A 57671-nucleotide genomic window follows, 5' to 3' on the forward strand; every position below is an offset into this window, starting at 1 on the left:
AAGTTTTGATGGTCCGAAGACCTGCTCAATGAATTCTGTGATTTGATTTGTTTCGGAAAAACAAAATCAAACTTTTTACATATTGCTATGAACACTCGTTCATTAAGAAATTTTTGATTGTCTTGTTAAAGACAATTTCGAATAACTTAATCTCTGTGAGTGTCCACACAGATTTGCTTGTCATATTGTTAAAGAGCGTTGCCAGCTTGGTGTTCTTGCGAACCGCTTCAAGTGGCTAGGGCTGCGTATTCTACACTTCCCGTTGTTGGCGTCAAGCGTTTATTTTAAGAAGTTTTTCAAGCGTTGATTTCTTGTTCACTCTCGTAAAAAGAAGTCACAACATGAAGCTCTTAAACCGCTTGTCACCAGAGTTATCGTTCCGAAGAAGTTAACCCACTAACTCGTACTGCTTGGCTTGTTGCCCGCTGCGCCGTGTCAGTGGGGTCGCATTATAGGGAGATCCCAAAAGAGCGCAAGCGCTTTTTATCAAATAAATGTTCGCTTGCCGAAGTTTTCAGCAAAGGCCTATTTTTAGGCTATTTATGCTACTTTTTATGGCTAAAACTAAAGCATCTTTGCGCTAGGCCATAGATAAAGTTCATTTTTTCAGCAACGCACTAGTCTATTGGCTAATAATTCATTACCATATGCCAGGTTATTAACAGTTAGTTATCAATTCATTTATTCTTTAGAGATTATATTTATGCAGAAGTCATTCTTGATCGTATTGGCCGTGGCCATTATAGGTGCACTCGCTATTTTTCAAATCGCACCAGATCTAAACGGCGCCATTGCTTTCTTTACTGGTGCTATTATTGCGAGCGTTATTTTTTCTCTTCAATCTAAAACGCCTGCTTCTAAAACTAACAGCAACGAGCCATATAGTGGTCCAACTATGACCCTATATGTAGGTAATCTTCCTTATCGCGTACATGAAGGAGAAGTTAAAGCTCTATTTGGTGAATTCGGCCCAGTTAACTCAGTACGTTTGGTTCGTGATCGTAAGACTGGCCGCCGTAAAGGATTTGGATTTATTGAAATGTCAGAAGTTGGCGCAAAGAAAGCTATGGCCAAACTAAATGAATTCGACTTCCAAGAAAGAACATTAAAAGTGCGCGAAGCTAAATCGCAAGATTCAGATAAAAGTGATAACGCATAATATAGATGTATAGCTAACCTAGATTAGCTGAAGATCGTGACACTATAGTAGTGAAGCCTTTTTCGGCTAGTCGGGTTGTTAACCCTTCATTAATAGTTTTAGTCGTATAAACAGCTAACCAATTGCTCTCTTGATTAACGACTTCATCATTTTTCAACTCCTCTAACAGAAAGCACACTCTTTGCGCCACCGCTTTACCCGAATCCAATAATGTAACCCCTTGTCCCAACACTTGCTGTATTTCTTTAGCAACAATTGGAAAGTGAGTGCAGCCCAATACTAGTGTATCGAGACCTGTCATTTGTATTGGCTTGAGCTGTTTTTCAAGCTTGGCTAAATCAAGCGTTTCACCGGCCAACTTCGCTTCGGCAAGCATGACAAGTTCAGAGGAGCCAAACAGTTCAACTTTACAGCCCTCTGCAAATTGCTCGATGAGTTCCTTAGTATAAGAACGCTTTATTGTGCCCGGTGTAGCAAGCAAACCTATATGGCGTGCTTTTGACAACAGTGCAGCCGGTTTTATTGCAGGTACCACGCCAACAATAGGTATGGATAGTTGCTCTCTTAAAGCAGGCAGCACCAAAGTACTAGCAGAGTTACAAGCAACAACAACCATGCAAGCGTTTATACGGCTCACTTGCTCACATATAAGCTCAACACAACCTTCTATTAATACTGACTCTTCCAGTTCGCCATACGGAAGGCGAGCATTGTCGAATAGATAGCAGTAACTTTGGTCTGGTAGTACTTTTCTTATTTCATCGAATATAGATAGACCACCAATACCCGAATCAAAAATTAGAATAGGTCCTGACAAAAGTATTCTCCGCGATAAGGTAAAATGATATCAGTTTGTATAAAGCTACCTGCTCACAGATACTCTTTAGCAGCAGGATTAACTATATTGCTTTAGAATTTTCCCACAAGCTAGGTAAAATCAAAAGCGAGAAACTGGACTTCCCAGCTATCTAGTATAATATTCCGCCCCTAATTTAATGCCGACGGTGATCAAGATATGAATTTAGCAGCAATGGATCCTACAACCTATGATGTGCAGCTCGAAGCTAAGCGCGTCAAGTTAACTCAATTATTTGCTGACTTTGACACGCCAGAACTGGAAACTTTCAGCTCTGAGCCTGCCCACTACCGTATGCGTGCTGAATTTCGTGTTTGGCATGAAGGCGAAGATCTTTACTACTATATGTTCGATAAAGAACTAAACAGTAAGGTGCGTTGCGATCAATTCCTACCGGCTAGTGAACTGATTAATAAAATGATGCCCGCTTTAGTTGAACTATTAAAGCCAAACACAATTTTACGCCATCGCTTATTCCAAATTGATTTCTTATCAACCCTAAGCGGCGAAATCTTAGTATCACTGCTTTACCACAAACAGCTTGATAGTAAGTGGGAACAGCAAGCTAAAATCTTAAAGCAAACGCTCAGTACTCAGTTTAATGTAAATCTAATTGGCCGCGCTCGTAAGCAAAAAATCGTTTTAGATAAAGACTTCGTGGTTGAGTCTCTTGATGTTGCAGGGAAACAACTGCAATACCACCAGATTGAAAACAGCTTTACTCAGCCTAACGGTAAAGTGTCGATTAAGATGCTTGAATGGGCCATTGATGTCACTAAAAACAGTACAGGTGATTTACTAGAGCTATACTGCGGCAACGGTAATTTCTCTATTGCATTAGCACAAAACTTTGACCGCGTATTAGCAACTGAGCTTGCTAAGCCTTCTGTTGAGTCTGCGCAATACAATATTAGAGTGAACCAAGTTGATAACTTGCAGATTATTCGTATGTCTGCAGAAGACTTCACCGAAGCCATGGCAAAGAAGCGCAGCTTTAGACGATTAGAAGGTATTGATTTAGATAGCTACAACTGTAATACCATCTTTGTCGATCCTCCACGTGCTGGTTTAGATGCTGATACCGTTAAGTTAGTACAAGGTTATGAGCGTATCGTTTATATCTCTTGTAACCCGCACACTTTACTGGACAACCTAACTGAACTCAGCAAAACCCATAAGATCACTCGTTTTGCTTTATTTGATCAGTTCCCATATACCGACCATATGGAATCTGGTGTATTTCTTGAAAAGAAATAACTGAATTTGACTTGTAAATAAACTAAAAACGGCATCCTTAGATGCCGTTTTTAGTTTAAGTGTCGAACTACTTTTGTTCTTTTTTGTGCTGTAACACTTCAGCACCTTTGGCGATCATATGCAGTTGAATAACGAGACGATCCGCTAAAATTTTGCGGTCTGCACGTTTCATATCTAATGCAGCAGCTCCTGCGTTAAACACTAATGTTACTAACGCTTCAGCTTGAGCATGAGCTAGCTCTGGAGAGCGATTGGCAGTGGCCTCTGTATAATGCGCTAATTCAGAGATAAAGTGTTCAATCTCACGCGCAACTGCGCCTCTGAAAGGAGCTGAGGTACCTGAACGTTCATGTAATAGAATACGGAAAACGTTTGGATTAGATTCAAGCACTTCCATAAAAGTTTCAACAGAAATACGAATAACACTGCCGCCTGCCTCTGCACGTTGGCGACCTTTGCGCATCATCTGTCTGAGGGTTAAACCACCTTCATCAACCATGGTTAAGCCCAGTTCATTCATATCTTTAAAGTGGCGATAGAAAGAAGTGGGAGCAATATTCGCTTCTCGTGCAACTTCACGCAAACTCAGGCTAGAAAAGCTACGCTCAGCACTTAATTGACTAAATGCCGCATCGACAAGTGCACGCCGCGTTTTCTCTTTTTGTTGTGCTCTAATGCCCATCTTGAACCTACTTACAAAAATTATTCCTTGAATAATACCGCTTTTTAACACAAAACGCAGCATCAACAAACTTGACCAAGATCACTATCCACGGTAAATTAGCGTACAGATGTACGCTCAAAGAGAGATAGAACTATAATGAAAAAACCTCCAATCATCTGGATGAATGTGAGCCTATTTACGATCACATTCGCCGCCGCTGTCATCCTAGTACCTTGGTACGGAATAACCTATGGGTTTGACGCTATCGAGTGGCTTGCTTTTGTGGTACTTGCATTTGCTAGCGGCCTATCGATTACCGGTGGTTACCATAGACTTTGGTCTCACCGCACTTATAAAGCCCACGCTTCAATCAGATTTTTATATGCTCTAGGCGGGGCTCTAGCCCTGCAAAATAGCGCGCTACACTGGTCTTCTGATCATAGAGTCCACCATAAGCACGTGGATAATAACGACAAGGATCCTTACTCAGCTAAGATGGGCTTTTGGTACAGCCATATTGGTTGGATGTTACGGGAATATCAGGCGCAACGTTACCACGACTATAAGAACGTTCGAGATCTACAGAACGACAAAATTGTCATGTGGCAGCACAAGTATTATCTACCGCTACTACTATTAATGAACTTCGGTCTCCCCATTCTATTAGGCTGGATGAACGGTGACGTTTTCGGCATGCTACTGTTAGCTGGATTGTTACGCTTAGTTGTAGTTCATCACTGCACTTTCTTTATCAATTCGCTCGCACATATTTGGGGTTCACAGCCTTATACAGATAAAAATACCGCTCGCGATAACGGTTTCTTAGCTCTACTCACCTATGGCGAGGGCTATCATAACTATCATCATATTTTTGAAAACGATTATCGAAATGGCATTCACTGGTGGCAGTACGACCCGACTAAATGGCTAATTGATGGTTTAGCATTAGTTGGACTAGCAGATAGTCGCAGGATTGTGCCACAAGAAAGAATTGAGCAAGCCAGACTACAGATGCAACTTAAACGCACCCAAAACAAGGTTGCTCACTTGCCTAATAGCGAAGAATTGTTTGAAAAGCTGCAGACTGAGTACGACATGCTAAAGAGTCACCTTGCTGAGTATTACGCAGCCAAGAAAGCCTTACTCGAAGCGAAGAAAAAACAGTTAGCAGACAAACAATTGCTCAACCAAGTTAACGAGCTTAAACAACGTTTCAGACAACAACAAAAAAACTGGCATAGTCTTACTGCTAGCTTTGGTTAATCCACAACTTAAATGGCCGCTCCCTAGAGCGGCTTTTTATTTTCAGGTCAAAAATGACCAATTGAGCTGTTTATTCTCTGCAGGGTAAGCCACATGTCGCAACTTGTACTTGCTGTTGATTGAAGTCACTGGGGGATGGGTCTATTATGATCGGCTACTTACCTTTTTAGGGCGATTTAAGCTCATGTCAGATCCAGAAATCAAACTTACCGAATATAGTCACGGTGCGGGCTGTGGCTGCAAAATTTCACCGAAAGTGCTAAGCACTATTCTTGCGACTCAGTTACCTGTTTTTGATGATCCTAATCTGCTAGTAGGTAACCAGACCCGTGACGATGCTGCGGTTTATAAGCTTAATGACACAACAGGCATTATCAGCACCACAGACTTTTTTATGCCTATAGTCGATGATCCGTTTACCTTTGGCCGCATTGCAGCGACTAACGCGATCAGTGATATTTACGCCATGGGCGGCACTCCTATGATGGCCATTGCAATTTTAGGCTGGCCTATAAATAAACTACCAGCAGAAGTTGCTCAGCAAGTGGTTGATGGCGGGCGTAAAGCCTGTGCTGACGCAGGTATAATGCTTGCCGGTGGTCACAGTATCGATTCTCCTGAGCCAATCTTTGGTTTAGCCGTTACAGGCCAAATTCCGCTAGAAGAATTAAAGCAAAACGATACCGCCAAAGCGGGTGATAAACTTTACCTGACTAAGCCGCTAGGGATTGGTATTTTGACCACAGCACAAAAGCAGAAAAAGCTTGCCGATGCAGATCTAAACACAGCCGCTGAAGCGATGTGCCAATTGAATATTTTAGGCCCAAAAATCGCTAAAATCCCGCAAGTTAACGCATTAACTGACGTAACGGGTTTCGGCCTAGCAGGTCACTTACTTGAGATGTGCCACGGCGCGAACCTTAGCGCTAAGATTGATGTGAACCTATTGCCGCTGTTACCAAACGCACACCACTATTTAGAATTAGGCTGTATTCCTGGTGGCACCCACAGAAACTTCGACAGTTACGGAGAGCATTTACCATCACTAACTGATGAGCAAAAGGCGATTATTTGTGACCCACAAACCAGCGGCGGCTTACTGATTGCTGTTGCCGAAGAAGGTGAGACAGAGCTACAAACACTTTTAGCTGCTAACGGTATTGAACCAATTTGTATTGGCCAACTTACTGAAAAAAATGTACCTAAGACCGTGGAGTTGGTTTAATGTCATTCAATAAAGTGCCCGCTAGCGAATATCGCCGCATACTCGTTAGCGATCACCCAATAATGGATGCCCGTGCGCCTATCGAATTTAACAAAGGTGCCTTTCCTGCCAGCGTAAACCACCCTCTTATGGAGGATGAAGAGCGCCGTTTAGTTGGTACTTGCTACAAAGAGCAAGGTCAACAAGCTGCAATCGAACTTGGCCATTCTTTGGTTCATGGCGAGATTAAACAGCAAAGAATCGCCGCTTGGATTAAGTTTTTCAGCGATAACCCAAACGGCTATCTGTACTGTTTTCGGGGCGGTTTGCGTTCACAGCTAACTCAGCAATGGCTAAAAGAGGCTGGCTTAGATATTCCATTTATCGAAGGCGGTTACAAGGCGATGCGCCAGTTTCTTATTGAAACTATCGACAATGCGCCACAAGCTAGGCCTATGCTGATATTAAGCGGTATTACCGGTAGTGGTAAAACAGAGTTTCTGCTAGAACGCCAAGAAGCGATTGATCTTGAGGGACTAGCCCATCATAGAGGATCTAGCTTTGGTCGTTTTCATGAAGGACAGCCGACTCAAATAAATTTTGAAAACGCCCTAGCTGTTGCCCTATTAAAACATCAAGACAAAGCCGTTAAACATCTACTGCTTGAAGATGAGAGCTACCTGATTGGTCGCTCAGCCTTGCCACAAGCATTTTATGCCAATATGCAAGCAGCTAACCTATTAGTGTTAGAAGAGTCATTAGATGCACGTTTAGCAAGGCTACTTAACGAGTATGTGCACAAGATGCACAATGGCTATATCCAAAGGCTAGGAGAAACTCAAGGCTTTACAGCATTTGCTCAATACCTATCACAAAGTATCACCGGGATCCGTAAGCGCTTAGGTGGTAAACGTCATGATGAATTACAAGCCATGATTAATGATGCTCTAGCGGTTCAGCTTAGTCAAAATGATACCAGCGCACATTTAAAATGGATTGAACTGTTACTGCTAAAATACTATGACCCTATGTATCAATATCAAATTGATAAAAAGGCTGATCGCATCATCTTTAAGGGTGATCACCTAGCCATGCACCAATGGTTAGATAACCAATAAAATATTTAGCCTGCCACTTGCTGCTGCCAGTTTATCGGCTAATACCAATGAGTATAACTAGGCAGCGGTTTGTGGGCGTATTGCTACAACTAATCGCTTTGCTGCATCACCTTTTTCTTTAACTTCAACCACCTTGGCAGTGACACAAGTGTAACCTTTTAGCACAGCCTGAGCTTGCTCTAAATGTGCAGGTCTAACGCAAATGACACTATCAACATCAAGCGTTGCAGCCTCAATATTTCCTGCTTTGTTATCACTAGCAAAGTAACGAATACGCGAAAACGCTTCACGATAAAAATAATTGATACTTAGGCTTTGAGGGAGCCCCTCAGCAAAGTGCACTGGGTGGGTAAAGCTACCGTAAAGTAGCATCACGTTACGCCAACTTAAATTGTCAGTCACAACAAGCAGCTTAGCTTGTTTATGCAACACCTGAGGATCATCCAAGCTGACTTTGTACTTAACTCTGCGATGATAATAACTGCTTATGCTTAATAACAACTCTGGCCATCCGAGTAATAGCCAACATAACACCAGCACATTAGCCGCAGCCAACAGTAAAAAAAGTTGTTCAATTTGCCATTGAAAAACATTCAAAATCAGCATGGCAAATATCGCTGAAGTCACCATAAATAGCGCATTAATGATGTTGTTACTGGCAATAGCTTGAGCACACTCACCATCTTTAGCGCGAGCCTGTATATAGGTGTATAAGGGCACGATAAATAAGCCGCCGCCGACACCAATCATAAACAGATCCAGCATCAGTCGATAATGGTCAGCCTCAGCAATAAAGCCTTGTAGATCATAAAACGCTGCAAGATCGGGTTTAGCAGGGATCGCAAAATATAAATCAATGCCAAAGCCCGCCAGTAAGACCAAACCTAACGGCATAATACCTAACTCGACTTGGTGACAAGAAAGGCGCTCACAGACAAACGAGCCTGCTGCAATACCAACTGAGAACAGCAATAACAGTAAGGAAACCACTGTCGGATCGGCATGCAATGTCAACCGCGCAAAATTCGGAAATTGAGTAAGGTAAGTGGCGCCGACAAACCAAAACCAGCTAGTGGCTAAAATCGCCGTCCAAATGCCCGGCGTGCGCCGCGCTTTTTTAATACTAACAAGGGTTGCAATAACAATAGAAAAATGCGGTTTTTGCAATGAATGGGCGGGAATGCTTGGAATAAACCAACTCGAAAATGCACCTATCAAGGCTAAGATAAATACACTAGCTGCAGCAAGATATGTTGCATTATCACTGGCAACGATAAGCCCTGCCGAAATGGTTCCGACCAAAATAGCAAGAAAAGTGCCCATCTCAACCCATGCGTTACCTGACACCAATTCACTATTATCTAATACTCGTGGTAATAGCGAGTATTTAACAGGGCCAAAGTAAGCAGATTGCACACCCATTAAAAACAGCAGTAGCAACATAACCAAATAACTGTGGCTAACTATCGCAAAAGTCGCCACCGACATAATGAGCAGTTCAAGCAGCTTTAATCTTCTGATTAATGACGCTTTATCAACGAAATCTGCAACTTGGCCAGCGTGAGCCGAAAACAGTAAGAAAGGAAGGATAAATAAACCTGCCGCCAGATTAACAAACAGATTTACATCTATGGGTAACTCGTCAACTTGGGAGTAGGCCACTAACAGTAGCAAGACGTTTTTAAACACATTGTCATTAAGCGCCCCCAAGCATTGTGTGACAAAGTAAGGCAAAAAACGTCGGCTAAATATCATCTGCTTTAAGTATGCTCAGGTTTTAAATAGCGCATCACTTGTCTTGCTTCACCCTCGCCAAAATAATCGGCTTCAAAGGCGTGTTCGACAAAGCCACTGCGAGCGTAAAGCGCTTTGGCGGGGTTATTTGGGTCTACGGTTAGATTAACTTGTGTTACCTGTTTTGGCAGCGTCTCAATCAATTTTGAGATAAGCTTAGTGCCTATGCCTTTGCCTCTGGCTGCATCAGCAACAGCAATAGATAAAATCCAGCAAACATCGGCCTCCGCGCCTGTTGATGCCAGTAGGTAACCAATCACCTTAGCTTGTGCGTCTTTTGCTACCCAAAAACTATGTGGCCAGCAATCTAAGGCTTGTCTAAAGAAGAAATCTGGATAGCAATGCCCGGCAAAGCACTGCTGTTCAAGGGCATTAATCGCGATCAGATCTGACTTAGTCGCGAGGCTAAACTCAATCAGTTTATTCATTGATTAAGATTTGATCCCATTCTAAGGCTGGAGAACCAACAACAATAAAGTTAGGGTTTTCTAGCGATTCACGCTCGTTATAGGTCAGAGGCTGCAAATTAAGATCCATTATCTGCCCCCCCGCCTCTTCAACAATAATTTGTGCCGCTCCTGTATCCCACTCACCAGTTGGGCCAATACGTACATAACAGTCAGCACGCCCCTCAGCGATTAAGCAACTCTTTAGAGCTGCGCCGCCCAACACCACCAATTCACAGTGTTTTTCTTGATTAAATAGCTTAATCACAGATTGTGGATCTTGACGGCGGCTTACTGCTAAACGTAGTGAACCAGCATCTCTACTCAATTGCTTACTGCTGATCCTGACTTCTGCGCCATTTTTACGTTTATAAGAGCCTAGGCCAGCGATAGCGTAATAACAAACTTCAGTCATAGGCGCATATACCACCCCCATAATTGGGCGGTTATGCTCAACCAGCGCAATGATCACTGAAAAATCACCGCTACCAGCAATAAACTCGCCAGTACCGTCAAGCGGATCAACCAGCCAATAGCGCGGCCACTCACTACGCTGACTAAAAGGTATGTCAGCATCTTCTTCTGATAACACTGGAATATCGGGAGTTAACGCTTTTAACGCATTAGTGATAATTTCATGGGCTGCAAGATCGGCTGATGTCACTGGCGTATTGTCAGATTTAATCTCACGTTCGAAATCACCTTTCTGATAAATATCGCGGATTTTTTTACCAGCAAGCGTGGCAATCTCAATGACCTGATCTACATAATTCTCTGGCTTCATAACTACTCCAACAGCCTAATGCCCGTGATATTTGCTAACTTAGTTGTAGATGTTTTAGTGCTAAAAATAAAGCACTTACACTACGAGATTCGGAAAAATCCTCTTGGCTCAATAAATCTTGCCAGTCAGCCAGAGGCCAACTCACCATCTCAATTGGTTCCGGTTCATCACCTTCTAAGTGACTTTCATACAGGTCTTCAGCAATAAAAATCTGCATTTTACTGGCAAAGTACCCCGGAGCTAAGCTCAACTCCATTAAGTGGGTAAGCTTTCTCGCGCCATAGCCTATCTCTTCTTGCAGCTCGCGGTTTGCAGCCTCATGGGCTTCTTCTCCGGGATCGATTAAGCCCTTAGGAAAGCCCAGTTCATAGCTGTGAGTCCCTGCAGCATACTCTCGACCTAACAGCAGTTGCTCACCGTTCAGCACAGGAACAACCATTACCGCACCACGATTATTGCCTTTCATACGCTCATACTGGCGCTCAACTTGATTTGAAAACCGTAAATGCACTTGCTCAATTTGAAACAGTCGACTTTGAGCAACCACTTCGGCATGCAAAATTTCCGGTTTCTGATTTATTTTAGTCATACACATCCCAGTGCCGCTGCCGACTTGTGATTTAATTCAGTATAATCTTACTATTGTTCACCCAATCTACAACCTGAATTTTCTAGGATCGCGTAACTATGTTTCCATGGAAAGAAATTGACACTGTTTTACTCGATATGGATGGTACACTTTTGGACCTACATTTCGACAACCACTTTTGGTTACAGCTGATCCCTAACGTGCTCAGCGAACAACGCAATATCTCTATTGAAGAGGCGCGTAACTGGGTCGATGAGTGCTACACCAAAGTAGAAGGCACGCTGAATTGGTATTGCCTAGAGTATTGGCAGCAACAAATGGACTTAGACATTTTGGCGCTGCACCGCACCCTGGTTGAACGTATTCAAATGCGTCAAGACAGTATGCCGTTTCTTAATGCGCTTAAACTTGCAGGCAAACGTCGAATTCTGGTGACCAATGCACACCCTAAAAATCTTAATCTAAAGCTGGAACACACTGAGCTAGCTCTTGGGCTAGATAGCATGATCTCTAGCCATGAAACTGGATATCCAAAAGAACACCCTGAATTTTGGGCTCAACTATTTGAACGCTTTAATCTAGAAGCTAGTCGTTGTCTATTTATTGATGATAATGAAGCCATTTTAGCGGCAGCAAAGCGCGCTGGTGTCGGTTATCAACTTGGCATTGCCAACCCTGATAGCCAAAAGCCGAATAAGGTGTTTGATGACTTTCCTGCGATTGAGGATTATCACTACTTGCTTGATGAACTACTGCAACAAAAGTAAAAATTCAGCCATAAAAAAGGCGCTATATCAGCGCCTTTGTAAACTCTATCAAGAATGCTTTAACTAGATAGGTAAGCGGCCTTGATAAGTAATAGGGTAATATCCTTGACTGTCTTTCTTGCCTAAGAAAGATAGAGCCTTTTTCAAATCATCTGGCTGAGTGTTCACTTCACGGATTTTGGCGTTAACTTGTACCATCTTGTTATCCGCTAAAACGATAGTACCGTCTAATCCGAGTCCATTTAATTTTTCATCTGTGGTTAATTCAACTTTGCCATCAAGACATGCCAAGCCCAATGCGATATCGCCAAGTGGGTACTTACCAAATTGATTAGTTACCTTTACCTGATTTAAAAACAGCTTACCTGAAAGCTGCTCACACCAAGGTAACCCTTGCTCAAAGTTATCAACTAACACACTGAGGTCGCCATTAATCTTGGTTCTAAACGGTAAGTTAGTGCGTCCTAACAAAAAGCTGCTTGGCGCTTCAAATCTTAAGCCAGAGACATCAAGCCCAGACATTGAATAAGCAACCGTCCCCTTGCCATTAACTGCACTTGCGCGGCTACCAATCACCACATCGGCCTTAACTGTGCCGGTGAATAATGACAGCACGTCTAAGTCCCAAGTGATCATTTCTACTTGACGTTTTTGCACGCTCAACATATCAATGCTACCCGCCCAAATAGTGCCAGATACGCCACTAATAGTGACATTATTAGGCAGCGGAGCAAGTTTTACCGCCATACTTGCGGGAAACAATACCACCAAAAATACTAAGTAAATCACAAAGCCTAGGGCTATCTTTTTTGCTAATTTCACCACAACACCTTATTTCGACAGCTGAATACGACGCACATTTACATAGCCCGGAGTATCCGATTCGGCCAAATCTAAACTCTCTAACGATAAGCCTTTATTTTGCACTAGCTCGTTAAGGTAATTCAGTAACGTATCGAATGGTACTTCATCCATCCATACTTGAATTTTATTGCCTTGAGGCTGCATACGGGTGATCTCTAATCCAAACGCACCAGCGGTTTGGTTTACTGCCGCGCTTAAACTGCCTCTAAAGGCATTGTTAGTACCACTTTGTTTCAAGCCTGCAATACGGTTAGCAGTTTGTTTAACATAGTTCAGCGTGCTTTGCTGACCTTCTAAACGACGCTGCGCTTCAGCTTCAGCATTGGCTATCGGTGTCCAAACACCCCAGTATAGAATGCCTATTACCAAGACCACACCACAGGCTGAGACCATCTGCTTTTCACGTAAAACTAAGCCGTTCCACCACGCTTTTAAGTTTTCCATCTTATTTGCTCCTTATGGTTAAGGTGCTGGTGACTTCTGACTCACCGCTATTCATCGCACCACCTGTGAGCTGATAAGAACCCGCAATAAGCTCTTTAAACTTCTCGATTTGCTCATAGTTTTTCGCAGTAACTTGCATACGAATCTCATTACGAGCGCTATCAAATCGTAACGTTGTAGGTTTAAGTGCTGGCACTTGCGCAAAAGCATCTTGCATCCCCGAAAGCATGACAAAAAACTCACTACCACTGCCACCACCTTGCAATGTGCGCACGTAACTGCCCATTTGTGACCGTAGGTTAACTACCCGAGAACTTCCCGGCACAACCTGCTTATAGATCTGCTCGCTTTGCGCTTGTAACTCAGCTGCAGCGCTATTCATTTGATGAATATTGAGACCTTTATTAACAAGTGCCAAAATAATCACTACTGCAAAGGCAATTGCCGCGTTTCGCCACAACAGTAAATGCTTACCATACTCTTTCTTTGGCTTATAAATACCTGATAGCAAATTCATTGGCGCATTGAGCAAGCCCTTAGCTAGCACCAACATAGGTAAATCGAGCGGCTGCGGTTTTATCTCCGCTCCGCTTAATTGCAACTCGGTATAACCAGCGACAGTGGTTTGCGCATCTGCTGTTAATAATTGTGGCAATGCCATATCGAGCCAAGTTTGACTCAAACTCACTCCGCTACCTGCACCTGTACGCAGCAATATCTCTTCACCTAAATTCATTGCCGCCCAATCGCAGTCAACAAGCGGTAGCGCTAAGCAATCAGGTACAATACATTTAGCCTTAAGCCCTGCATCACTGAGCCACTCCATCCAAGTTTGCATCTGCTCGTGTGCTACAACAGCAATACTTAGTGCATCACCGTTACGTGGACCCGTCACAAAATGTAGCTCATCAACGTTTTGCGCTAAGTTTTCTTCCAGCATAAAGGGTAATGCTTTAATCGCTTGGCGCTGGCTTTTTTCAGGTAGATCGACTTCAGTCAGTGTAATGCTTGATGCTGGCACCAAAACATCAACACCGCGATTACCCGCTCTTTCAGTAAGAGTCGATAGTGCACCGGCATTGCTAAGCTCGCCAGAACCTATAATTTCTTGCTCCTGTTCAGACCAAACTAGCCATGAGCAGGGTTGCTCTGCGGTTTGTCCTAAACGGATAAATAGTCTTTCACTCACTGATTTATCTCCACAAGCCTCTTTAAACGTATTTAAAGGACTGTTGTTATTTTTGCCCGCCAAACTGGCGAGATAACACTTCTAATTTTTTACTGTCGCCATATAACACGCTTTCCAACCTGAAAACGGCAGTATCTACTTTGGCTGCCGCATCGAGTTGGAAGTACTTGCTGGTTACCCCAAAGCTCGATTTAAGCTTAGCGTCGCCCGCTAGCGAGGCCACCGATGAGTTTTCCCAAAATTCATTAATATCTTCGTAACCATCAATTGGTCGTTGATTAATAATGCTCTCTGCTTCACCAACAGAGATCTTGTTATCAAACATACCTGCAATAATGGCCGCATGCTCAACTGGCACAGTATTGACGTTTAATACCTGTGTTGTGTTTCCTGGGATTGCACAAACATATGGCGCCAATTTTAAATAAATATCTTGAGTGAACCCCATTACCGCTCGTAACTCACTCTTATGGCTCATCAAGGTGTTCGCTGCTCGATAAGGCACATGACGCGATTCATACTCTGCATCTTCAGCACCATAAGGACTGCTAACCGTGTCTTCATCAATATAATCTTTGGTCGTTTGCGCTAAACGCTCTGCGGCAAACTCATCCATTCCCAAGGCAACTAATAAACCTTTAAACTGCACGGCTGGTAATGGCATTTTCGGCTGACCATTTTCCACCTTCTCGCTTGGAGCAGATAAAGAGTTGATATTAAAACAAGCTCGCATATCTGTAATCTTTCCGGCTATCTCTCCCTTTTCTGCAGGAAATATCACATCAGCTAACGCCCAGTATTGCTGCAAATGCACCGTATCTGAGTCTTCTAAATCTTGTTTTAGTACCTTTTTAGCAATCTCTTCCGCTGATATCGCATACCAAAAAGCCTGATCATACTGCGCCATATTCAAAGTACGTCTAACTGACAACTGATTACGCGAGGTAATATTGGTGGCAATAATCGCGACCATAGCCACAATCAATAACACCACAATCAGAGCCACACCGCGCTGCTTAGAAGGCATCACTACTCACCTCCGCCGTTGTTGTCATCCGGCTTTGAGTCATCCTTGTTGTCATCGCCGTTATTATTGCCGCCGTTATTATTACCGCCATTGTTGCTGTCATCATTACTGCCAGCTAACGCACCTTTGGGCACTAAAAATTTACGTTGAACTTTACCAATGTCTTCAAATTCAATTTCGATAGCGATGGCTTTAGGCAGCTTAGTCGCGTCTGTTTTACGCTCCCATTTATCATCAGCAAAAAAAGCATATTCGACTGAAATAACCTTATCCATAATCACTGTTTTAATTGGCTCTGCACCAAATTCAGGCTCAGGATAAGGGTAATACCAACGCTGTAACTGTCCTTCCATTACCACGTATGCCACAGACTGCAGGCTACCTCTTGGTAAAAGACCATCTGGATTTAGCCAACCCAAGCGAAAAAACACTAATGACTCAGATTCTGAGTCGAGCATATTACTGCCCGTCTGAAATACTGTGGTGCCACGACCCCCTTCTAATAACCTAGGCGTACGCGCAACCATTTGATTTAAATCGCGCTCAATAATGCCAAATCCCTGCTGCATCGCTTTTAGCTTAGCGGCGAAGTCGCGAGTAGCAGTATCGTTCTGCATCACAGTACTCAACACGGTATTTGCCGCTAACCCTAACATGGCAAAAATTGCTATTGCGATAAGCATTTCGAGCAGCGTAAAGCCGCGCATTGACTTAATCCGCTTTAAGAACATAACTACTCACTTCAGCGATGGTCCGAGTAAACCGTTCATCATCGCTAATACTAATGCGGATCATTCTAAAATTATCATCGGTCGTTTTAATGACCTCTTTGCGCCAATACCAGTCTTTATTGGCAAGCTCGACTTGACCGTCTTTGCGACCAATATCGGGAAACTTAGGCTCTAAGCGCGCATCAACCATCTGGTTGTGGGCAACCCATTGCGCCATGGTGCGCTCTTCTAAAATCGGCATATTAGCGATCTGCTCGCTTAAACTCTTAGTAATCGACACAGCAGCAATAGAGAACACGGCGAGCGCTACAATGACTTCTAGTAAGGTCATGCCTTTTTGCTTAGTCGCCATGGCTATAAGACTTCTTCATCTTCAAAACCCATGCGCAAACGCCCAAGCGCATCACCAAATACAACGACCTCTATGTCTTGTTGCATTTCATCTTCACTGACAAAGGCCAGCTCAAACGCACTCATCTCACCGCTTGGAAACAGTAAAATTTGCGGTTCAGGAAACTTTTTTTTATCTTCTGCAGACTTTTCAATTAACGGCTCGTCAAACCAAGAGTCTTGTTCTTCGTCCTCTTGCACCAAAGGTAAACCGTCAAGTACCAGTACCAACTCAACTCCGGGGTCCATTTGTCTTTCAGCCAATAGTCTATCTTGCTCTAATGGCTTCCATTTACCCTCGTCGTAATACACATATTTATAGCCAGTGTCTTCGACCACAATGCCAACAAAATGGCCACTGAGTACTGTTTCATCCAGCACCATTTCTGTGGCCATCATAAATTGCTGCGCTGAGCGCTCAAGCGCCTTCTCTTTACTTGCTCCGCTCATCCCAAGGGTGACAGCGGTTGCTGCTAGTCCCATAAGCAAAACAACGAGCAACACCTCCATTAAGGTGAAGCCCGTTTGGCGACTAACGTTCACGCGCGAAAATACCATTTACTGGAAGTTCTGTAGATTCCAGTTACCGATATCATCTTCAGTACCTGGTTGGCCATCAGGGCCTGCACTGAAGATATCTAATTTGCCATTTTCACCTGGACTTAGTAATAGATAGTCATTGCGCCATGGATCTTGTGGTAAACGCTTAACATAACCATCTGCACGGTAGTTGCGTGGCTCAGGTGAGATTGTTGGCTTTTGTACTAAGGCTTCTAGACCTTGTTCTGTAGTTGGATATACGCTGTTATCTAACTTGTACATATCCAATGCATTTTCTAATGCCACGATGTCAGAAACAGCTTTTTGTTGGTCAGCTTTATCTTTGTTACCCATTAGGTTTGGCACAACCATAGAGGCCAAAATACCCAAAATCACGATAACCACCATGACTTCTAAAAGAGTAAAACCTTTTTGCTTGTTACGTGTTTGCATTTACAAATTCCTTAAACTAAAAATCTCATGCTTCAATTAGCAATTGAGCATTAACCACTAATCATATTATTCAGCGCCAAAATAGGCTGAAGAATTGCGAGAACAATAAACAGAACCACAGCAGCCATACTCACGACCAGCATAGGTTCAAATACCCCTAAAGCAATTGTCACATTCGACTCAAACTCTCGGTCTTGGTTATCAGCAGCACGCTCAAGCATCTGCTCAAGTTGACCACTTTTTTCACCAGAGGTGATCATATAGAGCATCATCGGCGGGAAAAGTTTAGTATTAGCCAACGCAGCCCCTAAACTTGTGCCCTCACGCACGCGCATCGTGGCTTCTTCAACCGCAGCTTTCACTTTTACGTTTACCAATACATCGCTTGCGATCCGCATTGCATCCAGTAAAGGTACAGAGCTGGCCGTTAAAATACTTAAGGTACGCGCAAAACGCGCTGTATTTAAGCTTTTACTTACCTTGCTAATAACCGGCAGTCGTAACAACATACTGTCGTATTTCATGCGATTTTTTGGCAAAACCAATAAACGTTTCGCAATAACAAACAAACCTATTAGTACACCTAAAATCATTAAACCGTAATCGCGAATAAAATCGGATGAAGCAATTAACAGCTCGGTTGTCCAAGGTAGTTCTTGCCCCATATGCTCAAACTGCCCCACAACCTGAGGCACAACTGCCGCAAGCAAAATGGCAATAACACCAATCGCTACAACAGTTAGCACGATAGGGTAGATCATTGCTTGAGTCATTTTACTCTTAAGCTGCTGACGACGTTCGGTGTAATCCGCAAGACGATTAAGCACCACCTCCAAATGGCCAGATTTTTCACCTGACGCCACCATTGCCCGATACAGCTCATCGAAAATATGCGGAAACTCTGCCATTGAGTCAGCAAGACTATAACCTTCAACAACCCTTGAACGTACAGCCATCACCATACTGGCTAGACGGTCCTTTTCACACTGTTGCCCCACCGCCTTTAATGCTTCTTCAACAGGCAAGCCAGCTGCAACTAAGGTTGCGATTTGGCGAGTAATCAATGCCAATTCGGCCGTCGATATTCCGCGCTTAAAAAAGCTAAAGCCAGCAGACTTGGTCTTGCTTTCTTTTTCGACCACTGGCGTGATCTCAAGCGGCATTAACCGCTGCTCTCTAAGCTGGGTGCGGGCGTGTCTTGCGGTATCTGCTTCAACAACGCCTTTCTTTTGTTTGCCGGTTTTATCTAATGCTTTATATTCAAATGCTGGCATGACTTACTCCTCGCGAGTGACACGCAGCACTTCTTCAAGGGTCGTTTTACCCGCAAGCACTTTACTCATACCGTCATGACGAATACTTGGTACTGATTGACGAATATACTTCTCAATTGCCAGCTCACCGCGACCGGTATGGATCAATTCACGCACGTTATCATCAACGACTAATAACTCATGGATACCGGTACGACCTCGGTAACCGTTATGCCCACAACTCTGACAACCTTTAGCCCGGAAAATGGTACGTGGATCGTCACTGCTTATACCAAGCAGCTCTCGTTCGCGATTATCCGGCACGTGTTCTTCTTTACAGCTTGGGCATAAAGTACGGATCAGACGCTGTGCCAACACCCCAAGTAAACTTGAAGAGACAAGGAAAGGCTCAACGCCCATATCTTGCAGACGAGTAATAGCACCGGATGCAGTATTGGTATGCAGAGTTGAAATAACCATATGACCAGTTAGTGAGGCCTGCACAGCAATTTGTGCGGTTTCTAAATCACGGATCTCACCAATCATTACCACATCTGGATCTTGACGTAGAATAGCACGTAGACCACGGGCAAAAGTCATATCAACCTTAGTGTTAACTTGAGTCTGACCTATCCCTTCCAACTCATATTCGATAGGATCTTCTACGGTGAGAATATTGGTATCTTTAGAGTTAATCTCTGTAAGACCTGCGTACAAGGTCGTACTCTTACCCGAACCGGTTGGACCGGTCACCAAAATAATGCCATGTGGTCTGCGGATCAGCTCATCAAACTGATGACGCACAGAGTCTGTCATACCGAGTTGCTGTAGATCTAAGTTACCGGCATTTTTATCTAATAGACGCAGCACGACACGCTCACCATGGCTTGATGGCATGGTTGATACACGCACATCAACAGCTCGGCCTGCGATACGCAGTGAAATACGACCATCTTGAGGTACGCGTTTTTCTGCAATATCAAGGCGCGCCATTACCTTAATACGTGATACCAGTAGCGATGATAATTTGCGGTTAGGCTTAAGAACCTCTTTTAAAATACCGTCAACACGGAAACGTACGACTAACTGCTTTTCGTAGGTTTCGATATGGATATCTGACGCTTCTTCTTTAATCGCTTCTGACAGCAAGGCATTGATTAATTTAATGATAGGCGCATCATCATCACCTTCGAGTAGATCTTCGGTTTGTGGCAGCTCTTCAGCAAGGGTGAACAGATCCATCTCATTACCGATATCTTCCATCATCTGCTGTGCTTCTGATGAATTAGCTTGGTACGCTTGAGTAAGCTTTGCCTCAAATGCACCATCTTCCAGCTTAATCAAAGGTAGTTCTTTACCACAGTAACGACGAACCTCAAGTAACGCACTCAACGGGGTACTTTGCACATGATATAACGACAACAGCTCATTATCGTCAGCCGCTAGCGCCACTTTAAAGCGATGTGCGAAAGCAAAGGGCAAACGCTCTTTGCTACTAGAATGGAAAACCTGATCGGCTTCCTCTTCTGAGACTAAGCCAAGCTCATTCGATACCTTGGCTAGCTCTTCATCCGCGGGAACTAAATTATCACTCATCGGCAGCATCTTTATCGGTTGCGGCTGCTTCAGCATCATCTGTCTTACTATTTGAGATGCTCTTTAGCGTCGGATCAGTCTCACGCATCTTAGTGTCTAAACCTTTACCCTCTTTGTAACGGTTAAGCACTTCATTAACGTCATCCGGTAAGTATTCTTCTTGATTCCACTCTTCTAAAATTGGAACTTCTGTATTTGGCATCAAGTTAACACCTCGCTCTTGCTGCTCAAGCTGCAGTGCGCGGAAGTAGTTATATTTGCGGCCAGCAATGCCTTCCATGGTAATACCGTCACGGATAATGGTTGGCTTGATAAATACCATTAAGTTTTTCTTCTTTTTACCACTTGAAGATGACTTAAATAGATGACCAATAATTGGAATATCGCCTAAGAATGGTACTTTTTGCACCGACTCTTGTACTTCTTCATTGATCAAGCCACCTAACACGACGATTTGGCCTGAATCAGCCATTACAGTTGTCGTTAAACGTCGGGTGGCAAAAGTTACGTCAACACCGGTTTTACCATTAATACCTGAGACTTCTTGTTCAATGGTTAACTTAACTGAAGTACCTTCGTTAATTTGCGGAACAACTTTAAGCTTAACGCCCACTTCCTTACGTTCAACGGTTTGGAATGGATTGCTATTGCCATTACTTGAGTTTTGACTACCGGTCAAAATAGGGACTTCGTCACCCACAATAAACGAAGCTTCTTGGTTATCTAACGTAGTGATCGATGGTGTTGCAAGTACGTTTGATTTAGTGTCGCTTGAAACAGCTTGAATAAGTGCGCCAAAGTCACCCATGGCTACGCCCCACGCCATACCATTCACTTTACCCAATGCCTGGGCAAGTAATGTAATGTCACCTCGAGTATCTGGGTTTTCAGTACAAGTACCGTCATTACAAACTGTTGAGCCTTCTTCCCCCTGAGCTTGCCAAATACCTGCGCCAATTTCACCGATGGTCGGGCCTAAGTTATTAAACTGAGTACCACCGCCAGCTTCGGTTGCCCACTGCACACCAAAACCAACATCATCGCCCTCTGCAACTTCAACGATAATTGCTTCAACCAATACCTGTGCACGACGAATATCGAGCTGGTTTATCACGCTTTCAATAGTGCGCATCTGATCAGGTTCGGCACTAATAACTAGGGCGTTAGTATCGGTGTGCGCCATAATATTAATGTCATTGCGGCGCTTGGCGCCACCACCCGCTTGCGGCGCGCCTTTATCTTCTGCTAACTGCTCAGCAAACCCAGTCAAAACTTCAACTAAGTCTTCTGCCTTGGCATAGCGCAAGTAGCGAACTTTAGTGTTACCGGTATTGGCTTGTTCAGCATCGAGGTTTCTAATTAACTTAACAACACGCTCGCGACTCTTTTCGTCACCACTTACTACAACCGCGTTAGTGCGCTCATCAGCAACCACTTTAGGCGCTTGCCCCGGCATTTGTGCTTGATTAGCTGTTGAACGATAAAGGGTATCAACAATACGTACGATCTCACCAGCAGAAGCAAACTCAAGTTTTACTACTTCGACTTCTGTATCACCTTGCTTATCAACGCGACGCACAATTTCAACTAGCTTATTAACAACAGCTGCGCGGCCAGAAATCATCAGCACATTTGAGGGGTCATAGTTAACAACGTTACCGCCGCCAGCATTATCATTTAACTGGCGTAGTAGTGGTGCCAGCTGCTTAGCTTCAGTATTGTAAAGCGCCACGATACGAGTAACCATCTCATCTCCCAAGCCAGGAGCATTATCGTCAGCGACTCGGATAGATGCGGTTTTAGCATCTTTATCTTTAATTACCTTGATGATGTTGTTGTCCATTTCGACAACCGCATAACCATATACTTGCAGCACATTAAGGAAGAATTGGTAGTATTGTTCGTCGTTAAGCAGATCGTAGCTACGTACATTAATTTTACCGCGAACGGTAGGGTCGACAATAATAGTCCGGTTCAAGTTTTTACCAACAATATTGATAAACTCTTGGATATCCGTGCCCTTAAAGTTAGCCGCATATTGTTCAGACCAAGCGAGTTGTGGTGCTAGCAGTGAAGCCCCCATAACCATACTGGCGATTAGTCTGCGTCTAATCCGCTTATTATTCATTGTTATACTTCCCCTAAACCCTTTCGTTGCCGTGAATACCAATTTGGTATTACCGCAAATTCTATTGTTATCTCTGCGCTGATTACTCTGGTAGGCTAAACATTATCTCTATTAGCTGACCTTCTCGCTCTACCATTAACGCGACTTCTGTCATATCTGGTAGTTGAGCCATAACCTCTAACGCTTGCCCCATATCCGTCAGGTCATAACCGTTAATTGATTTGGCTAAATCGTTTGCTTTGAAACCAGCTTGCTTAAACAGTTCCCTATCTTTTCCTGGATTAAGGCGATAGCCGGCAAGCTCACCACCACTTTTAACCGGTGAAATAGATAAATAGTCAGTGATCTTACTTGGATCCGCTAATATCTCTTCTCGTGACTGGCTCAGTTCGGCCGCTACTGCTCGATTGCTGCGATTATCAATCGTTTTGCCTTTCGATACGCTTTTGGCTTGTTGTAATTGCTGGTTAGCAGCACCACTAGTACTGTACTCTAGACCATCAAGCATTAAGGTCTCGTAACGGCCACTATTGGTAATAATGATACGATCAGCATATACCTCTTTGAGTGATGCTGACGTACCTTTGATCTTGTCACCCAGACTATATGTATCTTGGCTACCACTTGAAGCGATAACCGCAAGCCCTTTCTTTTCAGTCGTTGATGCCACAACACCAGTTAGCTGGATAGAAAGAGACGTTTTAGGTGCATCGGTAATGATTTCTTCTACGGGTGCCGCTTTCGGTTTAGCCCCCTCGGCATCGACTTTGCCGAATAATGAAAGTTGCTGCAGACCAAGAATATTAACTTGCCCTGGCGCACTAGTTGAAACAGGCGTTGGAACCCAGCGCGTGGTGGCCGAGTCATTAGGAATTAGCTTCCAAGTCATCTGCGCAAGCAAGTAAAGAGCAATCAATACTCCTAGACTGAATACCGCTGTGCTGACGGGCTTTTGGGGCACTCCTGCCGCTTTAGTTAAAAATTTATCTAATAAATCCATATTTAAGTGGACCTTATACACAGGTCTCTGTTCTGTTTATAGTAATTTTTTGGAACCTGACTCATGCTACCCCACACAGCGTATTGCAACAAGCCCATAACAGCAGCAATGTTGGCGATATTTGGTCAAATATGCTAACTTTACGCGCCTTAAAAGGGTGTGAGGCTTGCCACTATTTTGCCAGTAAGAGCGTAAAGTTTTGTATATTCTTGCTGAGCTTGTGAAGTTCCCCCTACTTTACCTATGCTTAATTTACTACTGGAGTCGTTCATGAGCGATAACGAACAACAAGTGTTCAAAGTTCGGCTTGATAAATGGCTTTGGGCAGCACGTTTTTATAAAACCCGTGCTATCTCAAAAGAGATGATCAATGGTGGCAAAGTACACTACAACGGCCAACGTACTAAATCGAGTAAATTTGCTGAAGTGGGTGCCACAATTAGATTACGGCAAGGACATGACGAAAAAGAGATCGTCATAAAAAAATTATCTGAATATCGCCAGAAAGGGTCTATTGCGCAAACCCTTTATGAAGAAACACCGCAAAGCATAGCCAAGCGAGAAGTCTATGCCGAGCAACGACGCTTGAACATTCTTAATAATCCGGCACCGGCACAAAAGCCTGATAAGAAACAACGTCGTCAAATTATACGCTTTAAAGAAAGCTAAAAATTGGAAAACTGTTATGACAGAGAATATGAGTAAAGACAATTTATACCGCTACCTTTTCGAAAACGCCAGCGTTCGTGGAGAGCTAGTGCAGCTCGAAAGCAGCTATCAAGAAGTCATTTCAGCCCATGACTATCCGCTAGCCATCCAAAAAATATTGGGTGAGTTAATGGCATCAACCTCACTATTAACCGCTACATTAAAATTTAGCGGCGATATCAGCGTGCAATTACAAGGTGACGGTCCAGTATCACTTGCAGTCATTAACGGTAATAACCTACAACAACTGCGCGGTGTATCACGCTGGCAAGGTGACATTAGCGATGATGCGAGCTTGCAACAAATGTTTGGCAAGGGTTATATGGTTATCACTCTTACCCCTGACGACGGTGAGCGCTACCAAGGTGTTGTTGGCCTAGAAAAAGAAACGTTAGCTGAGTGTTTAGAAGATTATTTCCAACAGTCTGAACAACTACCAACTAAAATCAAGCTGTTTGCGGATACTAAGCAAGCTGCAGGTATGTTCTTACAAGTATTACCTACTGATGGCGAGCACAATGACGAATTCGAGCATTTATCGATTCTGACTGAAACGGTTAAGCAGGAAGAACTGTTTACTCTTGAAGCGCAAGACGTGCTTCACCGCTTATATCACGAAGAAGACGTGCGCCTATACGAGCCTGTAGCAGTTAGCTTCAAATGTACTTGTTCAAAAGAGCGTAGTGCGAAAGCTATTCGCACCGTGGCAAAAGCAGAGGTCGACGCGATTATTGCAGAGCAAGGTAAAGTTGAAATGGGTTGCGAATACTGCAACAGCACCTATGTTTTCGACTCAATCGATATTGAAGCTATCTATGCCAACTCACCAAGCAATTCTGTCACTCAGTAAGCAAGGTTATTGAGTTTAACAAGGCGCCTTTCATGGCGCCTTTTTTATTTCCATATTGCCCCTAGTACTCACCGTCAAACACAGTTTCAAAACCACAATTATTACCTTGAGTCACTTTTTCGCATTTTTTTTGAACTACAGCACACTTTAGTGGCTGTATAAGTTACAATCGACTAACAAAGCTGGCATTAAAGATCAGCAATAGACTATGACCTCAAAGATGGAGACCTTACCTATGGCGGATGGATCAACCCGCGAGTACCGCAACCTTTCTACAGGCCAGCTAGTTGAGCTTGCACTAGCTCGTGGTGAAGGCGAATTAACAGCAAATGGGGCGCTAGTCGCCAAAACCGGTGCTCGTTCAGGCCGCTCACCCAATGACCGCTTTATTGTGAAAGAGCCAAGCTCAGAAGCAGAGATTGAATGGGGAGCAGTCAACAAGCCTTTCGAAGCCGATGCTTTTAATGCACTTTGGGACCGGGTTGAGACTTATCTAGCTGATAAAGACATTTTTGTCTCTGAGCTAGAAGTCGGTGCAAGCAAAGAGCATTATCAACCAGTAAAAGTCACCACCCAGTACGCTTGGCATCAGTTATTTGCTCGTAATCTTTTCATCGTGCCACAAGAGTTTAATGCCGCTGATAAACCAGTATGGCAGATCATGAACGCACCTGAGTTTGAATGTATCCCTGAGCGCGACGGCACTCATTCAGATGCTACTGTGATTATCAATTTTGCTGAGCGTAAAGTTCTGCTAGCAGGACTTAAATATGCTGGCGAAATGAAAAAGTCTATGTTCTCGGTGCAGAATTTCCTACTACCAGCTAAAGGCGTTCTGCCAATGCACTGCTCGGCCAACGTCGGTGAAAACGGCGATACCACGCTATTTTTTGGTCTTTCAGGTACAGGCAAAACTACGCTATCAGCAGATCCTAAACGTTTTCTTATCGGCGATGATGAACACGGCTGGGCACCGGGTGGTGTATTCAACATTGAAGGGGGTTGCTACGCCAAATGTATCGACCTAAGCCAGAAAAATGAGCCGGTGATTTGGGATGCCATCCGTTTTGGCACTGTATTGGAAAATGTTGTTACCGATGAAAATCGCGTACCAGACTACAATGACTCAAGTTTAACTGAAAACACTCGAGCAGCTTATCCACTAGAACATATTAGCCAACGCAAGCTTGATAACTGCGGAGCTGAGCCTCATGCAGTCGTGTTTTTAACTTGTGATGTGTCAGGTGTTCTTCCACCAGTATCTAAGCTAACTAAAGAGCAAGCGGCTTATCACTTTTTATCAGGTTATACAGCGAAAGTAGGTTCAACTGAAATGGGCTCTACAGCAGCTATTCAATCAACCTTCTCTACCTGTTTTGGCGCGCCATTCTTCCCTCGCCCAGCAGGAGTTTATGCCGAGCTGCTGATGAAACGTATCGAATCGTTCGGCAGCCAAGTTTACCTAGTTAATACTGGCTGGACAGGCGGCCCGCATGGTATCGGTAAGCGCTTCGATATTCCAACTACTCGCGCAATTGTAGACGCAATCGTGTCAGGTGAACTAAAAGATGTGGAAACCGAGTACCTTGAAAAGCTTAATCTGCATGTGCCTGTGGCTGTTTCTGGCGTAGATAGCAAATTGCTTAACCCTGTAAACACATGGGAAGACAAAGCAAAATATGCAGAGTTTGCTCAGCATTTAGCCGAAAGTTTTGAGGCTAATTTTGAAAAATATCAAGTGCCTGACTCAATCAAAGGTGCTGGACCAAACGTATAAACGCTAAGAGTTAATAATTTAACCTTGCATACTTACTTGTAAAAATCCCAGCTTTAGCTGGGATTTTTTTTTTACTTCTAGCAACTCGCTATCGCATTTTACAGTATCACTACCCACCTACAAGTAAGAACTCCACCTAAAAAGTAAAGCTATAACTACAATAAGTAAAACAAACTTGACTTTGGTTATAGTTAGACCTAAGTTTAGGTCAAGCTTACTTTACATTGGTAAGGTTTGAACAAACGAGATAAGGAGCTACCACAATGAAAATCATTGAAGCAATATGCGCAAAAGGTTTACCCAAACGAGACCTAAAAAATGCTAACCGAGTCAATCTATTAGCGCTACTTTGGGCTGGTACTCTCTTGCTCAGTACATACCTCATCGAAAACCAATCGCTAAGCACTGGCATCGTCACTATGCTATTTAGCCTGCACAGCCTTATTGGGATCTTTATGTTAGTCAGCTATCGTCATTTTCTGGTGCAGTTAGATGAAATGGAGCGTAAAGTTCAGTTCGACGCACTGGCTTTATCTGTAGGGGTAACCATTATCTTTTTTTCTAGCTATTCAATTTTGGCAAATAGCGCTATCGTGCCAACATTAAACGCAGCATACCTCATTGCTCTAATGGCGTTGACTTATATGTTTGGCATTATTAAGGGAAGGATTAATTACCGATGAAAAACCGCCTAAAGGTGCTCAGAGCTGAGCGTGACTGGACTCAAGCAGATTTAGCCGAAAAGCTTGAAGTGTCACGTCAGACAATCAACGCTATTGAAAAGGGAAAGTATGACCCGAGCTTACCTTTAGCATTTAAAGTAGCACGACTTTTTGCAATCCCCATTGAAGCAATTTTTACAGATGAAGTTGAAGTCGATATTAGCTAACGAGGCGTGCTATGCACGCCTAATCTTTTAGCCCTCCCCCTCTAAACCAACAATTAAAAGCATGAAATCGTGCTGTTGTAACACCAAAACTAGGTAGTAAAAGCTGTGTGCACATTTGGACACAGATACTTGGTTGCACTTGTTATGGTTTTATTGAAAGATGTTTGCCTAATAATAATTCAAACCCGACTTTACTATTGGATAAGCAACCATGCGCCGACTTTCGTTTCCAACTATCGCTTTGCTGGCTGTCACAACCAGCCAGTTCTCAAGTGCCACTGAACTACACACAGCAAATCCACCTCAGTTAGCCAAGACTTTTGTTAACGACGCAATCTTGCCGCCAATTCTGCCTTGGCATGGCAATAGCGAGTCACTTATTGTTACAGCAGACGAGCAATGGGCAACGCCATTTGAGCAAAATGGTCTTAAAACCAGCCCAAGTTATGACGAAACTTTTATTTGGTTAGATAAGCTAATAGCGCAAAGCGATATGTTGCATAAAGTCAGCATAGGTAAAAGTCCGCAAGGACGAGAGATTTGGATGATTGTGGCGTCGAAAGAGGGTGCCAGTGATGCTCGGGCGTTATCACGCAATGATAAACCGACCTTACTGGTACAAGCAGGGATCCATTCAGGCGAGATTGATGGCAAAGATGCGGGCATGATGTTGCTGCGCGATATTGTCTTTAACGGTAAAGCACAGTTACTCGATAACGCTAACTTATTATTTGTGCCTATATTTAGTGTTGATGGCCATGAACGGGCAAGCGAATTTAATCGTGTTAATCAGCGCGGACCGGTGAATATGGGCTGGCGTACCACTGCGCAAAACCTCAATTTGAACCGCGATTACGCTAAAGCTGATACCCCTGAAATGCAGCATATGCTGCGTGCTATCAATATCTGGCAGCCCGATCTGTATATCGATGTGCATGTTACTGATGGCATTGATTACCAATACGATGTCACATTTGGCTACAATTTAGCCCAAGGCAATAGCCCATCCATTTATAACTGGTTAGAGAGCAGCTACCGACCGCAAGTTGAAGCCGCATTAACCGAGCAAGGTCATGTTCCTGGGCCATTAGTTTTTGCCATGGATAATACTGATATCACTAAAGGCATGTCACTCTGGAACGCTAGCCCACGTTTTTCTAATGGCTATGGTGATGCACGCCACTTGCCTACAATTTTAATTGAAAACCATAGCTTAAAACCTTATAAGCAAAGAGTGCTTGGCACTTACGTTATGTTAGAAGCATCACTGAAAAGTATCGCCAGTGACAGCACTAAACTCACTTCAGCAATCCAACAAGATAAATACCGATATTCACCTAGGTTAACCCTTAGCTGGCAACAAGAGCTGCAAGCTCAAGGTTGGGATTTTAAAGGTATAGGCTACACACTAGAGCAAAGTGCCATTAGTGGAAATGAGATAGTTCGCTGGAATGGTGAGCCAGTACTATATAAAAATTTACCCGTTATTGGCGGCACCAAAGCTGATATTAGCGTATCGCGCCCGGCAGCTTATTACATTCCAGCCCAGTGGCAACAAGTAATTGAGCGCTTAAGTGTACACGGGATCCGCATGACAACATTATCCAAAGGTGTTGAACAAACGGTACAACAATATCAATTTAGTGCGCCTCAGTTTGCGAATAAAGACTACGAAGGACGCCAGCGAGTCAAAGCGACAGTGCAAAGCCAACAGATAAAAATGGAGTTGCCAGCAGGTACTGTTCGAGTTGATACCAAACAGCCACTGGGCGATCTTGCTATCTTACTATTAGAGCCGCAATCCCCAGATTCATTATTTCAATGGGGCTTTTTTAACCCTATCTTTACTCGTACTGAGTACATCGAAAACTACGCTGTCGAGCCTCTAGCACAACAGATGTTAGACAATGACCCTGCACTGCAAGCTGAATTTAATCAAGCTTTGAAAGATGAAGCATTTGCTGCCGATCCTAAGGCTCGTCTGCGTTGGTTTTATCAACGCAGCCCTTATTACGATAGCCACTATTTAAAATATCCTGTGGTTAGAGCAAACCAATAGCTTTGTGTAGATCTCTAAAACAGAAACAGCGCATAAGCGCTGTTTCTGCCTCTAGACTTTAATCTCTTTCCCTAAAAGATAATCAAGGCTTTTTAGTCGCCATAATCGAATAGGTTAATGGTAATCGCTGGCCTTTTTGCTCTACAAAGTATCGTTTACAGGACTTAATTCCATCAGGCAGTTCTACCTCGACAACTTCTTCGCTTAAGCCTTCAAAACAGTTATAGGGGCTGAACGGAAATTCATTGAACAGATTAATCTCAAATCCAGCTTTAATTAGCGCATTAATAACATCAGCTAAAGAATGCGACCAACTCGCAAAAGTATTGGTTTTATCACCCGCATTTTCAGTGTAGGTCACTTCATCTTCGATATCTGGCTCGGGATGATGAAAATAACTGTAGCCTTCAAATAACCCATGAGCCGGATGAAACTCAACCATATAAAACTGACCACCAGCCACAAGTTTGCTGGCAACGGTTTGTGCCCACTTATCCAGATCTGGCAGCCACACGATAGCCCCATAAGAAGTAAACACAATATCAAACTGCCCACTAACTCGCTCACCGACCTGATAGACATCGCTGCATATAAACTCCGCCTGTAACTGAGTTTGTGCAGCTAAAATATTTGCCTGTTCAATCGCGACACTAGAGAGATCTACCCCGGTCACCTTTGCACCTAATCTAGCCCATGACAAGGTGTCTAAACCAAAGTGACACTGTAGATGCAATAGGCTTTTACCTTCAACCGCTAAACTGGTTAGTTCAATTTCTTGCAGTGAGGTGGCACCAGCTAAGAAACCGGTGACATCATAAAAATCCGAAGAAAAGTGTGTTACTGCACGATCGTTCCAACCAGCCTGGTTCACTGATAAGTAGTCCATTATTTTGTCATCCATTGTTCGATTACTATTGTGCTGTTTCTCAATAACTCACTAAGGGTATTAGCACTATTTTTGAACACATTTAGGTCTTACTCAACAGTAAGCACCAACTCTTGAGCAATTTCACCAATAAATACACCTTAATGATAGTTAATGAGGTAATTAACCACTCAGCTCTAGGCCAATAAAAGCGTAACCCAATAAAAACAACAACATAAACCATTGGCACACTTTCTGCTTAGTCATGACCATTAACATAATAGTTGCTATGACAATAATAAAAGGAAGTTATCAATGAAATCAGCCCTACTTGCTACCGTTATCGCCGTTTCACTTTCAGGTTGCATTATCAACGTCAACGGCGCTAACGCTGGCCCATTAAACCATCAAAAAAAACAACTACAAATCGATGCCAAACAGATTGACACTTTAGTGGCTGAAACCGCTGCAGGCGACCTCAATATTCAAGGTGTTGCTGGCTTAACACAAATCATGGTGACTGCTGATATCTATACTTATGGCGATATCGAGAGCAATCTAAACCTTAAACAGAGCGGCTCTAAAGCCAAACTGGTTGCAGATTTCGACAGTAACATTAGCTTTAAGCGTTCACCTTACATCGATCTCACGATCCAAGTTCCAAGCAACATGATGCTAGATATCGATGATGGTTCTGGCGACATTGAAATTAAAGGCGTTATGGCGGACATAAAGCTTGATGACGGCTCAGGTGATGTTTGGATTAAAGGTGGAAAAAACCTGAACATTCAGGACGGTTCCGGCTCGGTTCAGATCAACAATACGACAGGTAAACTCACCCTTGAAGACGGCTCAGGCTCAATAAACTTAAAAGAGATTGGCGGTGACACATATATTGATGATGGCTCAGGTGACTTAAACGTTGCTAACGTCAACGGTACTGTTGTTATTGATGATGGCTCAGGTGATATCAACGTCGAAAATACCCTTGGCCTAAGCATTATCGAATCAGGTTCAGGAGATTTAAGCATAGATAACATCAACGGCTCTGTCAGCATGAATTAAATTGCACTCATCTTCCCGGCGCAGGGACTGCTGCCGAGCCCAAAGCTCAATCATAGCAAACCTATGATTGATCCCGTTGGCAATCAGCTTTCCCTGCCCACTTAACTTACCACTGCAACTCAGTAGCACACCTATGAGGTAGTGAATGCAAAAGCTATATAAAATTTGGCACAACAATAAGCAACTCATTCTTTTTATCTTGTTGATGTCGGTATTTAGAAGTGCTGTTGCCGATTGGTACTCAGTACCTACAGGCTCAATGCAACCAACGATAGTAGAAGGCGATCGTATTGTCGTTGATAAAATGGCTTATGATCTTAGAGTGCCATTTTCTGATATTTCAATATTGGCAACCGGCGAACCTAGCCGTGGAGAAATTGTGGTATTTGAGTCTGCCGCAGCTGACGAACGTTTAATAAAAAGGGTTATTGGCGTACCGGGAGATACCATCAGCCTGCAAAATGAAGTGTTGTTTATTAACGGTCAAGCACTGGATTACGCTGTAATATCTAACGATACACAACAGCTAATTGCTAGCGAGAACTTACTGGGTTTAAGCCATCGCATCCGTATTGAAAAAACAGCCAGTGCCAATCTCAGTAACTTTACTCCCCTTACCGTGCCGAGTAATCACTATCTCGTCATGGGGGATAATCGCCGTAATAGTGCTGATTCACGTGTCTATGGTTTTGTCCCTAGGGCAGAGCTTAAGGGTAAAGCCACTCGCATCGCGTTCTCGTTAGACTATGATGACTATTACTTACCGCGCAAACAGCGCTTTTTTACCGATCTCTATACTCAGTAATCCAACAGGTGAGCAGTGCTCTTAAATAAAAATGGCGTAACTTTTTTTAAGTTACGCCATCTATCGTTAGCCACAATAATCAATCAAACGTCGACAGCAATGCTAGCTTCTTAGCTCGAGGCCATTTCTTTAACGCTATTTCTCGCTTGAGTGCATCTGAATGGCTACCAACGGTTTCTGAGTACACTAAAGTGAGTGGTCCTTTGCCACGCAAAAACTTGGCTGATTTAGCACTATTACTCTGATGCTCACTAAAGCGACGCGCAACATCTGTAGTGATCCCCGTATAAAGCTGACCATTAGCACAACGAACCATATACAAGAACCATAAAGCATTGCTGCGCTTATCCGTTGGAAGACTTTCCGCTTCCATATGGGGCTCTACTACTGTTTTTGACCTAGCGACCATTTATCACTCATCTAAACCAAGCAAACCAATAAAGAAAGCATACTCTTGGGCTTTGTCTTCATACTGGCGATAGCGACCACTCTTGCCCCCGTGCCCCGCTTCCATATCGGTATCAAATAACAGCATGTTGTCGTCTGTCTTCAGTTCGCGCAATTTAGCGACCCATTTAGCTGGCTCAAAGTACTGTACCTGTGAGTCGTGCAAACCAGTTGTGACTAATAAATGAGGATAAGCCTGCGCTTTGATATTGTCATAAGGCGCATAGCTAAGCATATACTCAAAATAGACCTTTTCATTCGGGTTACCCCATTCGTCATATTCGTTAGTCGTTAATGGGATAGATTCATCCAGCATAGTAGTGACCACATCAACAAATGGCACATGGGCTGCAACAGCAAAGTAATGCTCAGGCGCTTGGTTAATCACGCACCCCATCAATAAACCTCCAGCACTGCCACCAGCAGCCACCACCTTACCTTTCGCGCCATAGCCTTGTTCAACAAGCGCTGTCGTCACATCAACAAAATCATTAAAGCTGTTTTGTTTATTGAGCATGCGTCCATCGTCGTACCAAGCTCTACCTAACATCTCTGAGCCACGCACATGGGCGATAGCATAAACAACACCTCTATCGAGTAAGCTTAAAATAGATGAGCTGAAATCAGGCTCTACTGTGTAGCCGTATGACCCATAGCCGTATTGATATAACGGATTAGTACCATCTTTGCTGAATTTATCTTTACGGTAAACCAAGCTAACAGGCACTTGCTTGCCGTCACGAGCCGTAATAAACAAACGCTCAGCTTGGTAATCCTCACGGCTAAAACCGCCCAACACTTGTTCTTGTTTTAGCAATTCACGCTCATTCGGCCTTGCTAAAGCATATTCATAAATAGACTCAGGCGTCGTTGGACTGGAGTAGAACACTCTTAATTTGTCACTTTGTTGGCTAACGTTGATATCCAACCCCACTACATAAGCAGGGTCATTAAATTCAAGCTCAAATTCTGCTTGGCCATTAAACGGATAAATTCGAATGCGGCTCATACCATTTTCACGAGTCTGTACCACCATATAATCATTAAGCAACAACACATCTTCTATGCGCGAGTTAAGATCATGGGCAATCACATCTTGCCAAGCATTCTTATCTGCAGCTTGATCGATAGCGACTTTCATCAAGCGGAAGTTACTTGCTTGCCAGTTGGTGAGAATGTAGTAAGTATCATCTAGTTTAGAAACTGAATACTCATGCCCCTCCTCTCTTTCCAGTACTGGGGTAAATCTTGCTAAAGGCTGGTTTGCATCCAGCATACTCACTTCGCTGGTTACAGTACTTTCGGCATAAAGCACGATTTGAGTTTCATCTAATGACTTACCTAAACCGATATAAAAAGTATCGTCTTGCTCTTCATAAATTAATACATCATCAGACTGTGGCGTACCTAACTTATGACGAAATACCTGAAACCCTAATAAGGTTTGTGGATCTTTAGCGATATAAAATAGATGAAGATTGTCGTTCGCCCACACAACTGAACCATCGGTACCTTCTAGTACATCATCTATTAACTCACCTGTTGTAAGGTCTTTTACGTACAAGGTATAAATACGACGACTCAAAAGATCTTCGGCAAACACTAGCTTAGTTTCATCTGGGCTAACAGAAACTTGGCCTAAACCATAAAACTCCTGCCCTTTAGCGCGCAAGTTTACATCTAGCAGTACTTGCTCATGCTCGCCTGAAAGCTCGGCTTTACGCGCAATAACTGGATACTCAAGACCCGCTTTATAATAACGGTAATACCAATGCTGGTGCCAAAAGTAAGGTACGCTCGACTCGTCTTTATCTAAACGTCCCACCAGCTCCTCAAACAAACGCTGTTTTAAGTCGTTAAATGGCTGAAACTGGGATTTGGTATAGGCATTCTCGGCATTCAAATGCGCGATAATACGCGGGTCTTTGCGCTGGTCATCTCGCATCCAGTAATAATCATCAACACGCGTTATACCGTGCAATGTCATGCTATGGGGAATTTTATCGGCTTGAGGTGGTTTAACGGTTTGGTTTGCAGTCATATTATTACATCCAAATAGCAGTACAGCACTGAGTATGAGCGAAGCAATCTGTTTCATCGAATATCCTTATACAATTACAGCTAACCTCTTCCAAAGATTAGCTGGCAGCGCTGTCAATTTTTGAGCAAAATCGCCATTCTTGCAGCTCAGCTTGTCATTTAAATCAATTAGGGGCAACATAACGCCACTTGGTCGATAGGGTAATGTACTTATTTATCCATCAACCAAAATAATTCTCAGGGCGGGGTGAAACTCCCCACCGGCGGTAAGTTATATAAAGATAATCAATATATAAAAGCCCGCGAGCGCCTAGTTTACGCTATATAAATAGCGCTGAATATTAACTAGGGTCAGCAGATCTGGTAAACAGGCCTTATCGACAAGCCTTTTGTTGTTATGGTTGCACCTACTCCAGAGCCGACGGTAATGAGTACTTGCTAATTAAGTGCACTGAGTCCGGATGAAAGAGAATATAAGAATACACGAGGGAACCGTGAGCTAGATATTAGCTTTATGGCGCTCTCTGTCGCTCTTATTATGCACCTAGCTAAGGCCTATTTCGGCTCAAGCCGTGTGCCATTTTCTGCACGCCCTGATTCTGGTCAATCCAATGTCGTATTTTAAGGAAGTTATCCATGAATCAGTCTTTACTTACCCCTTTTGGCAACCCTATTGAACGTGTTAATGCCGCTTTAACTGCACTACGAGCAGGCAAAGGTGTATTAGTTGTTGATGATGAAGATCGTGAAAATGAAGGCGATCTGATTTATGCAGCAGAATCACTAACTAATGAGCAAATGGCTCTGTTAATCCGCGAATGCAGTGGTATTGTTTGTCTATGCCTTACCGATGATCGCATTCAGCAATTACAACTACCGCCAATGGTGAGTGATAATAATAGCCAATATGGCACCGCCTTTACTGTCAGTATTGAAGCAAAACAGGGAGTTACCACAGGGGTATCCGCAGCTGACCGTGTAACCACAATTAAAGCTGCTATTGCCGACAATGCAAAACCTGATGACTTAGCTCGTCCCGGCCATGTTTATCCTCTACGTGCACGTCCTGGTGGAGTACTAGAGCGTCGCGGCCACACTGAAGGAACGGTCGATTTAATGAAGCTTGCAGGCCTAAAGCCTTTTGGAGTGTTATGCGAAGTCACTATGCCCGATGGCACTATGGCACGTTTACCTGAAATAATTGACTTTGGTCGTCAGCATAATATGCCCGTTTTAACCATTGAAGACATTGTTGCCTATCGCAATAGTCAGTAACAATTTCAATCAATCACTTTGTTCATAAATTTAGCAACTGTTGCTTGCGACAGTTGCTAACCTAGGTATAAATTATCAATAATCATAGACCTTTAGACTAACGCATTAGAATAATTCGATATGTTCTTACGCTGTTACAGCACGTTAAAAAGCCACAGAATTACTACATAAATACATTAAAAGTTAAAAACCGTGAGATAGATTAGGTTTTCGTGAAGTAACCGAGACACCCTACTGAATATATGGTTAATATGCTGCTCTTACTTTACATAACCCCTATGTATTAACACGGTTAAAACTGGATACCGTAGAGGACTGTAATCACATGTTGTCCGTGTTGGGCCGATTAAGCTTAAGAGATAAGTTATTCTTGTCAGCTTGCTTGCCAATATTTATATTAATATTGCTTGCGCTGATGAGTGGCAGTGTCTTACTCAAGCAATATCAACATGCGGATACCAATGTTCAAGCTATAACAGCGTCAATCGCTATTGAAAGCCTCATCAATGAATTGCAAAAAGAGCAGGGGTTATCGGTTGGTTACCTAAGTAGTAATGGCAAATACTTCAAACAGGAACTACAACAACAATGGCAATTAACAGATGACAAAATCGATAAACTTGCCAACGCCCCTGCACTAGCAAACACACTCAACAATATAAAAGAAGATACCGCGCTTTATAATTCCCTAGCAGAGCAAATGGCTCAAGGAAGTTTTGCTCGCAAAAACTTAATCACGGCTCGTCAGAAAATAATCCAATTAGATGAGCCTGGGCACTCCCGCTTTTATTCTCAAGCCATTAATAAACTCATCAACTTTAGTTCTCAGCTTCGTTTTAAAAGTGATAATAGCTATCATGTACTTATGCAATCAGACTTGCTGAACATTCTAAAAATCCAAGCCTTTGCGAGTAGCGAACGTAACTTAATTAATAAGGTTCTATCTGCACCAATATTTAACCATCATGATTTTCACGCTGTTATTCAAAGAAGCACCCAACTCAAGAACGCAATAAACAACGCTCATAACGTAATCACTAAAAATAATTTGAGCAATTTTGAAGCGTTAACAAATACGCCTCAACAGCAAAAAATTGCCAACTGGCGAGTTCAACTCAGCCTACAAGACAGTTATGCCGAACTGACAGAAATAATCAAAAAATTAACAACATACAGAACAGCATTACAAAGCAAAACACAATCACCTTTACTAACGAAAAATGACATTAATAAAGCTACTGAATACTATGTTGCAGCTGAAGCCCTACTGAGTAGTATTAATAAAAATCTAATATCGACAGAGCAACAAGTACTCGTTAACCGATTAAATCAAGCGACTAAGAATTACTTAGGCCTGATAATCAATAACGAAACCAAACAACAGGCTTACTCGCTAGAAAGCTTGCAACAGCTAGATGATAAGCTCCATGACAACTTAGATAAGTTAAAGCAGCTTTCAATCATTAACACTAAAGACTGGTGGTTCACGTCAACGGCATCAATTGATAGCCTGCATCATTTTAGTAATCAACTTGCTAATAAAATTGCTCAGCAAAATATCATCGAAAAGCAACGCATATTAAGTTACTTCTATATCAGCCTTTTTGCCGGGGTATTATTTTTCTACTTGGTCTATTTAGTCGGTAAAAGCACTGCCAATAACCTAATTAATACCATTAGCGGTATAGTCAAAGGTGTAGAAAAGCTCGCTAAAGACCCAGATCTTGAGCTGGAGTTACCCGTTCAAGGTAGTGATGAGATGACGCAAATATCTCGCGCTATCAATAAAATGGTTTCTGAAAGGATGAAATCCAAAAGCGCCTTACATCGTGCTTCTGCAGTATTTGAACACTCAGCAGAAGGGATCATGGTAACCGATGCGGACAATAACATCGAATTGGTAAATCCCGCGTTCACAAAAATCACAGGCTACACGCTTGCAGATGTAAAAGGTAAAAAGCCAAATATATTAAGCTCTGCTCACCATCAACCTGAGTTTTATCAAGCGTTATGGCAATCCTTAAAAGACAAAAATAGCTGGGAAGGTGAAATTTGGAATAAGCGCAAAGATGGAAAAATTTATCCAGAATATTTAAAAATTACCGCAGTTAAAGACAATCAAAACAATATTATTCAATATATCGGCTTGTTCCTTGATATCAGTAATAACAAGCAATACGAACAAGATCTGTGGTACAAAAGCAATTACGATGCCTTAACCAAATTACCTAATCGCCACCTGTTTTCATCGCGCTTACAGCAAGCAATTAATGAGGCACAGCACTGTAATCAGCAGGTCGCTATTTTCTTTATCGACTTAGACAGGTTCAAGTATATTAATGAACTGCATGGGCATGCAGCTGGCAACAAAGTATTAAAACAAACCGCATCCAGACTCGAAAACATACTAGCAGAAAATGACTCTATCGCTCGATTTGGTGGCGATGAATTCATAGTCATCTCTCCTGTATCGCACAACGGAGATAGCGCAGAATCATTAGCACAAAAGCTAAGTGAAGTTTTATCCCGCCCCTATAAACTAGAAGGTAAAGAAACCAGTATTTCTTCAAGCTTCGGTATCGCTTTTTATCCTGAAGATGGCCAAGATATTGAAATGCTGTTGCATAACTCTGAAACCGCTATGTATCAAGCTAAGCGTGATGGTCGAGCGCACTATCAATACTACGCACCAGAGATGAATTTAGAAATGCTCGCACGCATGCACCTAGAGCAAAGGTTGCGCAGGGCAGTGAAACAAGGAGAATTCCATTTAGAGTATCAACCTATTGTTGATATGCGCACTGGCACCATTAATAGTGTCGAGGCATTAATTCGCTGGCACGACCCTGAGCACGGATTCATTTCACCAGAAGCCTTCATTCCTATCGCTGAAGAAACCGGTTTAATTGAGCCTTTAGGGGAATGGATCTTACACCAAGCCCTTACTGATCTGGCTGATATACACGCACAAGGTATTTCACTGTGTATGGCAATTAACATCTCAGCAAGACAATGCATTAATACTAAAGGGATTAGCTTCTGCCAAACATTGCAAGAGGCACTAAAAAGCTATGCTATTAGCCCTAAAGACGTGCATATTGAAATCACAGAAAGCTTACTTATCGAAGACAAACCACAACGTCTACAATGTTTAAATACCATTAAGCAGCTCGGTGTAGATATTTATCTGGATGATTTCGGCACAGGATACTCAGCATTAAGTTATTTAACTAAATGCCCTATTTCGGTCATTAAGATTGATAAAAGCTTCATTGAAAATATTACCAACAAGCAGTCAGACGTGAAGCTTATCCGTGCAATCGTCATGATGGCTAAAAACCTAGAGTTACCAATTGTCGCTGAAGGTGTTGAAACTCGCCAGCAGTGGGACTTTCTCCAAGGATTGGATTGTGATTACGCTCAAGGATATTTAATTTCTCGCCCTCTGACTAAAGCGCATCTGCTGCCATTTTTACAACAAGCTATGCCGTTTCAATACCTCGCTGATAACAACGAGTTAAAGGCCGTGAAACAGCAAATATAGCCCAAACTAATTATGGAATATGCAATACTTAAAAACAAAAAGAGCAGCTAAAGCTGCTCTTTTTGTTACCACGAATCAATGCATTAAACAGCAGAGCTAGTCATCACGCTTGCAGACTCTTCAACAGCCATTTGTGCAAGATCTTTATCAACAAAGAATAGTGCTTTGCCGTCTTCACCCACTAAGCGAATTTTATCAACAATAGATTTAAATAGCTTTTCTTCTTCATGCTGCTCAGACACATACCACTGTAAGAAGTTAAATGTAGAATAATCTTGGTTGGTAAATGCCGCATGAGCAAGTTGATTGATCTTATTAGTGATCAGTTGTTCGTGTTCGTAAGTGTACTCAAACAATGCCAGCAAAGATGGGAATTCCGCTTGTGGCGCTTCAATAGTCCCCAGTAACGGCATACCACCTGTTTCACTTACATAAGTGAACAAGCGATGCATATGCTCCATCTCTTCTTCTGCGTGGGCACGCATAAATTTAGCCGCCCCTTCAAAACCTTTATCTTCGCACCACGCACTCATTTGCAAATAAAGATTTGAGGAGAAAAACTCCATATTGATCTGGTCATTTAACTGGTCAATCATCTTCTGAGCTAGCATATCAATTCCTTAAGGCTTACGGTTTATGCTGCTTATTGTTATCAAGCTAGCTATTAATTGCAATAAAATTTACTTAAGTGATTGTTAATTAAATAATAATGGTTTTCATTTACTGGCTTTTTAGTTACCTTATTGTCGATTGTATTTAACAAAAAAGTGAGTTAAATCAGAGTTAAGCCTTTAAATTGGGCTCAAAGTGATAACCACTGAACTTTCACCGTAAATACGAACTCTATTACAACTGTGTTTAAAAACTGCCGCGCAGATCATAGCCATCTGTATTCACCATGGCATAATGCACTATATTCGTTTTTACTTAATGTTCCGATTTACGTCTCAAGGATAGATAGATGCAGACTCATGCAGATCCATGTTCTCAACCTAGCCTAATGCATCCCGATCAGGCTATCGTGAAGTTATTAGAACAAGTTAAACCAATCACAGACTCAGAAGTCGTGACATTACCCCAAGCATTAGGTCGCGTACTCGCAGAAGACCTAGCTTCACACATTGATCTTCCCCCATTCGATAACTCAGCAATGGACGGATATGCTTTTAGTCATGCAGACTTAGCCTCCGGTCAACCATTAAAGCTTATCGGCCAATCCTTTGCGGGTCATCCTTATACCGGAAAATGCCCAGCAGGTAGCTGTATTCGCATCATGACCGGCGCACCAGTACCAAGTGGTTACGATACAGTACAAATGCAGGAAAAAGTTAACGCAGACGGTGAACAAATTACCATTGAAGCACCGAAAGAAGTTGGTGCCAATGTACGCTGCCGTGGCGAAGAACTCAGCAGCGGCACTAAAGTGCTAAATGCCGGTACATTAATTGGCGCAGCAGAAATGGGGGTACTCGCAACCATTGGCGTGAGTCAATTACGCGTCAAGCGTATCGTGAAAGTTGCCTTTTTCTCAACAGGTGATGAGCTACGCCCTGTAGGCAGCGAACTTGGCCCAGGCCAAATCTACGACTCTAATCGTTATAGTATTCAAGGCATGCTGAGCCGCGGCAACATAGAGTGGATTGATTTAGGCGTTGTTGAAGACAATAAAGAAGCCATTCGCCAAGCATTTAAAACTGCCTCTGAATGTGCCGATATGGTCATCACTTCTGGTGGTGTCTCCGTTGGTGATGCTGATTACACTAAACAAATATTAGACGAAGAAGGACAAATCACCTTCTGGAAGCTAGCCATCAAACCAGGTAAACCATTTGCCTTCGGTCATTTAGGCGATGCTGTATTTTGTGGTCTACCAGGGAACCCGGTGTCATCCATGGTGACCTTCTACAAATTAGTATGGCCATTACTCACCAAAATGCAGGGGCTACCACAAACAAAGCCAGTTACCTTACAGGCCACACTCAAAGGCGAGATCCGCAAACAAGCTGGCCGTGTTGAATACCAACGCGCTATTTTAAGCTATAACGCTAACGGTGAAGCTGAGGTAGCTATCACAGGAGGCCAAGGCTCAGGCATGCTAACGTCAATGACTATGGCTAACTGCTTTATTATTTTGGCGCAAGACTGTGATGGTTTAAGTGACGGCACTCAAGTGACCGTAGAACCTTTTAACGGCGTGCTTAGTTAAGCAGCCAACACCTTAATATATGAGATCTATTTGATGTCTACCGAACAGCATGCAACAGACGAAATCCTATCTGATGCAGAGATATTGCGTTATAGCCGACAAATTTCGATTAAATCGATGGATTTTGAAGGCCAAGAAAAGCTGAAACTCGCCAAAGTACTGATCATAGGTGCCGGTGGTTTAGGTTGTGCAGCAAGCCAATATCTAGCAGTCGCAGGTGCTGGCTCAATGACTTTAGTGGATTTCGACACTGTTGAAATCTCTAATCTACAACGACAAGTGCTTCATCAAGATGCAAATGTGGGCCAACCAAAGGTTGAGTCAGCCAAGCAAAGCTTAGTCGCGCTTAATCCGCATATTCACATTGAGACGATTAATGCGGTGTTAGATGATCACGAAATTGACGCATTGGTAGAGCAACACTCTATCATTATGGATTGTACCGACAATGTTGCCGTGCGTGAGCAGTTGAACCAAAGCTGTTTTAAGCACAAAAAACCGTTAATTTCGGCAGCTGCTATACGCATGGAAGGCATGGTAACGGTATTTGATTATCAAACCAATTCACCTTGCTACCACTGTTTCAGCAAGCTATTTGGTGAGCAACAGCTTAGTTGTGTTGAATCAGGAATTTTAGCACCTGTTGTGGGTATGATAGGCTGCTTGCAAGCGGTTGAAGCTATCAAGGTTATTGCCAATATGGGCACCAGCTTAGCAGGTCGAATTTTAATGATCGATGCTATGACGATGGAGTTTCGAGAAATGAAACTGCCGAAAATGCCTCAGTGTAAGGTCTGTAGCTAAGTACTCAACTTGTCATTAAAAGTGGCCTCATTGGCCACTTTTTTATTGCAGTAAAATCCACCTTGCGACACAAATACTTGTAGAGTAATAATGTAAATTAATCTAAAAATGGATAACCCTTTTTAACCTGCGTTACGTTAATAAAACGACTACAATCGTTAAAAGCAGCAATGGAGCCGCCAATGAGCCAGATTAATCGTTCAATACACCACGCTAAGATCATTATGCTAACTGCAGGCGCAATATTACTCTCAGCTTGTAACCCCGCCGAAGACACAGCGCCACCAACAACACAACTAGCCAATCCTGCTTCAACTTATTGCGTATCCTTAGGCGGGCAAGTCGAAATTGAAAAACAAACTGATGGCGAAGTGGGTTATTGCCAACTTCCGAATGGTGAACGCATTGAGGAATGGACTTTATACCGAAAAGCTCATTCTCAAACAGCTGAAGAAAACTCTAAGCTAATTAAGCCACAGGTAGGTAAACCAAATCCTGCCACCCAAAATTGTATCGCCCAAGGCGGCACTGTCGATTTAGCAACGTCAATGTGTACTCTACCCAGCGGTGAGCAAATCGAACAGTGGCAACTGTATCGCCGAGATAACAACGCCAGCAACTAGGCTTCGCTACGAACCATAGCTCCATGGTAGATTTGGCGTATAAAATCTTTCAATGTCAGCGCTAGTTGCAGACAGTACGGTTCAACACTGTCTGCAGCCATTAGTCAGCTGCACCTTGGCGAAAAGAACTTACCGCGGACAAGTGCCACTTTCACAGCGCTGTTTTCCGGTAAGTAAATACGAAATACGGTAACGATGCTTAGCAAAAAATCGGTAACCCAAATCTGCCGCAGGTTTTACTAGCGGACAACGCAGCAAAGCAACCCAACGTTCTTTACCCACAGCAGCCCAAGCTTCATAGGTCACATCTAAACCTTTGATTATCGTGCCATCAGCGCGTTCACCATGTAAAATCTTATTGGCATACGCCAAATCGATATACGGATAGTTGCGCTCAAAATCGGCTTGATTCAGATCTTGTAGTTCAACATTGCCATCAATGTCCAACGCTTTAATGTGCTCCATTTCTGCGCGACACAGTGGACAAAGAGAATCATAAAAAATTCGCAATTTCATCAAAAACCTCCTGTTGCAAGGTGCAAAAGCATCAGTAAGTGAGTCACTAAAGCGACGGAGGTCAACCGAACCCGCATCTGTCTGTAACTAGCATTGTTCGGTAAATTCTGACAACTTTTCTCGACCCCTAATAAACTAAAGTAGCCAAAAGCTAGTGCGATCAATCCTACGGATGGCATAGCGATGAGCAATGAAACCCAAGCAAGCAAAGCATACAAGTTACTGAGAACCAGCAAATTGGCGCCATTATCGATGGCATATAACGAAATAACTCGCCCCCACAATGTACCCGCAAGAAAACTCAAAATAATGGCACTGTAGCTAATGAATGCTTGAACCGGAGGCAACCAAGGTAGCGTCCACCCCATCCAGATCATTACTGTGGTGATAATAAAAGGTAACAAGCCAGCGTAACCAAGCCATGTCCATATCTGTTGCATATTTTTCATCAAACCCTGCTCGGTTAAAAACATATAACTAATTACGATTAAGGGCATTGTTTGGATCTTCCAATCTGAATGTATATTGACTTAAATGATCTAAATAACTGAATCTCACGTAACCTGACCTATAGTTAAAAGAAAAGGACTGCCTATGCCGACAAGTAACGCTATCATCAAAATCACCAACCTGCGCCTGAGAACTTATATTGGTTTTAATCAGGAAGAGCGTGAAAAAATGCAAGACGTGGTGATCAATATTGAAATCCATTACCCCGCACAACAAGCTATCAATGAAGATAATGTTGAAGAAGCACTCAACTATAAGAAGATCACCAAAGCGGTCATCAAGCATGTAGAAGCTGGCCGATTCTTACTGTTGGAAAAGTTAGTGTCTGACGTACTCGATATCAGTCGCGATCACAATTGGGTGCAATTTGCACGAGTCACCATCGACAAACCTCATGCGTTACGATTTGCCGATTCAGTGTCACTAACACTCGAATATCAACGAGACTAACCTAGTAGGCCTTTTACAAGGATTTCCTCTCAATCAGGAGATGATTATGGCACTTTCCCCCGCCGAACAAGTTAAAAACGCCCTTATTGCTCAAGGGTTAGAAACGCCACTGGTCAATACCGGAATGAGTGCAGAGCAAAAATATACTCGCATTAAAGGCCTAATGACCGAAGTGGTATCAACACTCGGGTTAGATCTAAGTGACGACAGCTTGTGCGAAACCCCACACCGGATAGCCAAAATGTACGTCAATGAGGTATTTGCCGGATTAGACTATGACAATTTTCCGAAAATAGCCCAAATTGAAAATAAAATGGGTGTAGATGAAATGGTCAAGATCAGTGATATCAGTGTAGTGAGCACCTGCGAACACCACTTTATTACTATCGATGGCTTAGCAAAAGTGGCCTACATACCCAAAAATACGATTATAGGTTTATCAAAAATTAATCGTTTGGTGCGCTTTTTTGCCCAGCGACCTCAAGTGCAGGAGCGCTTGACTAAGCAAGTATTAGTTGCACTACAAACCTTGCTTGGCACAGACGATGTTGCTGTCAGTATTGATGCAACCCATTACTGCGTTAAATCACGCGGTGTAATGGATACCCAGTCGCAAACCCAAACAACCGCACTTGGGGGAGCTTTTAAAAGCAACTCTGATACTCGAATAGAGTTCCTTCGATAACAACTCGTATCAATAGGATGCCAATGAGCAAAACGATTCTTATCACTGGAGTAGGCAAGCGTGTGGGCTTTTATCTTGCCCAGCACTTGAGCCAAGAAGGCTATCAAGTCGTTGGTACTTATCGCACCCTTAGACCAGCACTGCAACAACTCGAAGCCTTTGGAGTAAAGCTGTTTCAATGTGACTTTTACGATATAGCACAAACCGAGCAACTCATCGCTGAACTCAAGACGAACTATTCAAGCCTAAGAGGCATTATTCACAATGCCTCTGATTGGCTGCCTGACAAGGAGCATGAATGTGCAATTACAACTATCGAAAAAATGATGCGGATCCATGCCAGTACTCCTTACGCACTCAACCTTGCGCTAGCGCCACTGCTACAAAGCAATCAATTGCAGTTTAGCGATATCATTCATATCACCGATTATGTCGTCGATAAGGGCAGTAAAAAGCACGCAGCTTATGCCGCCAGTAAAGCTGCACTGCAAAACCTGACGCTGTCTTTTGCAGCCAAATATGCGCCCAAAATCAAAGTGAACAGCATAGCACCAGCAATGTTGATGTTTAATCCAGATGACGATGACAACTACAAACAAAAAGCGCTTAACAAAGCACTTATCAAGCAAGAAGGTGGCGAGGTGGAAGCTTTACGAGCAGTAAAATACTTACTCGATAGCAGTTACACTACAGGGCAAACCCTAAAAATTGATGGCGGCAGACATTTAGTTTAACCACCTCAACAAAAAAGGCACGCTAAGCGTGCCTTTTATAAAATAGCCATCAGTATAATGTTATAGCGACTAAAGAATAAAACCGATATATCCCTGCAATACGATCAAATTGACAATATCAATAAAGAAAGCACCAACAATTGGTACAACCATAAAGGCTTGTGGTGATGGGCCATTACGGGAAACTAATGCCCCCATATTCATCACTGCCGTCGGAGTCGCGCCCATGCCAAAGCCACAGTGGCCGCCAGCCATAACCGCCGCATCATAATTCGCTCCCATTACTCTAAACGTCACGAAATAAGCAAAGCAGGCCAGCACAACCGTTTGCACCATCAGTATAATGAGTAGCGGTATGGCTAAATCAAAAATTTCCCACAACTTCAAACTCATTAACGCCATCGCTAAGAACAACGACAAGGCCACGGTACCGAGAATATCGACACATTCATTATTCATCTTATAGCCACGTGTCATCTCTGTGAGGTTGGTAATCACCACACCTAAAAATAATGCATAAACAAAGTCAGGCATCTTTAGCCAGCTAATATCAAAACTCGCCACCAAATGACCTACCCAGCGCGCCCCAGCGACACAAAGCATGATGATAAACAAGGTCTCTAACACACTTTTAGCCGTGACATTGTCTTCTTCTAACTGATCATAGGTAACCAAATCAGGGTGATCTTTATGATGATTACCACCAATACCGTAGGATGACTCTAGTTTGTGTTTATCAATCAATCGCTGCGCGACTGGGCCACCAATTATGCCGCCCATGACCAAACCAAACGTGGCAGCAGCCATAGCAAATTCAAGGGTGTTCATATTGTAATGGTCGGCAAAGGTTTGCGACCATGCAGCACCAGTGCCGTGGCCACCAGACAAAGTGATAGAGCCAGCCACCAGACCCATTAAAGGTTCAAGTCCCAGCGCTGTGGCTAAGCTAACTCCAACCGCGTTCTGCAAAATGATGTAAATTGACGCAATACCAAGAAAAATAAAGACCTTTTTCCCGCCTCTAGCCAGTAATTTATAGCTGGCAGCTAAGCCTACGGTACTGAAAAACATCAGCATCAACGTATTTTGCATCGGCAATGAAAACGCTAAAGTAATATTCTGAAAATGAAGCACTGTGATCACAGCGGCAACGACCAGACCACCAATAATCGGCTCTGGGATATTGTACTTTTTAAAAAAAGGAACGTGACGATTGACTGTGTGGCCGATAAATAATACCAAGATAGCGACCAAAAACGATTCTAGTTCTCCGATTGAATATACAGTATTCATGAAACTCCTATCCGTTAGGTTTTGTAGTAAACAACCTACAAAACCAAAATTAGCCGGCTATTCTGGCATATTCATTAGGCTAATTAATATTAGCCGTGTCGGAATTATGGCATCTGGATCATGAAAAGTGACTTTTTGCGCAATAAAGAAACTATTCGCTTTCTATTTGACCAGCTTCGGCAACCTCTAAAGCAGCCAAACGCTCTCTTTCCGCTTTAGAAATGTACTTAGGCTTGTTGCTATTTTGCAGCTTAGCGTTAGCTTTTTTAAGCTTGCTCATGTGTTTTAAGGTGATTTTTTTAGTGCGGTTCATACGACTTCTTATGCTATTTGCCAGTGAATTTAATTATAAACTAAAACCAACTGCCACATAAAAATAACGTTTCAATCTCACTCCTCAGCCCAAATGACTTAACTCAGCAAAAGGTGTAACATGTGAAGATTAATTAGCGGCCAATAATAACTTTGTATGAAAAGACTTATCGTAGATCTCGACGGCACACTGACAATGGCCGATACCAATAATTATGCTGAAGTCGCCCCGCGCCAAGACGTCATTGATAAACTCAAAGAGTATCAAGCTAAAGGCTTTGAAATTGTTATATCAACGGCTCGCAATATGCGCACCTTTGAAGGTAATGTTGGCAAGATCAATATTCATACGTTACCGATTATCACCGCTTGGTTAGATAAACATAATGTTCCCTATGATGAAATTTTAGTAGGTAAGCCATGGTGCGGTCATGAAGGGTTTTATATCGATGATAGGGCTATTCGGCCATCAGAGTTTGCCAAATTAACCCAAGAAGAAATTGAGCAGCTTATTGAAGCAGACAAAGTATGTATTTAATTACCTCTGCGGCTTTAGTCGCCACTGAACTGCAGTCAGAATTTGGGCCGCTTCCCCCTTGCTTTTTACCCGTGGGCAATAAGCGGCTATTCCACCATCAGTTGGCCTTAATTCCTCAAGGTGAGCGAGTTGTGTTAACCCTTCCTGAAGGGTTCACTCCTAGCCCGTACGATCTTGATGCTCTCAAAAATAACCAAGTTGAATTGCTATATTTACCCACCCATCTCAGCTTGGGAGAATCCATTGTTTATGCGTTAAACCTACTGGAGTTTGAGAGTAACGAACCTCTGTTTATCTTGCACGGTGATACACTGTTTGATCAGTTATCTTCGGCTGTAGATCAGCTTGGGTTAAGCCAAGTTGAAGATAATTATGATTGGGCTGAATATAATCCGACCACTGCCAAACTGAGTAGTTTTTCACGCGAACAACCGCCTAGCAGCGAGTTAATTTCAAATGGCTTTTTCAGTTTTTCAGCCCCCAAAGCCCTAGTACGACATATCATTAAACAAAACTGGGACTTTATTCAGGGCCTCAATGCTTATATCCAAGATAAAGGCATGGCACCGCATATTTACCAAAACTGGTACGACTTTGGCCACAGTCATACCTACTACCAATCAAAATCGCGAATGACCACCCAACGTGCATTTAATGAAATGTGCATTTCCGGGCAGGTGGTTACCAAAACCAGTTACAAAAAGAATAAGCTCTCTGCAGAGGCGAACTGGTATCAAACAATCCCAGGCTCATTGCGCTGCTATACACCGCAACTATTATCGACGGTAGATGCCAAAAACAGTTTCAGTTACAGCATTGAATATTTACACCTAACCGCATTAAATGAGCTTTACGTATTCAGTCATTTGCCAGCTTTTTCATGGCGTAAAATATTAAAAAGTTGCTGCCAATTTCTTAAACATGCAAGCCAGTTTAGCGACAAAGATAAATCTAGCTTAGACGCGCTTTTTGCTACCAAGACCCTGCAACGTTTAGCTGACTACTCAACCAATGCTGCTGTGGATATCAATCAACCTTTAACGGTTAATGGCAAATTGCAGCCTAGCTTGCTGCAACTCGCTAAACTCAGCCTAGATTTTTTACCCGCTGATACGCAAAAAATGAATATTCTTCACGGAGACTTCTGCTTTAGCAATATTCTGTACGACTTTAGAACATGCAATATAAAAGTCATCGATCCGAGGGGAATTGATGTACAGGATAACGTTACAACATACGGCAATACTGCCTATGATATTGCCAAGCTCGCACATTCTGTCATTGGTCTTTATGACTCTATCATTGCGGGTTACTTTAACTGCAGTCTCGATAAGCAAACATTAAATTTCACTATAGCTTCTGACACTCGGCAACAGCAGATTATTGCGGATTTTATCAAGCTTATTTATGAAGAGTTTTCAATAACCGAAAATCAACTCTACGCTATGCAAATCCAACTATTTTTATCTATGTTGCCACTTCACAGTGACAAACCGGAACGCCAACTCGGCTTTATCGGAAATGCATACCGCTTATTTGACAAAATTCAATTAAACACAGGAAGTATCTAATGATTGTAATTCCAATGGCAGGGTTAAGTTCTCGCTTTTTTAAGGCGGGTTATACAGAACCTAAGTACATGCTTCCTGCACACGGCATTCCGTTATTCGATCATGCCGTTTTAAGTTTTAAGGCTTACTTTGAAACCACTGAGTTTGTTTTTATTGTGCGTAGTGACTACAACACACCACAATTTGTCGAGTCTCGTTGCCAAATATTAGGCATTAAAGACTACCAAATTGTTACGTTAGCAGCCGATACACGAGGCCAAGCAGAAACAGTTTATCTCGGTATTGAAGATTGTGATGACACTCTTCCAATCACGATATTTAACATTGATACATTCAGACCGAACTATACTCTGCCCTATGTTGCTGACGAGGGTGACGGCTATCTTGAGGTGTTTAAAGGGCAAGGTAGTAACTGGTCATACGCAAAACCTAAATCGCCAGACAGCGATCAGGTCATAGAAACAGCTGAAAAAAATCCTATTTCAGATCTCTGCAGTACCGGCTTATATCACTTTGCTCATGCAGGAGATTTTAAGCGAGCCTTTCAATTAGAAGCTGCAAAGCCCATTTCTGAATGGCAAAAACAAGAGCTTTACATTGCTCCGTTGTATAACTACTTAATTGAAGAAGGTAAGGATATTCGCTACCACTTAATCGCGCGTGATGAAGTGATTTTTTGTGGCGTGCCTCAAGAGTATTTAGACTTCATTAACGCATAGTTAAACCACTTAGACGCTCAGGCCACAAAATGGCCTGAGATAGCCTTGCCCATTATCATTAAGCCAGCGAAATATGAGTATAAACTTTAAAGATATTAGCGTAGTTATTCAGGGCCCAGTGCAAGCTTATCAAGGACGCTCACAGGAGCCCGGTATCACTCACAAATGTATATCGAGTATCCGCCAGTATTTACCCGGGGCGACGATTATTTTATCAACATGGGAAGGCCAAGATTGCAACGGGTTAGAGCCTGACATTCTCTTATTGAATAAAGATCCAGGCGCAACAATAACCTCTTATAACGCAAAAGGTGAGCCAGGAAAGCTAAACTTTAATCGTCAAATAGTATCAAGCGCCGAAGGTTTAAAGCAGGTAAAAACGGCTTACGCTGTTAAAATTCGCTCTGATAATTTCTTAACAGGTAATAACTTCGTCGCTGCTCAACAAGCTTTTCCTGCTCGTGACAATGCCAGCAAGCTATTTACACAACGAGTTGTTACTAACACCAGTTACTTTCGTCGTTACGCTGACGGTCAGAAAATTGTAATGTTACCAAGTGACTTCTTTCATTTTGGGTTAACTGAAGACTTACTTAAAATCTGGGATCTGCCGCTTTTTGCTGATTTAGAGTTTAACCCCGAACGATTAGGGCAACCACAATACCGTGGCGCACCCAAAATAAGCCCTCACGCAGAGCAAGTTTATTGCAATGCTTGGTTAATGAGGCTTGATAGTCAGGTTCCCTATTTAGATCACCGTCATCAAAGCACTCCTGAATTAATTGCTTATTGGGAACGGTTTATGGCCTCAAACCTAGTCGTATTAGAGCCTGAACAGATTGAACTCGGGCTAATAGATAGATTTATTCCAAAGAGTAAACGTCCCAATGAAATTAGCCATTTAGACTGGCTAATGCTTTACAAACAATACTGCGACCCGAATGCTTCAGTTTCACAATTTGAGGTATTTAAAACTATTGGTTGGAAAAGAATGATCAAGTTACCGTTTAGCTACTTCAAATATAAGCTTAAAAGTCGATAACAATATGAAATGCTCATTAATGTTCAGCCAATACTGAACATTAATGAACTTAGCTATGAAACAAGCTTAAACAAGCAAACGTGATAGCTCTTTTATCGCTATCGTTAAGCCGCTAGGCTCTTGATACAAACTAGATCTAGAACGATTGGTTAATTCAATCGCATCAAATGTAGTTGTCGAAATACTCTCATCCAGTGGACTAGAAAAAATAAAATCAAGCTGTTCACACGCTTGAATACGCTTTGGCTGATCCTTTGAAACTGCAATAGCTACAGTCGGTTTGTTCAAACTCACAGCTTGAAGCAAGGTATCACCGCCACCTAATACCGCTACTTTAGCCCCATCAAGTAAACAGATGAAATCTCTATTGTCTAAAGTCTTTATGGCAACAACAGCATCTGATTTAGGTAGTGCTTTTGGGTAGTTAGGCCCAAAAACCATTACACACTTCAACGCTGTTTTAGCTGCCACCTTTTGTGCTTCACGCCAAAAAATATCAGCAGCCAACCCCGACTCTGCTTGGTGACCACCGGAGCCTGCATTAAACAAAATGTAGCCTTGCTCCTCTAAAGCATAAGACTCGATTAATGCCACTTTTCTTTTTGATTCCGGAGTCGCAAAAACACTCCCGATAAAAACGGGCTCATTACAGCCTATATACTCAAGCTTTTTTTTCTGAAACCAATTGATAGGTCCAATTACAAACTCAGGTTGAGCAACCCAATGACTATCCGTCACTCTAGCTCGGCTAATTTTCATGCCACGCGCTCTTTTTCGCTTGTGCTGACTGATAAAGATCACTTTTGCACCAATCGACTTTGCATGCTTCATTTGAACTTGGCGCCCTGAAGCATCAAAAATAACCGCATCGGGCTGTAATTCACTTATTAACCCATTGACCTCTTTAACTAGCTTTGTCGGAGTATCCTTTAAAATATGAGTAAAGTAGGGGCACTCTTTCGCATAGAAAGCCTCCTGACTAATTGCAAACTGTATTATTGCATTAGGCCATTTTTCCATAACAGCATCAGCAATAATCAGAGAGCGCATATACTCCCCACACCCCTCAGCTGAGGATACGGGCAGAAACAAAAGCTTAGGCGCAAATACATCCATTAAAACACCCTTCTAATACGATACTTCCAGATATCAACCATCACTTCTGACGAATTAAATCTAAATAAGACAAACAGACTTGATGAGCATCAACCTTTTCTAATAAATCAATCTGCTTGATTTCGGGATAATGATTCAAAGCTTCATCGATTTTTAACGCTAAACGTTGTGGGTCTCTTCGTGGGACTAGGAACTGCGCTAAATCACCAGTCAAGATCTCTTTAGGCCCATGCTCGCAGTCAGTACTCACTACAGGGGTGTTACACACAAGAGACTCTATTAATACTGTAGGCAAGCCCTCATAATCAGAGCTTAGCACCATTAATTTTGCCGCTTTTATCCATGGGTAAGGGTTTTGCTGAAACCCTGGTAGAATAATCCGATCCAGTACACCATGTTTCTTAGCAATCTTTCTGGCTTTTTTAGCATTATTACAAAGTAACACTATCGGTAAATCATGCTCCATCTGCTTAATCGCTTTAAAAAGCACATCATGTCGCTTCGGCTTAGCAAATCTACCAACATGGATCAGGAAGTCTCCCTCAGGCAGTCCCGTCACCTCTTCCAACGATTGTTGCTTAATTTTTTCTATTTCAAAAGGGTTATAGATTGTTGTGATAGAAGCAGGAACAATACGCCCCACCCTTTCAATCTCTTCTTTGATCCCCTCTGACACAGTAATTAAATGTTTACCATTAAGCGCCATCTTAGCTCGTAACATTTTAAAATAAGCAATAGGGCCTAATTTCTTCGTTCGCTTTAAAGGTTCTTCAATCGATGAGTGAACAACAAAGTACAACGGACTTACTTTTGAGTGAGAAAGTAATAAATTAGTCTTATCCAAGTTTGAAATAAACAATTCAAACTTACCAATATCTTGCTCCAATGCTTCGATCCAACAATCTAAACGTCGAGCATCACGTTTTGTGTTCCAAAAACTCCCTAGATGCTTGTCCTTTTTTTTATCAAAGCAAAAATGCACTGGAATATCGTTTTCAATATGGTGCTCGCAATGATCAAATAGCACTAAAAGGTGGGGCTCATGCCCCTGTTTAACTAACTCATTAGCTAACGTGAGCATAACCTTTTCTGCTCCACCGCCAGCTAAACTATCAATGACGATTGCAATCCGTCTTTTAGGCATCTATTTGTCCTCCAGTAAACGGGCAATGTCAGCAATACAAACTTCTAACCCATTAACACTTTTCATCTGCTTAGTTTTAGCACTCAAGTCAGCCAAAGTTTCTGGCACAAGTAATTCCTGCACTCCTTGGCACATAGACTCAAAATTCAACTCAGCAGATTTAATAACATCACGCGCTTTACAAGCATTAACTCGAGAAGGCTGATCTTTAGCCACCACGACAGCCAAGGTCGGTACATTCATTGCTATAGCCTGCAACAGCGTGCCACCACCACTCAATACCGCAGCTTTGGCAGCGCTGACTAAACTAATAAAGTCCGCATTATCTAAAGAACGAATGCACACTACGCCCTCAATAGTCGGTATGTCATTCGGGTAGTTCGCACCAAAAACAACAACTGGTTTAAGCTGATTTTTTATGTGTATAGCGACATCTGCAAATAAATCTGCAGCATTGCCTTGGTTATATTTATGTCCGCCAGAACCTGCGCTAAATAAAATAAAAGGCTCATCAGATAAACCATATTTATCTAATAACTTTAACTTGTTAGCACTATCCGGATGAGAAAATATAGGACCTGTGACTATTGGTTCTGGTCGATTAATCAGCTTTAACTTTAATCGTTCAAATATAGATAATGGCGCAATTGCAAACTCTGGCTGTACAACCCAATGGCTATGAGTAACCAAACTGCGGCCAAGCTTTAATCCCCGAGTACGTTTCTTTTTATGCTGACTAATAAATACAACTTTAGCTCCTGATTGATAGGCGTGCTTGAGCTGCGACTTTCTCCCTGAAGCGTCAAAAATAACCATATCGGGTTTTAGATCAGAAATAATAGTATTAACAGCTTTAACCTGCTTTGTCGGAGAGTCTTGCAGAACATGGGTATGAAAAGGACACGAATCCACATAAGGGGCATGCTTGCTTAATGCAAAATGAATTTCTGCATTAGGCCACTGCTTTTGAACACCATTTGCAATTATCATTGACCGCATATATTCACCAATACCTTTTTCACAAGATACAGGAATAAAAAGAAAAACTGGTGCAGTTGGCATATTATCAACTCTCTTTCGAATTAGCCGCAGTGGCCTTAACATCTAAAATAAAACAGGCAACTATATAAATTGCAACTTAAAACAAAGTAGTTCAGCGCCACTAAAAATGCTCACAAACTTGATCAAATTTGGCAATAACAGCTTCAACTTCAATCAATTGCATTAGGTGTTCGCCTTTGGCTCGAGTCCCCCAAGGGATCTTCCCCTGCTTTTGTTGGCGTATAACGTCATCATAAACGCTAACAACTGAACCTAAGCTTGTATACGGTCCTGTTCGCCCCGGATTAGAGTGCGCATATAAACCAATAACGGGTGTCCCCTGAGTCACCGCCATATGGGCTGGGCCAGTATCTGGAGCAAGTACCACCGATGCTTGCTTTAAGATAGCCAGCAACTGCAATAATGAGGTTTTACCAACTTGGTTATCTAAGTTTGACTTCGATGCAGCTTGGATTTTCTCTGCCAGTTCTTTTTCAAGAGGCGTAGGCCCACCACATAACACGACTCGATAACCTTTAGTCACTGCGTAATCAGCGATAGCAGCGTAACGCTCTGGCAGCCAATTACGCTCAGCTTTACTTGCCGCTGCACAAATCACCAATACTTGGCTTTCATCTGGAATTAGCGCTTTAGCGTATTCAGTATCTTCAGCAGGTACAGGAATATTCCAGCTTGGCGTCAAATCTGTTACCCCAATCGCCTTAGCAAACCCCATAAAGCCTTCTAAAACGTGCGGTGTCGCTTGCGGCTCAATAGCGTGATTAGTGACTAACCATTGCCCCTCTTTGGCTCTAAAGCGATCAAATCCAATACGAATTTTGGCCGAAATAGCTAACGATGCGATTGTCGCTCTCAGCGCCACTTGCATATGTAGCAATACATCAAACTTACGCCCTTTGAGATCACGCTTAAGGTTAGCGTAACTACGCCAACCTTGAGACTTATCAAAAATAACAAACTCGACACCGTCAAGATGTTTAAGTAATTGATACTCAACCTTACCCAAGACCCAAGTAATTTTGAGTTGCGGATAACGGCGCTGGATCGCCTGTACCATCGCCACTGCGTGGCATACATCACCAATGGCAGACAGCCTTAAAAGACATAGCGATTCCGCATCACTTAAGTCTAAGCAATTAGAATTTGGGGCTTGATGACAGTCAGAGGTAGATAGGCTCATAATGCTCGAAGGTTATTTGGCGCAATTTACCGATCTTAATGTAGAATGGCTACAGGTGCTATGGTTTAGCTTACAATTATCTCTATGAAGTTTAAAAAAACAGTTCAAGGTGATATCGCATTTTGCGATCACACTCCAAACCAAATTGAACCAAACTGGTTCAATGCTGAGTTTTGGCGCGAAAAGTCAGCCATAACAGGTTCTTCAAAAGGCCGTTACACCACATGGTTTATTGATGCCGGAGTTGTTGATACTGAGCAAAGCCAATGGGTATTGCGCCATTATTACCGTGGTGGGTTTATCGCAAAATTTAGTCGTGATCTGTATCTGTTTAGTAGCTTACACAAAACTCGCGCAGTGGCAGAGCTCAGCTTACTTGATCAGCTATACAAGCAAGGTTTTGCCGTGCCTAAACCGATCGCGGCGAATATTGAACGCTCAGGCTTATTTTATCGAGCAGATCTGATTATCGAGCGCGTGGCTGGTGCAGAGGACTTAGTGGCTCGATTGAGTAAAATTTCGATGACCGAATCGCAGTGGCAAGCACTCGGTGAAACAATTGCTGAATTCCATAATTATGGTGTTTACCATGCCGATCTTAATGCCAAAAACATTTTAATCAGCAATGATAAATTCCATCTGATCGACTTTGATCGAGGTGAAATCCGCAAAGTAAATCCACAATGGCAGCAAGCGAATATGAGTCGTTTATTACGATCATTTAAAAAAGAATTAGCAATATTGCCTAGCCTTAACTTCAGCGAAGCTAACTGGCAACAGCTACATCAAGCTTATATTGCCAAACTTCAAAACTAATAAAAAGGTCAGCCAACAGCTGACCTTTTACTCTTGGTTTATTCCGCTAATCAGTAATCATCGACTCAATAACCGCTAATTGTTTAGCAAGTGAACCTCGGTTTTTTGCTACCACACTTTTAGCGGCGACACTCGCTTGCTCATAAACCTCTGAGTTTACAAACAGCTCAATCAAATGAGCAGCTAATGCATCAGCGTCATCAACCACAGTTAAGCCACCAGCCGACTGTAATAACTCAGATATTTCGATGAAGTCACGATAATTTGGCCCCATCATGACGGGCAATCCCATAGCGGCAGGCTCTAACGGGTTATGACCACCATGTACAATAAGCGAGCCACCAACAAAGGCTTGATCAGCTGCACCATAAAAGGTCAGCAACTCTCCCATCGTATCGCCAAGTACTATCTGAGTCTCTGCTGACACCGCTTGTTGTTGGCTGCGTCTAGCAAGTACTAAGCCCGCGTCCTGTACAGCTTCTGCTGCATTATCAAACTGCTCAGGATGTC

The 57671-nt window shown here is 42.7% G+C and carries 57 protein-coding genes, 1 pseudogene and 1 riboswitch (1 of these 59 running past the window's edge); of the genes and pseudogenes, 27 read left to right on the forward strand and 31 right to left on the reverse strand.

Annotated elements, in window-relative coordinates; all coding sequences use genetic code 11:
• Positions 1-703: 703 nt before the first annotated feature.
• Positions 704-1159: an RNA recognition motif domain-containing protein gene (locus tag L884_RS0110920; protein ID WP_028767545.1), complete on the forward strand. Its 456-nt coding sequence runs from the start codon at positions 704-706 to the stop codon at positions 1157-1159.
• Between the two features lie 13 nt (positions 1160-1172).
• Here L884_RS0110920 and murI read toward each other — a convergent pair whose 3' ends face one another.
• Positions 1173-1976, reverse strand: a complete 804-nt coding sequence (murI, locus tag L884_RS0110925) for a glutamate racemase (protein WP_028767546.1) — start codon at positions 1974-1976, stop codon at positions 1173-1175.
• A gap of 198 nt (positions 1977-2174) precedes the next feature.
• Between murI and trmA the strand changes: the two genes are divergently transcribed.
• Positions 2175-3272, forward strand: a complete 1098-nt coding sequence (trmA, locus tag L884_RS0110930) for a tRNA (uridine(54)-C5)-methyltransferase TrmA (RefSeq protein ID WP_028767547.1) — start codon at positions 2175-2177, stop codon at positions 3270-3272.
• A gap of 67 nt (positions 3273-3339) precedes the next feature.
• Here the strand turns inward: trmA and fabR are convergent, their stop codons facing one another.
• Complete coding sequence (gene fabR / locus L884_RS0110935; RefSeq protein WP_028767548.1) at positions 3340-3954, reverse strand: HTH-type transcriptional repressor FabR; 615 nt, start codon at positions 3952-3954, stop codon at positions 3340-3342.
• Between the two features lie 138 nt (positions 3955-4092).
• Between fabR and L884_RS0110940 the strand changes: the two genes are divergently transcribed.
• From L884_RS0110940 to mnmH, 3 genes are all read left to right on the forward strand, one after another.
• A complete protein-coding gene (locus L884_RS0110940) occupies positions 4093-5199 on the forward strand; it encodes an acyl-CoA desaturase (protein ID WP_028767549.1) in 1107 nt (368 codons plus the stop codon).
• Positions 5200-5383: 184 nt separating this feature from the next.
• Positions 5384-6424 carry a selenide, water dikinase SelD gene (selD, locus tag L884_RS0110945; protein ID WP_028767550.1) on the forward strand — a complete coding sequence of 347 codons (1041 nt, stop codon included), beginning with the start codon at positions 5384-5386 and terminating at the stop codon, positions 6422-6424.
• Complete coding sequence (gene mnmH, locus L884_RS0110950; RefSeq protein ID WP_028767551.1) at positions 6424-7521, forward strand: tRNA 2-selenouridine(34) synthase MnmH; 1098 nt, start codon at positions 6424-6426, stop codon at positions 7519-7521. The genes selD and mnmH overlap by 1 nt, the downstream gene beginning before the upstream one ends.
• Before the next feature lie 57 nt (positions 7522-7578).
• Here the strand turns inward: mnmH and L884_RS21970 are convergent, their stop codons facing one another.
• From L884_RS21970 to nudE, 4 genes are all read right to left on the reverse strand, one after another.
• A complete protein-coding gene (locus L884_RS21970; RefSeq protein WP_245603108.1) occupies positions 7579-9210 on the reverse strand; it encodes an MFS transporter in 1632 nt (543 codons plus the stop codon).
• A gap of 71 nt (positions 9211-9281) precedes the next feature.
• Positions 9282-9743 (reverse strand): GNAT family N-acetyltransferase, encoded by a 462-nt coding sequence (locus tag L884_RS0110960; RefSeq protein WP_028767552.1) that lies wholly within the window; start codon positions 9741-9743, stop codon positions 9282-9284.
• Positions 9736-10545, reverse strand: coding sequence for a 3'(2'),5'-bisphosphate nucleotidase CysQ (cysQ, locus tag L884_RS0110965; protein WP_028767553.1), 810 nt, complete (start codon positions 10543-10545; stop codon positions 9736-9738). The genes L884_RS0110960 and cysQ overlap by 8 nt, the downstream gene beginning before the upstream one ends.
• Before the next feature lie 34 nt (positions 10546-10579).
• A complete protein-coding gene (gene nudE, locus L884_RS0110970; protein ID WP_028767554.1) occupies positions 10580-11134 on the reverse strand; it encodes an ADP compounds hydrolase NudE in 555 nt (184 codons plus the stop codon).
• A gap of 98 nt (positions 11135-11232) precedes the next feature.
• Here nudE and yrfG point away from each other — a divergent pair, with 98 nt between their 5' ends.
• Entirely contained in the window at positions 11233-11901 is a 669-nt protein-coding gene (gene yrfG / locus L884_RS0110975) for a GMP/IMP nucleotidase (RefSeq protein ID WP_028767555.1), read from the forward strand.
• 63 nt (positions 11902-11964) lie between these two features.
• Here yrfG and L884_RS0110980 read toward each other — a convergent pair whose 3' ends face one another.
• The 12 genes from L884_RS0110980 to gspC form a co-directional block, all read right to left on the reverse strand.
• Positions 11965-12723 (reverse strand): type II secretion system protein N, encoded by a 759-nt coding sequence (locus L884_RS0110980; protein WP_028767556.1) that lies wholly within the window; start codon positions 12721-12723, stop codon positions 11965-11967.
• Positions 12724-12732: 9 nt separating this feature from the next.
• Entirely contained in the window at positions 12733-13209 is a 477-nt protein-coding gene (locus L884_RS0110985; RefSeq protein ID WP_028767557.1) for a type II secretion system protein M, read from the reverse strand.
• A 1-nt stretch (position 13210) separates the two neighbouring features.
• Positions 13211-14398, reverse strand: a complete 1188-nt coding sequence (gene gspL / locus L884_RS0110990) for a type II secretion system protein GspL (protein WP_028767558.1) — start codon at positions 14396-14398, stop codon at positions 13211-13213.
• Between the two features lie 46 nt (positions 14399-14444).
• Positions 14445-15425: a type II secretion system minor pseudopilin GspK gene (gspK, locus tag L884_RS0110995; protein ID WP_028767559.1), complete on the reverse strand. Its 981-nt coding sequence runs from the start codon at positions 15423-15425 to the stop codon at positions 14445-14447.
• A gap of 2 nt (positions 15426-15427) precedes the next feature.
• Positions 15428-16156: a type II secretion system minor pseudopilin GspJ gene (gene gspJ, locus L884_RS0111000; RefSeq protein WP_028767560.1), complete on the reverse strand. Its 729-nt coding sequence runs from the start codon at positions 16154-16156 to the stop codon at positions 15428-15430.
• The gene (gspI, locus tag L884_RS0111005; protein ID WP_028767561.1) at positions 16137-16508 is read right to left on the reverse strand and encodes a type II secretion system minor pseudopilin GspI; all 372 of its coding nucleotides are present in this window, start codon (positions 16506-16508) and stop codon (positions 16137-16139) included. The genes gspJ and gspI overlap by 20 nt, the downstream gene beginning before the upstream one ends.
• 2 nt (positions 16509-16510) lie before the next feature.
• Positions 16511-17056, reverse strand: a complete 546-nt coding sequence (locus tag L884_RS0111010; protein WP_037410825.1) for a GspH/FimT family pseudopilin — start codon at positions 17054-17056, stop codon at positions 16511-16513.
• Positions 17057-17104: 48 nt separating this feature from the next.
• Positions 17105-17539, reverse strand: a complete 435-nt coding sequence (gene gspG / locus L884_RS0111015) for a type II secretion system major pseudopilin GspG (RefSeq protein WP_028767563.1) — start codon at positions 17537-17539, stop codon at positions 17105-17107.
• Between the two features lie 50 nt (positions 17540-17589).
• Complete coding sequence (gene gspF, locus L884_RS0111020; protein WP_028767564.1) at positions 17590-18813, reverse strand: type II secretion system inner membrane protein GspF; 1224 nt, start codon at positions 18811-18813, stop codon at positions 17590-17592.
• Positions 18814-18816: 3 nt separating this feature from the next.
• Positions 18817-20388: a type II secretion system ATPase GspE gene (gene gspE, locus L884_RS0111025; RefSeq protein WP_028767565.1), complete on the reverse strand. Its 1572-nt coding sequence runs from the start codon at positions 20386-20388 to the stop codon at positions 18817-18819.
• Complete coding sequence (gspD, locus tag L884_RS0111030) at positions 20381-22516, reverse strand: type II secretion system secretin GspD (RefSeq protein WP_028767566.1); 2136 nt, start codon at positions 22514-22516, stop codon at positions 20381-20383. Before gspD ends, gspE begins: the two co-directional genes overlap by 8 nt.
• A gap of 82 nt (positions 22517-22598) precedes the next feature.
• Positions 22599-23516, reverse strand: coding sequence for a type II secretion system protein GspC (gene gspC, locus L884_RS0111035; RefSeq protein WP_028767567.1), 918 nt, complete (start codon positions 23514-23516; stop codon positions 22599-22601).
• 270 nt (positions 23517-23786) lie between these two features.
• Here gspC and hslR point away from each other — a divergent pair, with 270 nt between their 5' ends.
• The 6 genes from hslR to L884_RS0111065 all read left to right on the forward strand — a co-directional run bounded on the left by hslR (position 23787) and on the right by L884_RS0111065 (position 29799).
• The gene (hslR, locus tag L884_RS0111040; RefSeq protein ID WP_028767568.1) at positions 23787-24185 is read left to right on the forward strand and encodes a ribosome-associated heat shock protein Hsp15; all 399 of its coding nucleotides are present in this window, start codon (positions 23787-23789) and stop codon (positions 24183-24185) included.
• 28 nt (positions 24186-24213) lie between these two features.
• Positions 24214-25074 carry an Hsp33 family molecular chaperone HslO gene (hslO, locus tag L884_RS0111045; RefSeq protein WP_028767569.1) on the forward strand — a complete coding sequence of 287 codons (861 nt, stop codon included), beginning with the start codon at positions 24214-24216 and terminating at the stop codon, positions 25072-25074.
• 235 nt (positions 25075-25309) lie between these two features.
• Positions 25310-26851, forward strand: a complete 1542-nt coding sequence (locus L884_RS0111050) for a phosphoenolpyruvate carboxykinase (protein WP_028767570.1) — start codon at positions 25310-25312, stop codon at positions 26849-26851.
• 263 nt (positions 26852-27114) lie between these two features.
• Positions 27115-27534, forward strand: a complete 420-nt coding sequence (locus tag L884_RS0111055) for a hypothetical protein (RefSeq protein ID WP_028767571.1) — start codon at positions 27115-27117, stop codon at positions 27532-27534.
• Complete coding sequence (locus L884_RS0111060) at positions 27531-27740, forward strand: helix-turn-helix transcriptional regulator (RefSeq protein WP_028767572.1); 210 nt, start codon at positions 27531-27533, stop codon at positions 27738-27740. The genes L884_RS0111055 and L884_RS0111060 overlap by 4 nt, the downstream gene beginning before the upstream one ends.
• Before the next feature lie 211 nt (positions 27741-27951).
• Positions 27952-29799, forward strand: coding sequence for a M14 family metallopeptidase (locus L884_RS0111065; protein ID WP_028767573.1), 1848 nt, complete (start codon positions 27952-27954; stop codon positions 29797-29799).
• A gap of 82 nt (positions 29800-29881) precedes the next feature.
• Here the strand turns inward: L884_RS0111065 and L884_RS0111070 are convergent, their stop codons facing one another.
• Positions 29882-30685 carry a class I SAM-dependent methyltransferase gene (locus L884_RS0111070; protein WP_028767574.1) on the reverse strand — a complete coding sequence of 268 codons (804 nt, stop codon included), beginning with the start codon at positions 30683-30685 and terminating at the stop codon, positions 29882-29884.
• A gap of 294 nt (positions 30686-30979) precedes the next feature.
• On the opposite strand from L884_RS0111070, the gene L884_RS0111080 reads away from it, so the two are divergent.
• Together L884_RS0111080 and lepB are read left to right on the forward strand one after the other, a co-directional pair.
• Positions 30980-31729, forward strand: a complete 750-nt coding sequence (locus tag L884_RS0111080) for a DUF4097 family beta strand repeat-containing protein (protein WP_028767575.1) — start codon at positions 30980-30982, stop codon at positions 31727-31729.
• Between the two features lie 145 nt (positions 31730-31874).
• Positions 31875-32534 carry a signal peptidase I gene (gene lepB, locus L884_RS0111085; protein ID WP_028767576.1) on the forward strand — a complete coding sequence of 220 codons (660 nt, stop codon included), beginning with the start codon at positions 31875-31877 and terminating at the stop codon, positions 32532-32534.
• A 79-nt stretch (positions 32535-32613) separates the two neighbouring features.
• Here lepB and L884_RS0111090 read toward each other — a convergent pair.
• Both L884_RS0111090 and L884_RS0111095 read right to left on the reverse strand, forming a co-directional pair.
• Positions 32614-32874: pseudogene (locus L884_RS0111090) on the reverse strand (GIY-YIG nuclease family protein); the annotation flags it as partial.
• Positions 32875-32946: 72 nt separating this feature from the next.
• Positions 32947-35079, reverse strand: a complete 2133-nt coding sequence (locus L884_RS0111095; protein ID WP_156925681.1) for a S9 family peptidase — start codon at positions 35077-35079, stop codon at positions 32947-32949.
• A 171-nt stretch (positions 35080-35250) separates the two neighbouring features.
• A riboswitch (FMN riboswitch) is annotated at positions 35251-35498 on the forward strand.
• A 159-nt stretch (positions 35499-35657) separates the two neighbouring features.
• Here L884_RS0111095 and ribB point away from each other — a divergent pair.
• Both ribB and L884_RS0111105 read left to right on the forward strand, forming a co-directional pair.
• Positions 35658-36296, forward strand: a complete 639-nt coding sequence (gene ribB, locus L884_RS0111100) for a 3,4-dihydroxy-2-butanone-4-phosphate synthase (RefSeq protein WP_028767579.1) — start codon at positions 35658-35660, stop codon at positions 36294-36296.
• A 415-nt stretch (positions 36297-36711) separates the two neighbouring features.
• Positions 36712-39840, forward strand: a complete 3129-nt coding sequence (locus tag L884_RS0111105) for an EAL domain-containing protein (protein WP_245603109.1) — start codon at positions 36712-36714, stop codon at positions 39838-39840.
• 83 nt (positions 39841-39923) lie between these two features.
• On the opposite strand, the gene ftnA is transcribed toward L884_RS0111105, so the two are convergent.
• Positions 39924-40451 (reverse strand): non-heme ferritin, encoded by a 528-nt coding sequence (gene ftnA / locus L884_RS0111110; protein ID WP_028767581.1) that lies wholly within the window; start codon positions 40449-40451, stop codon positions 39924-39926.
• Positions 40452-40801: 350 nt separating this feature from the next.
• Between ftnA and moeA the strand changes: the two genes are divergently transcribed.
• The 3 genes from moeA to L884_RS23165 all read left to right on the forward strand — a co-directional run bounded on the left by moeA (position 40802) and on the right by L884_RS23165 (position 43473).
• Positions 40802-42046: a molybdopterin molybdotransferase MoeA gene (gene moeA / locus L884_RS0111115; protein ID WP_028767582.1), complete on the forward strand. Its 1245-nt coding sequence runs from the start codon at positions 40802-40804 to the stop codon at positions 42044-42046.
• A gap of 33 nt (positions 42047-42079) precedes the next feature.
• Positions 42080-42850 (forward strand): molybdopterin-synthase adenylyltransferase MoeB, encoded by a 771-nt coding sequence (moeB, locus tag L884_RS0111120; protein ID WP_028767583.1) that lies wholly within the window; start codon positions 42080-42082, stop codon positions 42848-42850.
• Between the two features lie 182 nt (positions 42851-43032).
• Positions 43033-43473: a DUF333 domain-containing protein gene (locus L884_RS23165; protein ID WP_169731786.1), complete on the forward strand. Its 441-nt coding sequence runs from the start codon at positions 43033-43035 to the stop codon at positions 43471-43473.
• 129 nt (positions 43474-43602) lie between these two features.
• On the opposite strand, the gene L884_RS0111135 is transcribed toward L884_RS23165, so the two are convergent.
• Positions 43603-43989: a thiol-disulfide oxidoreductase DCC family protein gene (locus L884_RS0111135; protein ID WP_028767584.1), complete on the reverse strand. Its 387-nt coding sequence runs from the start codon at positions 43987-43989 to the stop codon at positions 43603-43605.
• Entirely contained in the window at positions 43989-44438 is a 450-nt protein-coding gene (locus tag L884_RS0111140) for a DUF3429 domain-containing protein (protein WP_037410832.1), read from the reverse strand. The genes L884_RS0111135 and L884_RS0111140 overlap by 1 nt, the downstream gene beginning before the upstream one ends.
• A 145-nt stretch (positions 44439-44583) precedes the next feature.
• Between L884_RS0111140 and folX the strand changes: the two genes are divergently transcribed.
• From folX to folM, 3 genes are read left to right on the forward strand one after another with little or no spacing between them, the layout of a single operon-like run.
• On the forward strand, positions 44584-44949 hold the full coding sequence (folX, locus tag L884_RS0111145) for a dihydroneopterin triphosphate 2'-epimerase (RefSeq protein WP_028767586.1): 366 nt from the start codon (positions 44584-44586) through the stop codon (positions 44947-44949).
• Positions 44950-44995: 46 nt separating this feature from the next.
• Positions 44996-45634, forward strand: a complete 639-nt coding sequence (gene folE / locus L884_RS0111150) for a GTP cyclohydrolase I FolE (RefSeq protein ID WP_028767587.1) — start codon at positions 44996-44998, stop codon at positions 45632-45634.
• A 23-nt stretch (positions 45635-45657) separates the two neighbouring features.
• Complete coding sequence (folM, locus tag L884_RS0111155; RefSeq protein WP_028767588.1) at positions 45658-46368, forward strand: dihydromonapterin reductase; 711 nt, start codon at positions 45658-45660, stop codon at positions 46366-46368.
• A gap of 69 nt (positions 46369-46437) precedes the next feature.
• Here the strand turns inward: folM and gltS are convergent, their stop codons facing one another.
• The gene (gene gltS / locus L884_RS0111160) at positions 46438-47661 is read right to left on the reverse strand and encodes a sodium/glutamate symporter (protein ID WP_028767589.1); all 1224 of its coding nucleotides are present in this window, start codon (positions 47659-47661) and stop codon (positions 46438-46440) included.
• 151 nt (positions 47662-47812) lie between these two features.
• Positions 47813-47974, reverse strand: coding sequence for a DUF2986 domain-containing protein (locus L884_RS22880; RefSeq protein WP_084221433.1), 162 nt, complete (start codon positions 47972-47974; stop codon positions 47813-47815).
• A gap of 156 nt (positions 47975-48130) precedes the next feature.
• On the opposite strand from L884_RS22880, the gene L884_RS0111170 reads away from it, so the two are divergent.
• From L884_RS0111170 to L884_RS21980, 4 genes are all read left to right on the forward strand, one after another.
• A complete protein-coding gene (locus L884_RS0111170; RefSeq protein ID WP_028767590.1) occupies positions 48131-48511 on the forward strand; it encodes an HAD-IIIC family phosphatase in 381 nt (126 codons plus the stop codon).
• A complete protein-coding gene (locus tag L884_RS0111175) occupies positions 48502-50082 on the forward strand; it encodes a hypothetical protein (protein WP_028767591.1) in 1581 nt (526 codons plus the stop codon). The genes L884_RS0111170 and L884_RS0111175 overlap by 10 nt, the downstream gene beginning before the upstream one ends.
• On the forward strand, positions 50082-50801 hold the full coding sequence (locus L884_RS0111180; RefSeq protein WP_028767592.1) for a glycosyltransferase family 2 protein: 720 nt from the start codon (positions 50082-50084) through the stop codon (positions 50799-50801). The genes L884_RS0111175 and L884_RS0111180 overlap by 1 nt, the downstream gene beginning before the upstream one ends.
• A 73-nt stretch (positions 50802-50874) precedes the next feature.
• Positions 50875-51843, forward strand: a complete 969-nt coding sequence (locus L884_RS21980) for a WavE lipopolysaccharide synthesis family protein (protein WP_037410811.1) — start codon at positions 50875-50877, stop codon at positions 51841-51843.
• 66 nt (positions 51844-51909) lie between these two features.
• Here the strand turns inward: L884_RS21980 and L884_RS0111190 are convergent, their stop codons facing one another.
• From L884_RS0111190 to L884_RS0111205, 4 genes are all read right to left on the reverse strand, one after another.
• On the reverse strand, positions 51910-52893 hold the full coding sequence (locus L884_RS0111190; RefSeq protein ID WP_245603111.1) for a glycosyltransferase family 9 protein: 984 nt from the start codon (positions 52891-52893) through the stop codon (positions 51910-51912).
• A 106-nt stretch (positions 52894-52999) separates the two neighbouring features.
• Positions 53000-54103 carry a glycosyltransferase gene (locus L884_RS0111195; RefSeq protein WP_028767594.1) on the reverse strand — a complete coding sequence of 368 codons (1104 nt, stop codon included), beginning with the start codon at positions 54101-54103 and terminating at the stop codon, positions 53000-53002.
• Positions 54104-55165, reverse strand: a complete 1062-nt coding sequence (locus tag L884_RS0111200; protein WP_028767595.1) for a glycosyltransferase family 9 protein — start codon at positions 55163-55165, stop codon at positions 54104-54106.
• Positions 55166-55265: 100 nt separating this feature from the next.
• Entirely contained in the window at positions 55266-56222 is a 957-nt protein-coding gene (locus L884_RS0111205; RefSeq protein WP_245603112.1) for a glycosyltransferase family 9 protein, read from the reverse strand.
• Between the two features lie 207 nt (positions 56223-56429).
• Between L884_RS0111205 and L884_RS0111215 the strand changes: the two genes are divergently transcribed.
• Positions 56430-57161: a 3-deoxy-D-manno-octulosonic acid kinase gene (locus L884_RS0111215; RefSeq protein ID WP_028767597.1), complete on the forward strand. Its 732-nt coding sequence runs from the start codon at positions 56430-56432 to the stop codon at positions 57159-57161.
• A 46-nt stretch (positions 57162-57207) separates the two neighbouring features.
• On the opposite strand, the gene waaA is transcribed toward L884_RS0111215, so the two are convergent.
• Positions 57208-57671, reverse strand: partial view of a lipid IV(A) 3-deoxy-D-manno-octulosonic acid transferase gene (gene waaA, locus L884_RS0111220; RefSeq protein ID WP_028767598.1) — the 3' portion only. Its footprint extends 802 nt past the window's final position; 464 of the gene's 1266 nt are visible here — the last part of the coding sequence; its start codon lies beyond the right edge, outside the window — the gene reads right to left on this strand; the stop codon is at positions 57208-57210.

The organism is Shewanella fidelis ATCC BAA-318, assembly GCF_000518605.1.
Classification (GTDB): domain Bacteria; phylum Pseudomonadota; class Gammaproteobacteria; order Enterobacterales; family Shewanellaceae; genus Shewanella; species Shewanella fidelis.

What these genes read in the sequence shown, in the direction of transcription:
- L884_RS0110920 (WP_028767545.1), top strand. Translation starts at nt 704, where the DNA reads ATGCAGAAGTCATTCTTGATCGTATTGGCCGTGGCCATTATAGGTGCA.
- trmA (WP_028767547.1), top strand. Translation starts at nt 2,175, where the DNA reads ATGAATTTAGCAGCAATGGATCCTACAACCTATGATGTGCAGCTCGAA.
- fabR (WP_028767548.1), bottom strand. Translation starts at nt 3,954, where the DNA reads ATGGGCATTAGAGCACAACAAAAAGAGAAAACGCGGCGTGCACTTGTC.
- L884_RS0110940 (WP_028767549.1), top strand. Translation starts at nt 4,093, where the DNA reads ATGAAAAAACCTCCAATCATCTGGATGAATGTGAGCCTATTTACGATC.
- selD (WP_028767550.1), top strand. Translation starts at nt 5,384, where the DNA reads ATGTCAGATCCAGAAATCAAACTTACCGAATATAGTCACGGTGCGGGC.
- mnmH (WP_028767551.1), top strand. Translation starts at nt 6,424, where the DNA reads ATGTCATTCAATAAAGTGCCCGCTAGCGAATATCGCCGCATACTCGTT.
- L884_RS0110960 (WP_028767552.1), bottom strand. Translation starts at nt 9,743, where the DNA reads ATGAATAAACTGATTGAGTTTAGCCTCGCGACTAAGTCAGATCTGATC.
- cysQ (WP_028767553.1), bottom strand. Translation starts at nt 10,545, where the DNA reads ATGAAGCCAGAGAATTATGTAGATCAGGTCATTGAGATTGCCACGCTT.
- nudE (WP_028767554.1), bottom strand. Translation starts at nt 11,134, where the DNA reads ATGACTAAAATAAATCAGAAACCGGAAATTTTGCATGCCGAAGTGGTT.
- yrfG (WP_028767555.1), top strand. Translation starts at nt 11,233, where the DNA reads ATGTTTCCATGGAAAGAAATTGACACTGTTTTACTCGATATGGATGGT.
- L884_RS0110985 (WP_028767557.1), bottom strand. Translation starts at nt 13,209, where the DNA reads ATGGAAAACTTAAAAGCGTGGTGGAACGGCTTAGTTTTACGTGAAAAG.
- gspK (WP_028767559.1), bottom strand. Translation starts at nt 15,425, where the DNA reads ATGCCTTCTAAGCAGCGCGGTGTGGCTCTGATTGTGGTGTTATTGATT.
- gspJ (WP_028767560.1), bottom strand. Translation starts at nt 16,156, where the DNA reads ATGTTCTTAAAGCGGATTAAGTCAATGCGCGGCTTTACGCTGCTCGAA.
- gspI (WP_028767561.1), bottom strand. Translation starts at nt 16,508, where the DNA reads ATGGCGACTAAGCAAAAAGGCATGACCTTACTAGAAGTCATTGTAGCG.
- L884_RS0111010 (WP_037410825.1), bottom strand. Translation starts at nt 17,056, where the DNA reads ATGGAGGTGTTGCTCGTTGTTTTGCTTATGGGACTAGCAGCAACCGCT.
- gspG (WP_028767563.1), bottom strand. Translation starts at nt 17,539, where the DNA reads ATGCAAACACGTAACAAGCAAAAAGGTTTTACTCTTTTAGAAGTCATG.
- gspF (WP_028767564.1), bottom strand. Translation starts at nt 18,813, where the DNA reads ATGCCAGCATTTGAATATAAAGCATTAGATAAAACCGGCAAACAAAAG.
- gspE (WP_028767565.1), bottom strand. Translation starts at nt 20,388, where the DNA reads ATGAGTGATAATTTAGTTCCCGCGGATGAAGAGCTAGCCAAGGTATCG.
- gspD (WP_028767566.1), bottom strand. Translation starts at nt 22,516, where the DNA reads ATGAATAATAAGCGGATTAGACGCAGACTAATCGCCAGTATGGTTATG.
- gspC (WP_028767567.1), bottom strand. Translation starts at nt 23,516, where the DNA reads ATGGATTTATTAGATAAATTTTTAACTAAAGCGGCAGGAGTGCCCCAA.
- hslR (WP_028767568.1), top strand. Translation starts at nt 23,787, where the DNA reads ATGAGCGATAACGAACAACAAGTGTTCAAAGTTCGGCTTGATAAATGG.
- hslO (WP_028767569.1), top strand. Translation starts at nt 24,214, where the DNA reads ATGAGTAAAGACAATTTATACCGCTACCTTTTCGAAAACGCCAGCGTT.
- L884_RS0111050 (WP_028767570.1), top strand. Translation starts at nt 25,310, where the DNA reads ATGGCGGATGGATCAACCCGCGAGTACCGCAACCTTTCTACAGGCCAG.
- L884_RS0111055 (WP_028767571.1), top strand. Translation starts at nt 27,115, where the DNA reads ATGAAAATCATTGAAGCAATATGCGCAAAAGGTTTACCCAAACGAGAC.
- L884_RS0111060 (WP_028767572.1), top strand. Translation starts at nt 27,531, where the DNA reads ATGAAAAACCGCCTAAAGGTGCTCAGAGCTGAGCGTGACTGGACTCAA.
- L884_RS0111065 (WP_028767573.1), top strand. Translation starts at nt 27,952, where the DNA reads ATGCGCCGACTTTCGTTTCCAACTATCGCTTTGCTGGCTGTCACAACC.
- L884_RS0111070 (WP_028767574.1), bottom strand. Translation starts at nt 30,685, where the DNA reads ATGGACTACTTATCAGTGAACCAGGCTGGTTGGAACGATCGTGCAGTA.
- L884_RS0111080 (WP_028767575.1), top strand. Translation starts at nt 30,980, where the DNA reads ATGAAATCAGCCCTACTTGCTACCGTTATCGCCGTTTCACTTTCAGGT.
- lepB (WP_028767576.1), top strand. Translation starts at nt 31,875, where the DNA reads ATGCAAAAGCTATATAAAATTTGGCACAACAATAAGCAACTCATTCTT.
- L884_RS0111095 (WP_156925681.1), bottom strand. Translation starts at nt 35,079, where the DNA reads ATGAAACAGATTGCTTCGCTCATACTCAGTGCTGTACTGCTATTTGGA.
- ribB (WP_028767579.1), top strand. Translation starts at nt 35,658, where the DNA reads ATGAATCAGTCTTTACTTACCCCTTTTGGCAACCCTATTGAACGTGTT.
- L884_RS0111105 (WP_245603109.1), top strand. Translation starts at nt 36,712, where the DNA reads ATGAGTGGCAGTGTCTTACTCAAGCAATATCAACATGCGGATACCAAT.
- ftnA (WP_028767581.1), bottom strand. Translation starts at nt 40,451, where the DNA reads ATGCTAGCTCAGAAGATGATTGACCAGTTAAATGACCAGATCAATATG.
- moeA (WP_028767582.1), top strand. Translation starts at nt 40,802, where the DNA reads ATGCAGACTCATGCAGATCCATGTTCTCAACCTAGCCTAATGCATCCC.
- moeB (WP_028767583.1), top strand. Translation starts at nt 42,080, where the DNA reads ATGTCTACCGAACAGCATGCAACAGACGAAATCCTATCTGATGCAGAG.
- L884_RS23165 (WP_169731786.1), top strand. Translation starts at nt 43,033, where the DNA reads ATGAGCCAGATTAATCGTTCAATACACCACGCTAAGATCATTATGCTA.
- L884_RS0111135 (WP_028767584.1), bottom strand. Translation starts at nt 43,989, where the DNA reads ATGAAATTGCGAATTTTTTATGATTCTCTTTGTCCACTGTGTCGCGCA.
- L884_RS0111140 (WP_037410832.1), bottom strand. Translation starts at nt 44,438, where the DNA reads ATGAAAAATATGCAACAGATATGGACATGGCTTGGTTACGCTGGCTTG.
- folX (WP_028767586.1), top strand. Translation starts at nt 44,584, where the DNA reads ATGCCGACAAGTAACGCTATCATCAAAATCACCAACCTGCGCCTGAGA.
- folE (WP_028767587.1), top strand. Translation starts at nt 44,996, where the DNA reads ATGGCACTTTCCCCCGCCGAACAAGTTAAAAACGCCCTTATTGCTCAA.
- folM (WP_028767588.1), top strand. Translation starts at nt 45,658, where the DNA reads ATGAGCAAAACGATTCTTATCACTGGAGTAGGCAAGCGTGTGGGCTTT.
- gltS (WP_028767589.1), bottom strand. Translation starts at nt 47,661, where the DNA reads ATGAATACTGTATATTCAATCGGAGAACTAGAATCGTTTTTGGTCGCT.
- L884_RS22880 (WP_084221433.1), bottom strand. Translation starts at nt 47,974, where the DNA reads ATGAACCGCACTAAAAAAATCACCTTAAAACACATGAGCAAGCTTAAA.
- L884_RS0111170 (WP_028767590.1), top strand. Translation starts at nt 48,131, where the DNA reads ATGAAAAGACTTATCGTAGATCTCGACGGCACACTGACAATGGCCGAT.
- L884_RS0111175 (WP_028767591.1), top strand. Translation starts at nt 48,502, where the DNA reads ATGTATTTAATTACCTCTGCGGCTTTAGTCGCCACTGAACTGCAGTCA.
- L884_RS0111180 (WP_028767592.1), top strand. Translation starts at nt 50,082, where the DNA reads ATGATTGTAATTCCAATGGCAGGGTTAAGTTCTCGCTTTTTTAAGGCG.
- L884_RS21980 (WP_037410811.1), top strand. Translation starts at nt 50,875, where the DNA reads ATGAGTATAAACTTTAAAGATATTAGCGTAGTTATTCAGGGCCCAGTG.
- L884_RS0111190 (WP_245603111.1), bottom strand. Translation starts at nt 52,893, where the DNA reads ATGCGCTCTCTGATTATTGCTGATGCTGTTATGGAAAAATGGCCTAAT.
- L884_RS0111195 (WP_028767594.1), bottom strand. Translation starts at nt 54,103, where the DNA reads ATGCCTAAAAGACGGATTGCAATCGTCATTGATAGTTTAGCTGGCGGT.
- L884_RS0111200 (WP_028767595.1), bottom strand. Translation starts at nt 55,165, where the DNA reads ATGCCAACTGCACCAGTTTTTCTTTTTATTCCTGTATCTTGTGAAAAA.
- L884_RS0111205 (WP_245603112.1), bottom strand. Translation starts at nt 56,222, where the DNA reads ATGGTACAGGCGATCCAGCGCCGTTATCCGCAACTCAAAATTACTTGG.
- L884_RS0111215 (WP_028767597.1), top strand. Translation starts at nt 56,430, where the DNA reads ATGAAGTTTAAAAAAACAGTTCAAGGTGATATCGCATTTTGCGATCAC.